Below are 57,671 nucleotides of genomic sequence, written 5' to 3'. Positions count from 1 at the left end.
CTCTGAACATTGCAATCAAGTATTTAGTGTGATGTGAGGACTAAATTTTGTAGAGCTGAACCGCACCGCGATTATTGGAAGCTTAACATCCTGAAAGAATGTAAAAATCTCGGGGCAGTTCACTAACATTTTAACAATTGCTAGACTCAGTTTGAATCCAACAACTGCTAGCAGCGTTTTGATATTTCCAGAATTTCTTTTTTTATTCTCTGAAAAGAATGTGGAAGGTTTCGATTATCCATAATATTCAACACATGCATAATATTACCAATCTTTTTAACAGCTGTTTTTCTTTGCGTTAGAAGAAAGTTTCTATTACTATCTTCTGGTCTAAGACTCAACTTACTCGACATTTCTTGAACAGCTCTATTCGAACTCAGCAGATCCATTTCTAAACAATACTTCATACAAATTATATTATGATCAAGTAGTAAGTCCATAGCCTTACTATGATTAGTTTTAAGATGATTTAAAATCGACACTCTACGCGCCTCATCTTTAATGAAAGTAGTTAAGAGGGTATCTGTTTTATATTGGTACCTATATTTGGGAAGCCCATCTCCATTTCTACTTGAATTTAACTCATCATTTAGATATGGGAGGAAATAATCTTTATCTAATATTATTAAGTAAGGTATGCCTAAGTCCTTAACAATATGATAAGGATAAGGTAAATTTCCAACTCCGCCTATATCTACAACACTAATCCCATATAAGTCTAAATCTAAATCCTCTCTTTTAGCTAGATTCTTAACAACCTCAGCATCATTTTTACTTTCTACAAATATCACATAGTTTGCGAAAAAAAAGTCACTATTACGATAATCGTGAAACTGGTAATATCCAAATTCCTCTAAATTATGATCAGCGAAAAAAGAATCCTTGGTTTTAGTAATAATAGATTTAAAGCCTCGATTTCTATCAGGCTCTTTCCTAACTAAAGATATATTTTTATGCTCTATATTATCAATAATGACGGTAGAATGAGTTGTGACTATAACTTGAGAAATATCGTTGTTTTCAGAGGATGATTTTATAGATTTTATTAACTCTCTCTGTGCTTGAGGATGTAGATTAATTTCAGGTTCTTCAAGACCTAGCACTATATTTTGATTTCTAATTTTTGCTAAAACTCTATGAAAAGCTATTATTGTCAAGCTCTGTAAGCCAGTTCCACAATCATTAAGATTGTGCTCAATCCCTTCCTCGTTAATATGCATTTGAATTTCACTTAAAAATGATAAGAAATTTGCTTGCTTATCAAAACTAAGAGAAAAATTAAATTTATGCCTTAACGAATAACAGCTTTCAACGTCTTTTGATATTCTCGTTAGAGCACTATCCTCTAAGAATTGAGCTGCCTTCCTAAATTTAGGTGTCAGCGTGTCTCTTCGACTCGTTTCTTGATTAAGATACTCTTCAATCAACTCCTTTATTAGTGATTTTTCTTGCCACTTTAGCTGATCAGGGCTTCTGTTTGGAGGGATATAAACAAATGATACGTATTTATTTATGATTTTTATTAGTTCTTGAGGAGTACTTACAAACCTGCCATTTGATTTATATTTGAAAGAAATATTCCTATTTGAATGTTTATAATTTAGTTGAGCTTCAATAATGCCATCAGTTGCGAATTGTTGTATATCTGCATTTGTTGGTATGTTAGTGAATCTAATTGTTATTTTTGCTTGTGAGTTTATTGTATAGTTATGTTTACCCTCAAAAAAACTCTGTTTTTCATTTTCTGGATTAAAAAAAGCATTTAATGCTCTAATTAGAGCAGACTTTCCGCTATTATTTTGTCCTACTATTGCATTAACCGTATCCAGTGTTATTTGACACTTCTCAATTGATCTAAATTTATTTATCTCTATATATTCTATCCTCAAAACCATCTCCTAAATTTAATACGGTTTACATCAAAAAGGCTATAGGCAGTTCTTGAGATATGGAGCATCTCTTTAGAGACATTAACTATCCTAAACTTCCAAACATTAAGGTCTAGCTCTTTAACACTATTGGATCTCAACTAAATACCTCCAATCCATTAAAATCACTTTTTTCTGGGTAGTGAGCCCTGATAATTTATCATTTAATTATTAACATCCCACCTCTCAAACCACCCTATTCTTCTTAAAGTTCTCCGCTTGCTCAAATATCTCTTTATAGACCTCTTTTGAATCAACAGGTGGATAACCCCACTCATCAAGCAATATCATCAAATCAAACTGTAGCTCTGCTTTAATGTCGTCGCGCTTGTTCCAGTCGGTGTATCTTGCCTTGTCATCGATTAGTTTTTTTACTTCTTTGGACAGCTCAAGTAGCTTGTCTTCTGGATAGGTAAAATCGTACTTATGCGCCAGTGACAGCAGGATGTCGTAAAATGCTTTTTCTTCAAAGTCGATACCCATCTCTCCAAACGATGCCATCTCTTCTCGCAGCTCGTGATAGAGCTTTATGATTTCATCAGAGAAGTCACCAATGACGTCAGCACGCAGTAAATCTTGCTCGTCACGGTCGTTATACTTCTCAACCAAAGCATTCATCTTCTTACTGAAATCAACACCCTTAACCTTGTTGGTCTTTTTAAGCTCGCCAATGGCTTTAGCGAGCAGTTGTTGTAGCAGCTCTAACTTGGTATTGGGCTGTTTAATCACCTCAAGCTTGGCTAGGTAGTCTTCATCGAAGATGTCTATTTCACCATCGGTGTTATCACCGAGCTTAAAGATTTCTTCTACCCCATCACTTAGCAGCGCATCTTTCACCAAGTCACGTACCTTTTGGTTCATCTGCTCAACGTCAGGTGCGCCGCCCGTGGTGATTTTAAAGATGATGGTACGAATGGCTAGGTAGTAATGAATCTTGTCTTTATGTGCCTTTGTGAGCTCACTGCTACCGACGCAGATATCATAGGCAGACTTCAGACGCTTGGCCAAGTCCATAAAACGCTTTTCTAACTTTTTAGATTGCAGCGCAAAGTCAGCGGCAGCATTTAAGCAGTTCAGTTGCTCTAGTGGCGTACCGTTAAAGTAAAGGCTAGAGTCGAACTTATGATAGACCGTATCCAGTAGGTTTAAATGGTCTTTGACCACCACCACTGACTTTTGGATATCTTCTAGGTTTTGAATCTGACCGCCGGTGTAATGTGATAGCGCCAGGTTCATCTGCTTTTTGATACCGATGTAATCCACCACTAAGCCACTTTCTTTACCTTCAAACTGACGATTAACTCGTGAGATGGTCTGAATCAGGCTGTGCTTTTGCAAAGGTTTATCAATGTACATGGTATCGAGGAATGGTACGTCAAAGCCTGTGAGCCACATATCAACGACGATGGCGATTTTAAAATTAGACTTGCCATTTTTAAACTGACGGTCGAGCTCTTTGCGGTAGTCTTTATTGCCAAGATTGTCCCACATGCCTTTTGCGTCATCCTTGTTACGAGTCATGATCATTTTGACGCGTTCCATCGGCTTGACTTTTTTCTTATCACTGTCCGATAAGGTTGATCCTTCCTCGCACGCTCGCACCTCATTCCATTCAGGACGCAGATCTATGATGTCTTTATATAACTGATAGGCGGCTTCACGGCTGCTACAGACAAACATCGCCTTGCCTTTTTGCGTGGTGCCCTCGTTTACTCTCGCTTCATAATGTTCAACGAAATCTTCTGCGATGGCTCTAATGCGGTCAGGGTCACCAAGAATGGTGGACATACTTGCCATGGCTTTTTTGCTTTTCTCTATCTGATACTCATTGGTGCCAGCGTCGGCACTTTCTTGATAGTATTTTTCGACTTCATCGAGCTGCTTGCTATCGAGTAGTACTTTAGCTGCGCGACCTTCATAGACAATGCGTACGGTGATTTCATCGAATACCGATTCAACCATGGTGTAGCTATCAACGACTGGACCAAAGACATCAAGGGTGGCATCAATCGGTGTGCCCGTGAAGCCGACGTATGTGGCATTAGGCAGTGAGTCATGCAGGTACTTAGCAAAGCCGTAGGTCTTTTTAACCCCGTCTTCAGTGACAGTAATCTTTTGCTGAAGATTGATTTGGCTGCGATGCGCTTCATCAGAGATACAGATGACGTTGGTACGCTCAGTGAGTAATGCTAGGTCTTCGGTAAACTTATGAATGGTCGTTAGGAACACACCGCCACTTTTTCGATCTTTCAGCTTCTCTCGTAGCTCAGCACGACTCTCCACACTGATGATTTCGTCATCACCGATATAGGTCTTGGCATTGGTAAAGGTGTTTGATAACTGATCGTCTAAATCGGTACGGTCAGTGATTAAGATAATGGTTGGACTGCCAAGCTCCACGTCGCGCATCAGCAGACGCGCTAGAAACAGCATGGTAAAACTCTTACCACAGCCAGTCGCGCCAAAGTACGTACCACCTTTACCATCACGTAAGCCATTATCGTTTATTAAGTTGCCATCACTATCGAGTAGTTTCATGTGCTGCTTGATATTGTCATACAGATTAGTAGCAGCATAATACTGCGGATAACGACAGACGATCTTCGCATCAAAGCTGGAAGTGTCAGGCACATAGATAAAGTTATGAATAACATCAAGCAAACGCGATTTATCAAATAAGCCGCTAATCATAGTTAATAACGAATGGATGCCGTCTTTCTCTAACTTCTCATCGCCTGTGACTTTACGCCAAGAGTAATAGAACTCATACGGCGCAAAGAACGAACCCATCTTTGAGTTGACCCCATCGCTAATGACGCATAAGGCGTTGTATTTAAACAGCTCTGGGATATCGCGCTTATAACGGGTGGTCAGTTGGGTATAGGCATCAAACATGGTGGCATCTTCACGGATGCTACTCTTAAACTCAAACACCACCAGTGGTAAGCCGTTGATATAGAGAATGCCATCAGGAATACGCAGCTCAAAGCCTTGTATCTCCATTTGATTGACGATGCGATAGCGGTTGGTGTCTATAGAGCTGTCGCCTATCACGTCATAGTCTATCAGCTGAATGTATAGATCTTTTTGAGTGTGGTCTTCACGCTTTAATAAAAAGCCATCAGCGATAAATTTCATGATGGCTTTGTTGGTATCGTAAAGATCAGAGGCTGGAAGGTATTCAAGCTTATGAATGATGGACTCAATTTCATAATCAGTGATCAAGTCTGCTTGATAGCGGGTCGCTAGAAACTTTCGAAGATCAGACTTAATCAGCACATCGTCAGGATTGCGGTCGAGTGCCACGCCGACGCTGTGTGGATAGCTCTCGGCTGCTAGTAGCTCGATAATGGCTTGTTCAAGTCTGTCTTCGGTGAATTTCAATGGTAAGTCCTTTTTTAGATAAATAGAGCGTTCTTCAATAACATTAGTAATCGGTGCAGTGAGTGGGCACCTTATAAAGCTACAAAACTAGATGCTGTTTCATAAGTTTTCGTTACCGGATTGAACTTCATAACGAAGCTTTTATTGATAAAGTCAGGACGCTCAGGATCATCAGGAGCTATACCTTTATAAGTCAGCTTGATTGGATAGTACTTAGCATTTGTAGGCATCACTTCAACAACTCCTTCATAACTATAATAGGAAGGTGAGCCCTCTTCTTCTTGACCGCTATTATCTGAACCAGCATCGCCCAACGCATAAGTATTAATAAAATCATTTTCAGGTAGATGCAGTACCGCCCATGAGTCTGTCGTATAACCCTGACGCATATATCCACTCTTGAATATGCTACCTACTAGGTTTTCACCTAAACGCTCTAAAATCCCATGAATATCAAGGTTGTTGTTTTGAAGGTTCATTGAGCCATAATTACTTGAAAACTCTACGCTCTCTGATGTCCTGCTTACTAACTGAAATTTTTTATCATTTAGTTTTTTAAAGCTGTATAAATCTGCTTTTGAACCGCAAGGAAAACAGCGTTCTAATGAGTAATTATCAACCAGCACTTTTTCAATGGTCACTAAATACCGTTGTTCATCATCTGCGCTGTAATAAAGCTCTATAGGGTGCATTAAAGCTACTGTTCTGTATGCTGTGCTATCAGCAAGACCTAAACCAATATTTGGTAACGAATCAATATATGTATCATCTGCAACAGTAGGAACCATCTGACCATTGTAAAACTGACGCATGACTTCTTGAAAACTTAGGTCTTTGATTTTGACCTGAGCCATTTGACTGGCAGAGAAAGCAGGAGCGGCAGCCATTACAGGAGTCGCAGATAGAACACTTAAGCTGAGCACCAAACTAAGTAAAAGCTTTTTCATGCCAGACTCCATCAAACATCATATTTTTAAAAATAGCGACTCACCGTCAAAATCTATAGGACTTCATCTACAAGTACAGCAGCGTCTGGGATACGAAGCTCGCCTGACATTAACTTGGGTAAAAGAGTGTCGCGTAGATTGGTTAGAGTTCGTATGTTTTGATTGATACCACTCATTTTATCAAAGTACATTTTGCTAATTTTTTTAAATTGTTCTAATGCTGACTCATTTGGAACTAGAAATGGCATAGCTTTTATAATTTTAGAATTGACAGCTGTGGCAATAGAAGATGTACTTCCTAAGCTGTAATAATCAAAGTTGTCTAAATAGCAATAAACATACTCTTTTGACATGCTAAACTTTGGATTTACAAAATGAGCAATAGCTTCATTCGTTGCTAATTCTGTTTGGGCAATTAAGACACGACCTAAAGTAAGTTTAAAACTCAGGATAACTGCATCTTTTGGTACGATTTTCACATTGAATTTTTTGATAGACTCTTTTGTTAGATATTCACTACTATCATCAATAAATACATTTGAGTTTCCCATATCTCTAATTGAAACCCATACTAAATTATCTTTTTGTGTGTCTGAAAACCATTTAGGCTCTTTTCTAGGTGGCGTTTTTCCAATTGTAATTGAAGCAATTTCTTCAGCTTTTTTAATACTCCAACCCTTCGGAATCCAGCCCATACCCTCATTAAGCTCAAACTCATCAGGGAATAAAGCCTGAATATCTAAATTGTCTTTTTTCTCAATCCCTTTACGCAGCTCAGCACGCTCAAGCAATTCATCAGGGATAGCATTACCAGCCGCTAATGCATTATCAATGACAGGATCAAAATCCACAAACCAACTCTTAAACAATGCCTGCGACATTGCTTCGAGCGTTTCGTTCATTTGGCGGTTTAGCTCGATTTTGTCATCTAGATTTTTTAAATATCCAACTACTTTATTTTGTTCTTCCAGACTTGGACACGGAATCATGATGGCTTTAACTGAGGTTGAAGCTTTTGCAATAGCAGGTACACCAACTTGTGAAGCATTTGCTAGCAACCTATGTTGTCCTAAGTGACTTCTAAAAAAATAATTTACAAAGTATGGATTTACCTTGGTTTTATCAAAACTCACTTTAAGCTGACTTTGCGAAACTATATATTTTTCATAAAGAGAATCATGAGGAATTATACTAACCTGACCGATAGTTCCTCGATGAGTAATAACTAAGTCACCTCGATAAGCTTGTGAGCTTTTTAGCTCTTCTGCTTTTTCTGGAGTAAGAAAATCAAAGCCAGAGTCTGAAACATACGCACCATGCAATTGACCGCCTTTAATAATCGGAATGCCTTCAGTCACGAAATTTTCAGCTTTAATCCTAGAGCCAAAAGGTCCCATAGCTATAGAGCCTTTTACTGGAGCTTTTAAATCATCTATTTTATATTCATTCCAATCACTCGCCATAACCCAATACCTCCAAGTTTTGACGAATAGTAGTATCTAGGCTTGAAGATTCTTGCATCTGCGCATATAGCGTTTGGCTCAGTTCTAACATCTTCGCCTCAAACGGAATGCCATCATCTTCTATTGCCGCAGCACCGACATAACGGCCAGGGGTGAGAACATAGTCATTGGCTTTGATGTCATCAAGCGTTGCTGATTTACAGTAACCTGCTTCATCGCTATAGGCTTCATAACCGCCTGCTTCTTTCTCACCGCGCCAAGCATGATAAGTCTTGGCAATCGCTTCGATATCATCTTTAGTGAGTTCTTTATTAGTACGGCTAATCATGCTGCCGATTGCGCGAGCATCAATAAATAGGGTCTCACCGCTACGATTACGCAAGCCACGAGCTTGGCTATGCGCTGACTTGGCTTGTTTGTCTTTACTGATAAACCATAAGCACACTGGAATTTGGGTGGTATAAAATAGCTGCCCTGGCAGCGCAATCATACAATCGACCAAGTCGTTCTCAATAATCTGCTGGCGTATCTCACCCTCACCACTGGTGGTGGTCGACATCGAGCCGTTTGCTAGTACGAAACCAGCAGTCCCATGCTCAGAGAGCTTAGATATCATGTGCAATATCCAAGCATAGTTGGCATTGCCCGTCGGTGGTGTCGGATAGCCTGCCCAGCGTGGATCATCGACCAGCTCATCAGAGGCGCGCCAATCCTTTTGGTTAAAAGGTGGATTTGCCATAATGAAGTCAGCTTTTAGGTTTTCGTGCTGATCTTTAAAGAACGTATCGGCAGCCACATCGCCTAAGTTGCTAGAGATACCACGAATGGCAAGGTTCATCTTAGCGAGCTTATAGGTGGTGCTGGTGTACTCTTGCCCATAGATAGACACGTCTTTGGTATTGCCATGGTGACTCTCGATGAACTTAATAGACTGCACGAACATACCGCCTGAGCCGCAGCATGGATCATAGATTTTGCCTTGATATGGTTCTAGCATCTCTGCAATGAGATTAACCACCGACTTGGGTGTATAGAACTCACCACCGCCTTTGCCTTCAGTCGCGGCAAACTTACCCAAGAAATACTCATAGACTCGCCCAACGGTGTCTTCTTCAGGGTTACCAATGGTGTCGATGTTATTAACGACATCAATCAAAGCAGCAAGCTTACTAGCCGTTAAGCCAAGACGAGAGAAGTAGTTATCAGGCAATGCGCCTTTTAGTGATTGGTTGGTCTTCTCAATGGTGCTGAGCGCAGTGTCGATTTTAAGAGCGATATCTTCTTGCTTAGCATTCTGCTGGATAAAGCTCCAGCGGCTCTCTTCTGGCAAATAGAACACGTTATCTTTGGTATAAGCTTGCACCATGTCGATATGTTTTTCATAGCCTGTATCGATAAGCTTTTGGCGCTGCTGCTCAAAAGTATCACTGATGAATTTTAAGAAAATTAGGCTAAGGACAATGTGCTTATATTCTGATGATTCAACGCTACCTCGCAGCTTGTTGGCAGCATCCCAAAGGGCTTCTTCAAAGCGACCATCTTTTATATTGTCGTTCTTATTTGCAGGTGTTTTAGCCATTTTATTAAATTCTCTACTTTGATATGATTTTTTATTTGGAGTCTCTAACTCCATATTGAGCTATCTATATACGATCTTATAAGCATATATGCTGAGAGAGCACATAGATTACCTGCTTTAAGCATTACAAGACTAGATTCTACCTGATGGTGGTATCTCTTTGTCAAAAGGTCTAAGTATCTTTGCAGTTTCGTTTTTTGAAGGCAGATCTTCATCAGGATAGTTAGTACCCTTATCTATATCTGAAATCTGAATACCTTTCTGCCTTATATTAAAAGCGATTTGTTGCCAACGTCTCAGCCATAACTGCTCTTTCTGTTTGTAACTTTCTAGCTCCAACTTGGTTCGTTCTAGTTCAATCAATACTTTTTGATATTCATCTTCAGTCTGCTTTTTTGACTTTACAAGACCACCGGACAATGATTGCTTAGCATTGTCATAAGCTGCCTTTACCTCTGACTTAGCTTGTAGGGACTGCCTACTGAATCCAAACTTATTAACAAGTATCTGCCAAGTTAATTTTGAACCAAGCTCACCCATAGCCCACTTATCTAACTCTCTCACAATTGAAGTAATATCTTCGTTAGAAATATGACGGAATTTAGACACCATAAGTCTCCTTTAGGTATTTGGACGGGTCAAAGCTCTCTACACCGTAGTCAGATAATTGCTTTCCTAATGTCTGAAGTTTTTTCTCATTATGAAGTATCCAATCGCTGCTTTTCTTAGGCTTTTTCGACTTAGCTTGATCTTTTACAGTTGCTTGAGCAATAGTAGTCAATGAAAATAGCCGTTTAACCTCCTCAATGCGTCTAGAATCGTCCTTAATCCATACATAGTCCTTACAGTCAGCAGAGCACTGCAAGTGCCTCTCACAAGGCATTTGAGAGAAGTTGTGAATACACAAGCCTGTACCTACATCATGCACAGCTTTTATACGAGCTTTTAAAACAGCATCTTGGTGGTTAATAGGCATTACTTTGATTTGTTCCGCAAGCTTACCGCCAATTGTGCCATTTTTAATATCTTCTCTTAACATTAAAGCTCGCTTTGCAGGGCTTGTGTGTTGATAAGCTTTAGTATCTCTTGGATTGGTTCTACCAAACCATTCTGTTTGCAATAAGTCACTCAAGCCACCTTCGTCAAGTAATGTGTTCATAGTGTGGCGGAAGTTATGACTAGTAAACTCAATACTAGTAGATTTACTTGCATACTCCTTAGTCAACTTAGGAAAATACCTTAAAAAAGTAGATATCATTGAGTGAGTACAACTCGTTGCAAGCCAATGAATATGAAGTTTTTTAGAAGCCATTGGATGTCTAATGAATAACAAATCTTCTAAATAGTATTTTTTACCTTGTTGGTCAATATGTATTACATCTAGTATTTTCGGCTCAAAATAATGAGAGCAGTATTCTCTTAATCCTTCTTTATTCGTGTAGGAAGCTTTCTGGTTATTCTTAATGCCACTCCAAGTGTAATTACTTTTCCCTAGCCAACCTCTCTTCTCCAAAAGCCTACTGCTTAATCCCAAGTCATTGAGGTCTCTCCAATAGAACCTACTGTCTTCTGGAATATCATCCAAAAACCTAAGATCAGCGCCCGTTACATTTTGCATCTCGATGGCAGTTTCACGTACTGATTTAGTTAGCTCGATTACTTCTTTAACTACATCTTTAATGATAGGCGCAATTTTAGTTGGCAGATACAATTTCTCTAAAGGAGTATAAATATCACCAAAACTCGATTTTCCAGGAAAGTACTGAATATAAAATTTACCATCTTTATCTTCAGCTATCTTTTGTAAAGGTAACAAAGATATTTCACTAAAACGTCGTCCTGTTAAAAGCAGTAGGCTTAGTATCAGGACGTAAAGACGATGATTATGCTCTCTAGGAACATTTAGATAAAGTTCACCAATAATCTTATAAATCTCTGGCTTAGCCATCTTTTTAGACTCAGTAGTTTCTGTGGCTTTGGGGTCATCTAGCCTTTTATAATTCAATCCACTAACAGCTTGAGGTCTTTTCATAAATGAAGATTTATAACCTAGGAAGTTACGACATAAACCATTACTATCACAATGAGCAGCAAATTCAGCTACAGCTTTATGAAGGTTATATGCTGTTGTATCTGCATAATCTTGTGAGATAATTTCACAAGCTTTATCAAGTGACTCTGGGGTTAGTTGATAAAGACTCTGATTAAGTGAATTGGCAGCATAAGATATATAACTTATTGCAGTAATAAAATTACGCTGATTAGAGGATGCTTGATTTTTTCGATGAAAGCGAAGAATAAACAGTGCTTTTGCAACCTCTAACCACTTATCACTTAAAAGTTCTCCACCTAATTTAGGAGCTGACCTAAATTTAATAACAGTTTGTCTGTTGTTTGTACCAGTCAAATTACTTAGTCGCCCACCTATAATGCGCCATTCCTCATCTTGCCAAACTACAAACTCAAAACCTTCAAGTCTCAACTGTTTAGCTACTTTCACTAGTTCGTTCAAGTTAAAGTCTCGGTCATCTTTAATCGTTACAAATGATATTACCTTGGTTTTTCTTTTTGAACGATTGTCTGACATCTAAATTTTCCTACATATTTCAATAACATTGGAAACAGCTAAAATGACATCATCTAATTGGATGCCAAGTCTAGCATTCTCATATTTTTCAAAACGTTTCTCACGACTATCGATTAATTTATCAAGTACATATTCATGATCAGCAGTTCGGTAAGGCTGAAACTTAGGACATAAATAGCATGAAAATGGAGGATCTAGATAACAGATAGTTAATTCACCACATACGCCAATATTGGTTTGCTCATCAGGGCAATCTTCATCAACGAACAATAGATGCTTGTCATCACGACATCCGTTAACGGCATCCGAATCATTATCAATTACCTTACCTTTAAATAGGGATACATACTGTGCGAACTGCTTAGATAGCGCTTTATCTAAATGGGCAACTATGCTGCTTTTAGTATCATAATAAACCATAACGTGTTGAGTGTCGGTATGATCTAAAATCCTAGCAAGCTCTTTTGAACTGATACCTTCAGAAGCTAGTCCAGTTGCCAAAGTATACCTAAACCTTCTAGGTGATACTTTCAAAGGCAGCCCTGTTAGTGGCGAAATAATATTGTGCCGTTTTACGAAAGACTTCAATAATTTTGAAATATCATTGCTTACTAAATTAAATACTTCATCAATAGAGTGCGATCTCTTAGCAGATTTATTGCCAGAGACTTTGATAAAAAGCGGTCTCTCATCAAGCTTTATATATTTTCTGCCAGCGTAGACTAAATCAATACCTTTATTAGCAGCAATTAGATCTTCAATAATTTTTCCAAAATAAGGATCAAGATACTCTTCAATAAAATCATCGCGAGGGCTTAGCTGCCTTTTCTTAATCCTAGGTACTTTAAGAATATAAGTTGGCTCGTCTTTATCAAAAGGCGTTAGTTGCGATAAGTCACTTTCACGCAGATAGATTAAATTTCCTGGATTTCGACCAAGTGCAACTGATAAGGCTAAAGCTGCTTTCTGTTGTAAATGCAAAAACTCTGAACTTTTATCATTTTTAAGAGCTTCAATCACTAAGGGTAACTCTAAAGATCTATTTAGGGGCCCATATTCAGGATTATCCATCCGTACAGCTTGGCCTTTCGGGTTACCCGGAATAGACATGGTTGAAAGCTGCTCAGCGTACTGCTTTGAAAAACCTAGTTCTGGGCTATTTTTTGAAGACCAAATATACCACTTTATAGGTCGATACAAAGCCCAAAGACGATGTTCTGATTTTGCTAAATTTATTGCCTTCTCGAAAGCTTTTATTAAAGTTTCTTCATCTAAGTTATTATCTTTGACTTCAGTATTATGAAACTTTAATATTTCAGATAACACTACTGTAAAGTTAACTAAGCCTGCATTAGTTGAAGTATGTACTAGAGTGTGACTAACATAACGCTTAAGAGAATTCTTAATTAATTCAGATTTTATCCTACCAAAATCAATACTTGAGTTGTCATAATTAATATAGGGCAAATGCCATTTATCACCTGAAATATTCACTTTACGACCTTCTCTAGTCGTAATTGACTGTTTACTAATTTGTTTAGGATTTTTATCTCCTGATAATTGCATTACCCGTCCTTTATTTAATTATATTTTTCTGATATTCATTTAATGCTTTCCTAGCATTTTCTTCAACCTCTTGAGCAATATATATATCTTGAGAATTTAAACTAGAGTCACCTCGAAGAAATGCCAATGCTTCTCGACGTCGTTGTTCAGACATACCGTTCTCTCGCATTACTCTTTCCATTCTTGAAGAAAATGTATGTCGCAATGATTTTGCGCTTAAGTTTTCAGGTAGATCCTGAATATACTTACTTCTAAGTAGATGAAACATCTGTGTAATAGAGGCCTGTGATAACGGTTCACCCTCATCACTTATAATCAAATAATCAGACTCTTCATCTGATTTATCTTCCAAAAAATCTCGCCATTCGACTATATATCTATCTAAATAATAAACAAGCATCGGATTTTCAATTGGCAATAAACGACCATTACGCTTTACTTGGGGTCTAGGCTTTCTAGTATCGCCAATATCAGGTTTTCTACGAACAACGTTCACCGAAGATACAGCACCAATAGTAATATCTTCTACCCTTAAACTAAGAAGCTCACCCGGACGTAAACCACAATAAATCATTAATCCAACTGAAATAAAATTTCTATACTTTACTGCCTCATTCGTACCAAATGAATTAATAGAAGTAGGATCTAATATATTTATCAAAAAGCTAGATTCTTCGTTGTTTAGTCCTTTTTTCAAATACTTCCTGCTAGGTGGTGAGGACATAAACGAATTAGATAGCCATTCATTGAAAATACTTTTTCTTTCACTAAGGCTTTTAAACTTATTGGAGGAATAAGGCAACTGCGATATCAACACACTCATATACCAGTTTATAAACTGTCTGACAGTAGTAAGACGTTGATTAAAAGTTATCGGTGAAACAGCCTTAAATTGTTCTCTATTTTGTCTGAGCTGCTCAACCAATACTGAATTAATCTGAGCGGAGTTAAAAGATACTGGAGCAGTAAGCTTCTGTCTCAGATCAATTTGTTCGCGATACAGCCACTCGTATAAAAGAGAAAGCTCTCTAGCATTACGAATTAATGTATTAGTACTTCTATCACGACGAGATAGTAAATACTCATTAGGTGCTGGAATGGGTAATTCTTCATAATCAAGTATGATCGGAATCTGCTCTCCAGTGGGATGTGTGACTACCTTAACTTTCATTAATTCCACCATGATATAATTTTACTTTTTTATCCTATAACAACCTATAAGTTAACAATAATAATCATATAACAACTCATATATTGCTATTAAAAAATAGCCCTGAATCTTATTCTCAATATTTACACTAATATAAGAATATTAATCAGGGCTAAATCTTACCACTAATGGCTTATAAGCTAATACTTACTTAAGTATCTTTACGTTCTATATCTTATCATCATCAGAACGGAATATCGTCATCAACTGGGCCATCTGGCATGGCCGCTGGCTTCGGTTGCGTGGGCGCTTGAGTAGGCGCATTAAATTGATTCTGTTGCGCCGGTGTGTTTTGGTTATTGTAACCACCTTGGCCACCACCTTGCTGCATACCATTACCTTGGTTAGAGCCATTTTGGGGATTATTATTTTGGCCACCTTGATTACTCTGACCGCCTTGGTTGCTTGTGTTTTGGCCACCATAATTGCCCGCACCACCGTCTTGACCACCACTCGCGCCATCTAACATTTGCATTTGATAGGCCTTGATGTCGGTAGCGTAACGATCGCTACCATCTGGTGCTTGGTATTTACGGGTATTTAGACTGCCTTCAATGTAAACTTTACTGCCTTTACGTAAATATTGCGCCGCAATCTCACCCAAGCGATTGTACAATGCAATGCGATGCCATTCGGTGGCTTCTTTTTTCTCGCCACTTTGCTTATCTGTCCATTGCTCTGAGGTTGCAACTGAAATGTTAGTTACGCTACCACCGTTGCTGAATTGGCGTACCTCAGGATCTGCACCGAGGTTACCGATAATGATGACTTTATTGACACCGCGCATAATACCATCCTTTTACTTGTGAAGAATTTAATGACTGGTTTTAATGGAAATCACTAATACTATTAGTAATATGCTTTTACTTTAACCAATTTTTACCTAAATATCTAGGGGGCTTTGCCTATCATGCGACATTCTTTGTCGTGCAGTATTAAGTTTTCTGATATTATAACTAACAACAACAGAGAGACACTCTTTTGGCCTGTTAACTGGCCTGCTAACGGTACTTTAATAGGCTCTATAGAAATAAAAGACTGTTGTCAGCCACAGACGAGAAATGGTGTGTCTCCTGATAAAGCTCATACTTATTTAGTATTGCGATGCATACTCAAGGTCACGCTACCCAATTCAACGCCATATTTTTTCATTACTGAACGGTTGAGCATGACATCTTCATTGATTAAGTACATCCAATCATCAAAATTCACGTTATAAGTTTTGCCATCGACCGGTAGCTCTAGTACATACTGCCAATGCAAGGTATTACCGACTACTTCTCCTATCGCCTCGCCAACAACGTCGCCTGCCACCCCTTTCCATTGTCCATCAGCTTGCTGAGTCAGCCGCCATATACGCTGTGACTTTGTGCCATCTGCCCAAGAGAACTTTTCATCTAAAACAATGACATTATCGCCTTCATGAGTGGCCTCAATATCAACATAAAATCTTTTTTTGACTTCGCCATTGCGCCCTTGAAACATTCCCCAGCCATCAATTTGACCTGAGAAAAACTGATGCATATCAAGCGTTGGCGTTGTATTTTGATAGGTCTGAATATTTTGTGTGGTACAGCCAGAAGTCAATAACGTTATTGACAGCCCTAAGCCAATGCCAAGCTTAGCTATCGATTTAGTTATGGTTGTTGGTAGTTTTTTAACGGGGCGTTTTTTAGCGACAAACATACCAGATAACTTGTTAAATTTACTCATCTTAATGCCTTTTTAAAGTGAGGATAAAAATTATATTCTACTTGTTAACTGCTATGATTGTAACTTAGGTTGTGTCTTAAATATCTAGCGGACTTTGCGCAAGCTGCGACAGCTCTTGTCGTGCAGTATCTGTCAATTTGGTTTTGTCGAGTTTCAAATAAGCCACTTGTTCTTTGGCCATGACCATTAGCTCGTCAACCCCTTCTATCGCCATCATCTGCCGCGACCAGTCTTGAATATTGATGTTCTTAGGTATCGTTACGGTAGTGCTAGATAAATACGGTGGCTGCGCAATAGGGATGATAATCAGTAGCGACACACCCATTATTGCCGCGAGGATACTCCAGGCCAATAAATTAGGTTGACTCAATAATAGCCCACCCATTGCTCCACCAACAAACGCACCAAAAAACTGACTGGATGAGTTTAGCCCCATCGCTGTGGCTTTGTTAGCAACTGGGGCACGTTTAGATATCCACGAGGGAATCGTAGCCTCAAGTAAATTAAAGCCCATAAAATATAGCAATAGACCTAAGATGATACCAATACCTACTTGACTACCAAGCGCTAGTAGAGCTAAGGAAAAGGTCATCAAGCCAATCGCGCCTAAGAATACTTGACGCATTTTACGTTTCTTTTCTGCAATAATAATAAAAGGTATCGCCACTGCAAAGCCGATAAATAATAGGGGTAAATAAACCAAGCCCTGCTGGCGTACTGTCAGGCCCATCACCTCCGAAAGCTGATGCGGTAAAATGACAAATATCGCGGTCATAGTCAGATGTAGCGCAAAGATACCAATATGCAAACGGTTAAGATCGCCAATTTTTAGTACGTCTGATAACTGCTGGCCAATCGATTTATTGTCTAGATTGTGTTTGAGCACTCGCATCGGTGACGGTACGACTAACAGCAGCAGCATCGCCAAAACCGCAAAGCCGGCGGTCAGCCAAAACAATCCTGAAATACCTAGCGAGCCTACTAACAAAGGCCCAAAAGCAAAAGCCAACATGATAGAGGTAGCAATGGTCAAGCCCATGGTCGCCATGGCCTTAGTGCGCATCTCCTCACGGGTGACGTCAGCTAATAACGCCATCAACACGGCAGAGACCGCGCCACTACCTGCCAGTGCACGGCCAATAATCACTTCATAAATGTCGGTGGCGTTGGCTGCGATGATACCGCCTAATGCGAATAAGACCAAACCAAGCATAATAATTGGCTTACGCGGGAATTTGTCGGCAGCGAGACTCATGGGTATCTGAAAGATGGCCTGACCAAGCCCATAAATACCAACGGCTAAACCGATCAAAAATGGCGTCGCATGCGTATAACTGTCCCCATACACAGAAAATACGGGCACAATCATAAACAAGCCAATCATACGTAGGGCAAAAATACCACCGACTCCTAAGATTGCCCGTTTTTCTACGCTATTCATACTTGCCTCACTGATTGATCATCTAACGGCTGACGTCCTACACCTTAAGAACAGGCAAAACTGCGCTATCTTCGCATCTATTAACCAACAATATCAAGAGGCAGTCAGACTGTCTCTTAAATGCCTAGCAGCCCGACTCTAAATCAAGCTCTACAGTATAAAACATTCGCCGTCTGGTTGCCGAGAATTTTACGCCTTCGACCTTATCTAGCCTAGTCTGACTTCTTAATCTGATTCGATAATTTTGTTACTAAGTGCATCTGATGCGCAATAATACCTTGAATTATGAGTCTGTCGTGACAATAGAGTAGAGCATTGCGGAGAGCATCAAGCGACAAAATCTTCTCTGAGATGCGTTTATAACGACAAATTACGCAAACTTATAATAATAAACCTATTTTTATTAGATTATTAAAGTGAATGCCTTTAATAAGCAATTACTCAAACAGTGATAGCCATTGTTTAATAAAATTTGAGAGATTTTTTCAAAAACGCAATCCACTTAACGTTATTGAAAACACATAACTGATTATCTACTTTAGAACTTTTCAACAAATTTATTATCAATAATGATAAGTTTTATCCCTGATTGAGCAGCATGGTATCTAAAATTTATTAACAATCTCAAATATCTGTAGTATTTATGACTGTCTTAAACTCATTCGTTTATTAAGCTATTTATTTAACTGATTTTTATACATATTTGATAACCACATTTATATGTTGGTTTTAACACCCCTTTTAGCGAATAGGAAACCTATAACCGATGGCACATGACCATATCGCAATACGCGGCGCACGTACTCATAATCTAAAAAACATTGATTTAGATATTCCACGAGATAAGTTTGTAGTAATCACAGGTTTATCTGGCTCAGGTAAATCATCTTTGGCATTTGATACCCTTTATGCCGAAGGACAACGTCGTTATGTCGAAAGTTTATCGGCTTATGCGCGCCAATTTCTGTCACAAATGGAAAAACCAGATGTCGATAGCATCGATGGACTATCACCAGCGATTGCGATTGAACAAAAATCAACCAACCATAATCCACGCTCAACGGTTGGTACGATTACCGAGATTTATGACTATTTACGCCTGCTTTATGCCCGTATCGGTACGCCATATTGCCCTGAACATGGCGAGCCCATGGTGGCGCAGTCCGTAACTGAAATGGTCGATCAGGTCATGTCGCTACCGGAGGAGACTAAGCTGATGATCCTCGCACCGGTCATTCGTGAGCGTAAAGGCGAGCATACGGTACTGTTAGAACAGCTGGTCGGGCAAGGCTTTGTACGAGTGCGGGTCGACGGTGATGTCTATGATATGGACGAGCTACCAGCCCTAGAGAAGAAGAAAAAGCATACCATAGAAGTGGTGGTTGACCGCTTTAAAGTGCGTGATGATTTGGGCAACCGTGTTGCTGAAAGCTTAGAGACTGCGCTACGTTTGGGTCAAGGACTGGTTACCTTGCATTACATGGATGGCAATCCAAAGCCTGATGGTAGTGACAATCAAGTCATGTCAGCCAAACACAGCTGTCCTATCTGTGATCGGGCAGTATCCGAGCTTGAGCCAAGATTGTTTAGTTTTAACAATCCCTATGGTGCCTGCCCGGCCTGTGATGGCTTGGGTAAGCGTCAGTACTTTTCTGCCGAAAAACTGATCACTCACCATGAAAAATCCCTAAACCAAGGGGCGATTAATGGTTGGGATAAGCGTCATGCTTATTACTTTGGTCTGCTATCAACGGTCTGTCATCATTTTAAAATTGATATGGATGCGCCGTGGCAAGCACTCTCTAAAGAGCAGCAAGACCTCATCATGCAAGGCTCAGGTAAAGAAAAGCTAACCTTTAATTTTACGGATGAGCGTGGTCGTAAAACCAATAAAACCATTCCTTTTGAAGGCGTGCTGCCCTATCTTGAGCGCCGTTATGCCAAAACCCAAAGTAATCTAGTACGTGACGAGCTGGCTAAATATCTAGCAGACACCACTTGTAACGTCTGCGACGGCGCGCGTCTCAATGAGATTTCGCGTAATGTACGGGTTGATGATCAAACCATTGCTGAAATCGTTAAGCTGTCTATTGGTGATGCTGCTGATTATTATAAAACGCTGAAGATTGGTGGTCATAAAGGTGAAGTCGCTGAGAAAATCTTTAAAGAGATTAACGAGCGCTTGAACTTCTTGGTCAGTGTTGGACTGGATTATTTATCATTAGCCCGTTCCGCTGAAACCCTATCTGGTGGTGAAGCGCAACGTATCAGGCTAGCCAGCCAAATTGGTGCCGGTCTAATGGGCGTGATGTACGTGCTTGATGAGCCCTCAATTGGACTGCATCAACGCGATAACGATCGTCTGCTAAAAACCTTAATGCGTTTGCGTGATTTAGGCAATACCGTGCTAGTCGTTGAGCATGACGAAGATGCGATTCGCCACGCCGATCATGTGATTGACATCGGCGTTGGTGCTGGCGTCCATGGCGGTCACGTGATTGCCCAAGGCACAGTAGATGACATCATGGCCTCCAAAGAATCACTTACTGGCCAGTATATGTCTGGTAAGATGAAAATCGATATTCCTAAAGTTCGTCATCAACCCAAGACGATTGACATGGAAGTTGAAGGCAAGGCCAAACCTAAAAAAGTCCCTATGACCATTGAGTTAAAAGGGGCAACAGGTAACAACCTACAAGATGTCCATTTGACCCTACCGATTGGTATCATGACTTGTATTACTGGGGTGTCCGGCTCGGGTAAATCCACGCTGATCAACCGCACTTTAATGCCATTGGCAGCTACCCAGTTGAATAATGCCTCAACCCTGATCGCTGACAAATTCGAAAGCATTAGTGGTCTTGAGCACTTGGACAAGATGGTTGATATTGACCAAAGCCCTATTGGCCGTACCCCGCGCTCAAATCCAGCGACTTATACCGGCGTCTTTACCCCAGTAAGAGAAATGTTCGCCCAAACGCTAGAGGCACGAGCCCGCGGTTATAAACCAGGTCGCTTTAGCTTTAACGTTAAAGGCGGTCGCTGTGAGACTTGCCAAGGTGATGGCCTGATCAAAGTTGAGATGCACTTTTTACCAGACATGTATGTGCCATGCGATACTTGTGAAGGCAAGCGCTATAACCGCGAGACTTTAGAGATTTACTATAAAGGCAAAAACATCGCTGAAGTGCTGGATATGACCGTTGAAGACGCGGCAGAATTTTTCTCAGCTATTCCCGCTATTTATCGTCGTCTACAGGCCCTAGTCGAAGTTGGTCTCAGTTATATTCGTCTTGGTCAATCAGCACCCACGTTATCTGGCGGTGAAGCGCAGCGTGTCAAACTAGCCCGCGAGCTGGCCAAACGTGATACTGGACAGACGCTGTATATCTTGGATGAGCCAACCACTGGTTTGCATTTCCACGATATCGCTAAGCTGCTTAATATCTTGCATGCGCTACGTGACAAAGGCAACACTATCGTAGTGATTGAACATAACTTGGATGTTATTAAGACCGCGGACTGGGTAATTGACTTAGGACCTGAAGGCGGTAAAGGTGGTGGACTGATTGTCGCTGAAGGCACACCTGAACAAGTAGCGGAAGTTAAAGGCTCGCATACCGGTGAGTTCTTAAAGCCGATGCTTGAGTCACAGCAAGCAAGCTAGTAGTCTTACAATGTAAAATAATATCAAAAAGGTTATTCTTAAGGGAATAGCCTTTTTTTGGGCAGTTTTGAACTCGACGTTAATATAATTGTTAGTCTAAAATCATCTATAAGGCATTAAGCAATGGCAAACGTAGAAAATCTCGAAGATAAGCTTTTGGATCTTATCAATGCTAAAGAATCTGTTGCTATCGCTCTAACTGGCGAATGGGGCATTGGAAAAACACACTTCTGGAATAATTTCTACGAAAAAAACCATGCTAAGTTTAAAACTAAAAAATATGCTTATGTATCTTTATTCGGCATTGAGTCTTTAGAATCTTTAAAATTTGAAATTGCTCTTAAATCTCATAGTACAAGCCAAAAGAAAGATAACTTTTCATTTATTAAGAAAAGTTTTCAGAAAAGTCTTGACGTTATTGACTTCTCTAAAATTGAAGGTAAAGGTATTGCTTTATCCCTTAGCAAAGGCATGATTAGTAGTGCTGTATCAAGTATGATTACCGATACAGTAATTTGTATAGATGATATTAGACCTCTTGCAAAAGTCATGAATTAAGTTCGAAATTGACTACACCTGCAAACAGCTTCATTCTTAAATCATAACGCTGACGACGATTGCGATAGCGCTGAGCCACGATTTTAAACAGCTTGATCAGACCTATTTTGTGCTCAACCAGAATACGTAATTTAGCTAAATACTGATTCACTTGTTTGCTACAGTCTAGTAATTCACAGCCTTTTGGTTTTTTAAAGGGTGTAAAGGTTTGGTCATGCAACTTCGCTATACCTTGGTAGCCACTGTCTGCTAAGTAGCTTGCATTTTCAGGTAACCAGTCAGGACAAGTCTGTTTGTAAAGGCTAAAATCATGTACCGATCCTTTGCAAGTTTGAACATCTAGTATTAAACCTGTTTGCCAATGCACGATAACTTGCGCTTTTAAGGTATGTTGCTTTCTTTTTCCGCTGTAGTAGTCACTTTGGTTTTTTTTGGACGCTCAATCGGGGTTTCGGTCGCATCTACAATGACCGCTGACCAGTTAATATCATCAACATCGCCCCGTGGTAGCTTTCTAGGTAAGCCAAATCTACCTGACTTAAGAAGAATATCTTCTACTTTACGAACCATGCGACTGGCAGAAGACTCATGAATACCAAAGTCCATACCGATGTGATAAAGCGTTCGGTATTCACGCCAATAAGTCAATGCAAGCAGGAGCTGCGCTTCCAATCTAAGCTCGCTTGGACGACCTGATTTGGTCTTTGCTGCTTCATGTTGTTGCATGGCTTCTAACATGGCTTTAAAGGTAGTTTTATGAATACCAGTGTAGCGTTTGAAGCCGGAGTCGCTTTGCTCAAGTAGTTTATTTATATCGGGCATGGCAGTTATTTGATTGTGAGTGATACGGTTATTCTAATTCATGAGGCCACTTTTGCAAGAGGTCTATTGAAAGACATTCAGCTAAATTAGATATCATAGATGTAATGGGGTTAGTTAATCATTTAAGCTTAGAAAAAAACTGTAAAGTAGTGGTGATACTACATGAAGGTGAAGCAGGTGAAAATTTCAGAGAATATAAGGAAAAGGTGTTTGATGAAGTGTTGGTATTAGACGACTCACTGTCAATTATTAAAGATAAGATTAGTGATATCGAGACATTCCCTATCTACGAAAAATTCTATCAAACTATGGGTGTTAGAAATCTTAGATTTTATCAGCGTGTGCAGAAAATCTATCACGAGATAATAAAACACTCATCATCTTTATCAAAGTTGAGCAAAGAAGAAATCCTAAGGCAAATTCTTATTATCAAGCTTGTTAATGACATTCCTAAAGTTCTTGATATCGATATGAAAGAGTTAGAAACGTATTTTTCTGAAGATGGTCTCGATGACCGATTAGATATCTTTTTAAAAAGTGATGATGAAGCACTAAAAGCAACTGTTAGAACTAAAAAAGACGCTGTAGAGGAAAAACTTTCAAAATTCTACCCTAACTTTCGTATGGAAGGGTGGACTGATGTTGTGATAGAACTAATTACAGACATTAACATTGATGATGATAGAGTTGAGCAACTATTCAAACAGGATTCTATTAATGAAGCTGAATTTGAAAATGATAGAGAAAAACAGAAGTTAATGACTGAGTATAATAGTTTAAACATAAGCTTGAACTTCAATCAAAGACTCTTTGATAATATAAGCAGAAGAATAAATAGAGAAACTTTAGAGAATCTAGGTTTTCACTACAATACACTAAGTCGAAATGGCGCTCAAGATTTAGCTGACAAGTTACAAGAATTAATAAGGCAACATATTAAAGAAAAAGTTTCTGAAAGCTCAGATTTTTGGGATGTAGGATGGTGGTATCGTTTTGGTAGACAACCGAATGACACTTTTAAGGACTATATTGAACATGCCGTTAAAGAACGCAAAGTTGAAATTAATACTAACTTGGATATCGCTACTATTTCTCGTGTATTTATAAAGTTTTATCAACATGGCAATGAAAACCTAGAGTTTTGTGAGGCTATACAAAATATAGACAAGGTGAATCTAAAAACCATCATCTGGCAATCGATTGAAGATGAACAAGATAGAAAGCTTTATATTCACAAGATTCTACAACATCCAGCTTTTGGGATAAAAACAGTGAGATTTAATGATGCAACTAAAATAAATAATGTAACTTGGTCATTCTTGGAGAATACGAACGTTTACTGTATATCAATTTTTTCTTACCATCCTTTTATAGTTAAATCAAAACGAGATGAGGTGCGACAGTGGACGTTGGAACTATTACAAGAAAGAATTATTGAGAACTCCAACACTAGAGCATCTGTTGAAAGCTGGCTAGAACATACAGATAATTTGAACACTATCTAAATCGTAAGGTGCGTTCCACCCACCGATAATGAAATGTGTTTTTCACTTTCAATACATTTTATATCATACTATGAGTCAACTAAATAAACTCTCGCATCACGTTCATCACGCGCGCTTCTACGGTATGTTCTATCTTCGCCTCTAACTGACTACACTGTGATTCGACCTCACGTTTAGACAGCCCTACTACGACAAGCGTCCATTCGCTGGCATCATGCCGATCACGCTCGCCGCTCTCACATACCGCAACTGCTGGATTACGGCCAAAGCGTGCATGTAGGCCGCCCATGCGTTGGCGTTTTTCTTTTAATGAGCTGCATCCGGGCAGCGTAAAAGTCAGAGTTAGAATGGCTATATGCATTTTATCCTCCTTGCTAAAACAGTTGATACGTCATCGTAGCATCAAATATGATGCCTACCCGTCACTGAACGATCAGGTTTAGATAGCCTCTTTAAAACGCACTTATACTAGGACCTTACTGCTATCTTTTGTACTCATAAGTTCGCCACAGTAAAAAACACCGCAATTCATGCTATCGTTATGTTACTCCGGTCTATGGTATATCCGTATCAGTAGCTCATAGCTACTTATATTGTTTATACTGAAAAATCACAATAGCCAACACGCGTATCTAACCAATGACTCCTATCAGCTACGTACAGCAACAGCGCATTACTCGATTATGCGTGCGCTGCGGATTACTCCTTATGCAATATGGCGCTGAGTCGGCCATTGTGGTTGACCTATCCAAGCGCTTGGGCATCGCCTTGGGGATGAACAGCGTAGAATGTTCGCTCAACTTTAATGCCATTACCTTGACAACTATTTGTGATGAACGCTGTATCACCACCACTAGGGACACCATTAATCAGAGCATTAATGTCAATTTATTGGTACAAATCCAGCAAATTGTCAATAAAACCGAAGCCACCGCAAGCGATGATAAGCTGAATCATGAGCTGACTGAACTCACTACTCTTGCGTTGGATGAGTTAGATAAGTCGGTTTACCCAACGTGGCTAGTGTGCCTATTTGTTGGCGCCTCTTGTGCCGCATTTGCTTATCTTAATGGCGGCAGTTGGTTGATTACCGCAGTGACCTTTACCGCAGGTATGGTGGCGATGCTCACCCGTATTTATCTGGCCAAAAATCACTTTAATCCGTTTATAACAGTCATTGTGACAGCGTTTATCGCCTCTCTAATTGGGGCGACAACCTATTATTTTGATATAGGTGATAATGCAGACATTGCCGTTGCCTCTAGCGTTTTGCTATTAGTGCCAAGCTTTCCCCTAATCAACTCTTTATCAGACATCTTAAAAGGCTATGTCAATATTGGGATTGGGCGTGCCGTTTTTACCTATATGTTGACCTTTTCAGCTGGCGTTGGCATTGTCATGGCCCTTGTTCTACTTAGAATACAGCACTGGGGGTTTTGATATGTGGTTCATTCAAACCGTTGCGCTGTCTTGTATTATTACCCTTGGCTGGACGCTAATGTTTACCGTACCCAAACGGTATATTCTACCCTGTTTGCTCATGACTGCTTTTGGGTTCGGGCTAAAAACAGCCCTTGTCTATCAGCACGTGCATATCGTGGTTGCCAGTTTTTTTGGGGCGATGCTCGCCAGCTTTTTAGGGGTTTATTTCTCTAGGAAATATACCCTACCACCCAAGGCCCTCATCTCACCAAGTGTCATTTGTATGATGCCAGGAGTCGCCGCTTACAAGGCGATGGTCAGCATGGTACAGATTGGTTATTTTGGCTATTCAGACGAGTTATTCGGTCAAATGATGGTTTTTTTGTTTGAGTCCTTATTTGTGACTTCAGGGCTGGTGCTGGGCTTGTCTATTCCTGGACTGTTATTTTATAGGCGTCGTGCTATTGTTTAGCTTACAGGCTATCTCTAACCTAACACCAGCCATGCTGATACAACTTAACACCCTAGTGACAAGCAGCTTGTAAGATTGATTATAATACCCATTACAATAGAGTCCAAAATTATACTAACCACTTATTAATAAAGAGACAGCAACCATGACCAAGCATTATGATTATATCTCGATTGGCGGCGGTAGCGGCGGTATTGCCTCAATCAACCGAGCGGCAAGCCATGGCAAAAAATGTGCCATTATCGAAGCCAACCAATTGGGTGGCACCTGCGTGAACTTGGGCTGCGTACCCAAAAAAGTGATGTGGTATGGGGCGCAAGTTGCCGAAGCCATCCATAAGTATGCACCAGACTATGGATTCGATATTGAGGTTAAAGGCTTTGATTTTCAAAAGCTGGTGCAGAGTCGCCAACAATATATCGAAAATATTCACCGTGCCTATGACAATAATTTGGCAAAAAATGGCGTTGACGTGATAAAAGGCTTTGCCAAATTTATCGATGCCAAGACAGTCGAGGTCAATGGCGAACACATTACGGCTGATCATATTTTGATCGCAACGGGCGGTCATCCTATTTACCCAGATATCAAAGGGGCACAACACGGTATTGACTCTGATGGCTTTTTTGCCCTAAATCAGCTGCCAAAACGGGTGGCTATTGTAGGAGCAGGATATATCGCCGTTGAGATCGCTGGGGTATTGAACAGTCTAGGCGCTGAAGTGCATTTATATGTACGTAAGCACTCGCCACTGCGCTCATTTGACCACAGTGTTGTGGAAGCCTTGCTGATAGAGATGGAGCAAGACGGCATTCAATTGCACACCAACACCACGCTAACTGAAGTCAACAAAAATGAAGATGGTAGCCTAACCTTATGTACCAAAGATGGCAGCCTAGACACGGCAGACTGTTTGATTTGGGCCATTGGTCGCGCGCCTTCCACGGACAATCTTAATTTGCAAGTGACGGGTGTAGAGACTAGTGATATTGGCAAAATTAAAGTCGATAAGTTCCAAAACACCAATATTAAAGGTATATATGCGGTAGGCGATACTATCGAGAATGGTGTTGACTTGACTCCGGTGGCTATCGCGGCAGGTCGACGCTTATCAGAGCGCTTATTTAATAATAAGCCTAATGAGCATTTAGACTATGAATTGATACCGACGGTTATCTTTACCCATCCTGCTATCGGTACTATTGGATTGACTGAAATCGATGCTGTTAATCACTATGGTAAGGACAATATTAAATGCTATAGCTCAACATTTACCTCAATGTATAGTGCAGTCACCCAACATCGTCAGAAGTGTATGATGAAGCTGGTGTGCTTGGGCGATGATGAAAAAGTCGTTGGTCTGCACGGTATAGGCTTCGGCGTCGATGAGATGATACAAGGCTTTGCAGTAGCTATAAAAATGGGCGCTACTAAGGCTGACTTTGATAATACTATTGCTATCCACCCAACCGGCTCAGAAGAGTTCGTGACGATGCGCTAGTCTTTATAGGCTGAGCACTATTAAGGCGTGTCATCAATCAATCAGCCTCTGCATATATTAAATATAGGCAGAGGCTCTGATGAATATAGTTTTAAGGTACTTAGATGTTTCTAATACTGACAGCCAAACCACGATACTGCTATGATGTCAGTAACAAAAACTGTTGAGAGATGGCTGTGTGGCAAGTGTACCTTTTTATCTTACCGATTGGCCTTGGCATTATGACCTTAGTGGCCAGCTTAATGTGCCTGCTGGCTTATCTAATATCTGATGATAATGCCACCCGTCTACCCGCATTTAACTGGTTCAAGCGCTTGGTTATAGTGGCGTTTATATTACTTAGCATCGGGCTATTTATGACGTTTAAACACTTTTGGAGTTAGGCTAAAAGTATTACTTCTAAGCAATAATTACTAAATATAAGCTACTAAATATTAATTACTAACTAGTGGCTAATTTTTCTAGTTCTAATAGTTGTAGGTCTTGCCGTTTTGGCTGGCCATTATTGCCATCCTCTGGAAACGGCATCGTCACTCCAGTAAGCTTGTAACCACGACGTTCATAATAAGCCAAAAGCTCAGGACGATGGCTCAAGATACTCATAGTCAGTCGAACAGTCTTATCTTGAGTTTGCAAATGTCGCTCAGCAAAGATTTCCGCTGCCTGTAGTATTTGATGGCCAACCCCGCCTCCCTGCCGTTCCGGATGAACCGCAAACATACCGATATAGGCACAGCTTTTATCAGCATTGTCTTGCATATCCACTGCAATGCAGCCAAGTAATTCGCCAGTCTCTTGTCCATCACGGCTATCCGTATCAGTCTTTGGATAGACGAACAAATAATGCTTAGGATCAGCAATAACACGGGTGAGCTCGGAGTCGGTAATACGAATACCAGCGACTAAATCAGCTTCATTGGTCCAACCTTCCGACTGACGATAACAGTGGTCAAGTAACTGCTTAAGAGCACTTATATCAGCAGGTTTAGCTTGACGTAAAAACACAGTATTAGTAGTCATATTATTCTCATTTGTTAAAAAGGCTGCCAAGATGTAGCGGCAGCCTTTATCCTAATCGTTATAAGCGTCTTATCCTAACGCGATAGTTCATGCGCTTGGGCAATAATATCAAAGCCTGCGTTAATCTGTGCACGGGTGGGTGCCTGACCGAGGCGCAATAGCTCGCCAAAGGCGATCAAATCTTTATCACGTCCAAGCGTACTGGCGGCACTTGCGCGTGTATTGTCGTTATCATCATCGAAATAATATTCAATATAATTAAGCGTATCTGGCGAGCCCAATAAAATATTATTATCTGAGTTTTTTGCATGACCGCTGTAACGCAGACTTTTGCCATACTGCATCGTCCAAAAGAACGGTACACGTTCATCTAGCGAATCCACATTACTATCATTTAAGATTGCGGCAGTAGCCACCAGTCCATGTTGTAAAGCAACGCGCCAATGTTCGATACGCATACGCCCCATTTTTCCAGACGCCTTAGCAATATCTCCAAGGGCATAGACCCCATCACGTAGTTGTAAATGACTGTCTACTTGCACTCCATCCGGATCGTTTACTTCGCTAAACAGGTCCGTACGTGGTGACACCCCAGTACCCAAAATCACTATATCGGCGGCTATTTGCTCGCCATTTGCCAAGCTAACGGCGCTAATTTGTGTTGGTACCGTAGCATCATTACCACTAATCTCATTCACTGTAGCGTCTAAGACAAATTTAATGCCATTGGCCTCATGCAGTTTAATCAAGGCATTGCTGACTGTTTCAGAGATGATATTGCCCATTACCCGATTTTCTTGGCCGACTACTGTGATAGATGCCGTCGTGCCCGCTTGTGCTAAAGCTGCCGCAACCTCCATACCGATAAAGCCAGTACCAATAACCACCACATGTTTATCATGGCTAGCGGCTTTAATCGCTTTGGCATCGTCCATACTACGTAAGGTATAAACCCCATCGAGGTCAGCACCTTTTATAGGAGGAACCATGGGCGACGCACCAGTAGCGACCACTAGAAAATCTGCGCTTATTTTTTGTTCATTACCACTAGCGTCATCAAGAATAATGGTGCGCTCGTTGGGTAAAACTTCATTAACTATTTGATTTAAGCGTAACTCAATATTGTTCTTCTGCGCCCAATCGCTACCACCGAGTAGCAGTTTTTCCTCAGGCATATTTCCTGCTAGAAAGGCTTTCGATAACAGCGGACGGTTATAAGGCGCCTTGTTATCTTTGCTAATTAGCGTAATGTCGCCACCATAACCCATCTGACGCAAATGATGTGCGGTCATAAAACCAGCGGCGCCGCCACCAACGATGACAGTATGAGTCTCTGTCAACTGATCATTAGCGATAGAATGGTCTATCTTCGCCGCCGTATTGACCGTCAGACTCTCGCCATTATCAGTCAATTCGTATTGAGTCAGACCTTCAGTCGCTACCGGCTCTAATAACGACCCGTCACGGCTATCAAAAGTAGCGTGATGCCACGGACAAATTACCCGATTGCCACAGCGAAGCCCGTCGCCTAAATTTGCCCCAGCGTGCGGACATTTACCATCAAACGCATGAAACGTACTGTCGTCGCGAGTAATTAAAATGATACTATCGTCATCTTGCTTGTACGATTTCATACCACCACTTGGAATGTCGGCTTTATTAATAGTTACTGTATTACCAGTTGAGTTGGTCATGGGTTATCCTTAACGGTTGCGGTTGCTACCTTTATTGGCTACATATTGCTGCTTATGATTTTACTGTGAGTTACTACGTTAATATGGGTTGCTACCTCAAGCTACAGCCAGCCATAAATTAGGACTGAGTCACTTTTAAGAATCTGTTTCAAGAATCTGTTTCAATAATTTGCACTGCTGTAGACTGAGCCACCTTAGAAATATAACATTTATTAATAGTAACAAGTACACCGTGTATACGGTATTTAATTGCCTGTCTACCATGTAATTAAACGTAACATTGCGATTTTAATGACGCTTTTCTTCAATTTTAATCTAAATACGATAACAGATGAATAACTTATGACTTTTCAAGACAATCACCTTAATAACGCTACTCTTCAGCCAGTAACGGATAAACCACCATTTGATGTCGCAACCGTCGATATGACAGTGATAACCGATACCTCACAGCTGCCACAGCCGATGCGACCACCCATCATACAAGCGACTTATAAAGCGCACGCAGCAGACTTTGTGGTTCATGAAATACTGCCATTCACTTTTACCGGTGACGGTGAGCATTTATGGCTACATATGCAAAAGATAGGTATGAACACCGCATTCCTCGCTAAATTATTAGCAGAATGGGCAGATATTCCTTTACGTGACGTCGGTTATTCTGGGCTAAAAGACCGGCACGCTCTAACGACCCAATGGTTTAGCTTACGCTTGCCGAAGAAACAATTACCAACCACTAGCTTTACCCCCACTGACCTTGGCACAGATGAAAGCGTGCAGATACTTACCCAACAGTGGCACAATAAGAAACTCAATCGTGGTACGCATCGTGCCAACCAATTTATCATCACTTTACGTGACGTGCAGTCTGAGAGTATCGCAACAGCCACTCCTGCGGTCGACCAAATGCCATCGGTAAAACAAACAACAGAGCAGCATTTAGCAAGTATGAGTCAGAACGGCGTGCCCAATTATTTTGGCCCGCAGCGCTTTGGCCATGGCGGTAATAATATTAGAGAGGCCCTTACGCTGTTTGCTCGTCCATTACAAGACACTAGCCCGCCACGCAAAAAAGGTAAAGGCAAGCGCCCACCACGCGAGCAAAATGCAATGGCGCTGTCCGCCGCTCGCAGCCTGATATTTAATGAGGTCTTAGCCGTGCGGGTACGTGATGACAGTTGGAACCAAGGTATGGCTGGTGAGGTATTTAACTTAGCGGGTTCAGGATCGATATTTGCCAGCGAGCAGATTGACGATACCTTGCGCGCGCGCCTTGCTGACGGCGATATTCATCCAACAGCTGTGTTGTGGGGCATCGATAATGATAAGGTAAGTGGCGAGGCGGCCACACTTGAGCATGATACTGTGCAGCAAAGCTTATTGCTAACTGAACTAGCTATCGGCCTAGAGCAGCGCGATATTAAGGCGCAACGCCGGCCATTACGCTTAGCTATTGAGGCGTTGGCTTGGGAATGGTCAGATGAGCAGACCCTAATATTACGCTTTACTTTGCCAACTGGCAGCTTTGCCACTAGTGTTTTAGCCAGCTTGGTACAGCAGTTAAATATGCCATCTATGAGATAAACTATTGGATGGTCGGTCAATGACACGTTTTATTTCTTAAGTAGCGTGGCTTAAGTAGCATGGCTTAAGTGCGCGACTTAGGAATACTGCCTTCTGCTAACAAATCATTGGCGCTCACGACCTGGTTACGACCTCGATCTTTGGCTTTATATAACGCTTTATCAGCAGTACTGATCAAATACTGACAAATATCACTGAATAATTGCAGGGTCTGCCGGTCTAGATGCTTGGCAGCCTCTGGTTTATTTTTTCGTGCTTTATAACGCTGTAGTGAGGTTAACTGAGAGCTATCTATATGAGCTGTAGGTGTATAGCCTCGATTAATGTTTATTAACTCATTGTAAGTTAGGGTGTATAACCCAAGACTTGCGGTAACCTGAACGCTGATATCATCGTCGACTTGTGTCACATGCTGAGCAATATTTTTTCGTAATGTCTCAGCGATGGCCATGGCACTATCGTGCTCAGTATTCGGCAGAACAATCAAAAATTCTTCGCCACCATAGCGACTGACAATCGCTTGATTTGTCAATGCACCTAATAGCATTTGTGCCGCCTCACGCAGTACCTGATCACCCCTTTCATGGCCAAAATTGTCATTAGTGTGCTTACTATGGCCATTTTTATGGTAACTATCAATCAGTCTTAAAAGCTTCTACATTATGACTTGAGGTCAAAAGCCTGCCAAATGCCCTGTTGTTCAGGGGTCAAAGTCGGTACATCGCCGATACGCCGCCACGGCATATTGCTACCATGAAAGTCACTGCCTATCGAAGTAACTAATTCATGCTCCGCAATCGTGCGATCAACCATTCTACGAGTGCTGAGCGGCTCGCTATTGGCTGGCAGCTCGCAAGCATCGCCGCCAAGCTGGGCAAACTCTTCAATCAGTTTACGTACCCGCGTTGCTGATAGCTGATATCGGGTCGGATGTGCCAATACGGCCTTACCACCGCAGGCATGGATCAGCTCAATACCACGTTCCATACTTAGCGCATCGATGGCTACATAAGCCGGCTTATTATCAGCCAAATACTTATCAAAGGCTTTCTGCACCGTTTTTACCAAGCCGCGCTCGTATAAAACTTGTCCAATATGTGCGCGCCCCACCGCTTGTGGGTTGTTACCTGCTTTGGTACAGACTTCTTGCCACAACTCGTCATAATCGAGCGTTAATAATTCGCTAAGCTTTTCGGTAATACGTTGACCACGAGTGGCACGACTCTCTTGTAATTGTTGTAAGGTTTCGTGCATCTGCGCATGGTCGGTAAAATCTAAACCCAACACATGAATAATTTTATTAGTCGATTTATTTTTACCGTAGCCGCCACTCAGCGTGTGCTCACAGCTAATTTCCACCCCATTAATGAGCTGCATATTAAATGCTTGAGCGGTCGCTCTCGCCTCATCAATACCTAATAAAGTATCGTGATCGGTCAGGGCCAACACATTGACTCCTGCCGTATGAGCTCGCTGCACTACTTCCGCGGGCGCATAAGTACCATCAGAGCAGTTACTGTGGCAATGTAAGTCGATTTTCATAAGATTGGCCTTTGTGTTTTTGAGCATGGTACCAGTGTTGATAATAGAATGAAGAAAAAATATCGCAATGGCAAATAGTATTGAGGCTTATTGTAAATTAATGTTTATGATAAACAGTGATTGTCGTCATGATAGCTGCTTATCATGAACGCTTATTATCGGCTCTTGCCAAGTATTTATAGGGTCTTGGCAGGTATGCCTATTATATAAAGCAATTATGATGTTGATTGCTTTTTTTTGGTGCAGTAGACGTGTAAACTAACCCATACGTTTTTGTTGGACATCCCACTTGCTATGAAAGCCTTATTAGACTTTATTCCCTTAATTGCTTTTTTTATTGCTGCCCGTACTAACGGAATTTTGGCGGCGGCAGGCGCGTTGCTGGTAGCGACTATCGTCGTTTATACCATCCATTTTATACGTCAAAAAGGTAAATTTGATAAGCAACAATGGGTCGTACTGTTATTAACCATTGTGTTTTGTGGCGGCACCTTGCTATTGCGTGATGACATCTACTTGCGTTGGAAGTCGCCGATTATTAACGGTATTTTCGCGTTAACGCTACTCGTTAGTGCGGCTATCAATAAGCCGCTCATGCAAATGGCAATGAAAGATGTGTTTACCCTATCAATGAGCGGCTGGAAAAAGCTAACAGTCGTTTGGGCATTGTTCTTTGCATTCATGGCTGTACTGCATTATATCACGGCATTTACCATGTCGGACGAGGCATGGATTAATTTCAAAACCTACGGCTGGATTCCAATCATGCTAGTGTTTGTTGTCGTCCAATTTGCGTTATTGAAAAAACATTTAAACCCGGCTCTGACTGACAAAGCAGCCAAGTAATAGTAGGTAGCTTGCTCCTTCCTTTTTTTAGCAGAGTTAAAGCTAGGTGTTGAAAGCCTGCTGACCCTTATTTACTATATTGTAAAAAGTACCGGCTATTTTTAAATACTGGTATTAATAAGGGTTAGTGTACATTGTTCTTACTGCCTATGATGGTTCACTGTTTATTTCTACTTTTTTATTAAGGAAATATGATGTCTTTATTTGCCATAATTGGTTATGACGTTGCCAATAGCGGTGCACAGCGGAAAATCACACGCACTGAACATCTTGAACGTCTACAAGTATTGAGTCGCGAGCAGCGGTTGGTTATCGCCGGTCCAACACCTATTGAGCATGATCAAGGTGCGATGACCGAAATGTCAGGTAGTATTGTCATTGCAAATTTTGACTCTCTTGAGGCTGCACAAGCGTGGGCGAGCGCTGACCCTTACTTGCGCGACGGGGTTTACAGTCATGTGGATATCAAGCCCTTTATACAAGTACTGCCATCACCTACTGAGCAAATAGCAGACCAAATATCGAGTCAGGTGGCGCCATCGTGAGTCAGCTGGTATCGTCATTGAAATTATTAAAAAACGGTCGTTATAAAAGCGGCGTTACTAGTGTCGTCTTAATGGCCGCTATGTCAGCACAGGCAGCACCGACCGTGACGGCTAACGATCCAGCAGTAACCTCACCTACAGCCAGTCAAACGGTAGTCGATCAAGCTAATAATACGTTAGCAGCACAGATGCAACCGTCAAATAAGGCGCTATCCTCTGCCAATCAAGATCTGCTCAGTCGCAATGCGCAACTACAGCGACAAGTTAATGACTTACAAACCCAAACCAATGTCTTAGTTTATGAAAGTAAAGGGCAGTTGTTTTTGTACGGCGCTTTTACAGTGTTGATTAGCTTATTAGTCGGTATTTTTATCTCTTGGCTAGTCTTTGTACGCCGTCAACGCTGGTAAAGTCACAATTCCTTGTTTATTTATTTATCGGCTGTGATTGTCTATGTCTAAACCTACTGCTACCTCCTTAAATACTGCCAACCCGCCAGCGGTCCAGACCCAGACTACTGAATATTCTCATATTAGTAAACTTGGTGCTATTACACCAGCTACTATCAGCTGGCAAACTGACGATACAGGTAATGTTGTGCCGGTATCTGGTGAGTTTGGTGATGTGTATTTTTCACATGCTGACGGTTTGGCAGAGTCGCGCCATGTGTTCTTGGAGGGCAATCTGCTACCAGAGCGCTTGGCAAATTTAGCGCCGCAGCAGTGCTTTACTATCGCTGAGCTAGGCTTTGGTACTGGCCTTAACTTATTGGCGTTATGGCAACTTTGGCGCCAACTGCGCGCGACCCAGCCGCATTTAGCCACTGCTCGCGTGCATATGATTACCACTGAGCAGTATCCGCTAAGCCATGACGATTTAACGCAAGTACTGAGGTTATGGGGGCAACGCGCTCCTGAGCTAGCCGAACTGATTAACGAGCTATTGGCAGCGTATCCGCCGCTGGTTGCAGGTTGTCATCGGCTGAACTTTATCAATGATAATTTGACTGTTGATATCTGGCTGGGTGACGCTACTGCTAGTCTGGAAAAATTGCCAGCAGCTTTACCGCCTCTTAATTCTGCTAGTAATGTCCTGAACCATCCTGTTTATAATAGTACTGCTCATAACAAGCCGCACGTCGATGCTTGGTTTTTGGATGGTTTTGCGCCGTCGTGCAACAGCACATTATGGACAGAATCGATATTCTCTCAGATTCAACGCTTATCACGTGCCGGTACTACTGCGGCCACTTACAGCGCTGCTGGTACTGTAAAACATGCATTGCAAAATAGTGATTTTGAAGTTAAAAAAGTAACTGGTTTTGGTCGTAAGCAGCAAATGCTAACGGCCGTCATGACTCATAAGGGAGCACCAGATACCGGTAATGATAGCGGCACTAATGAGGATAACTCATCCAGTTCTAGCTGCCTTGGCAAATCTAAGGCGGTTCAAAGGGCATCAGATCAGCCCACCCATACGGTGGTAATTGGGGCTGGGGTCTCAGGTTTAATGACAGCGTGGTCGCTTGCGAACCGAGGCATTAAGGTAACGCTACTAGACAAGTCAGCGCCACTATCAGGGGCATCAGGCAACCCGCGCGCCCTACTCGCACCAAAGATGACCCCTATTCATCATGTTGATGACCATCTACATACCATAGGCTATCTCTACAGTAGCAGGCTATATCGCCAATTCAACAATAAGGCTGCGATAGCAAAGACAGCCCCCATACTTGAGCCCACCGGAGCGCTCGACTTGTTAGTGAAATCCAATGTCGATACTCAGCAGATTGCAGACTATCCGGATGATATGGCAACCACCTTATCGCATGCCCAAGCGCAAGCAAGCTCAGGATTGGCACAGCAAGACTTATCTAAAAACCTATATTTACCACAATCAGGATTGATTAACCCACAAGCGCTAAAGGACGTGATACTCAGTCATCCCTCAATCGCCTTTGAGCAATTGGCGGTCACACGGATCGATGAAACTGAGACCCGTGTTTCTGTTATGGGTCATAAGTCTACCCCTGCTCATGAATTTGTCAGTAGTCACAACGAAGCGGAACACAGTAACTTGCGAGAGGCTGAAGCCATCACTATCCAAGCTGATAGCCTAGTCATCTGTGCCGCCTATGAAAGCCACCAATTAGATGGCCGTATTTTTGATTGTCGTAAAATACGGGGTCAACTGTCTTGGTTTACCCCAACAGCTGAGCAAGGTAATAAATTACCTAAACTACCGGTCAAATATGGCGGTTACTGCGCGCCATTTGTCGCACAGACGGGTGATGCTGAATTGAATAGTGTGGTAGAAGGACAACCGTATTTTTTACTGGGTGCAAGCTTTGTGCGTAATGATATTGATACGGATGTCCGTAGCCACGAACATCAGCAGAATTATGATAAATTGATCGTGGATATCCCTGAATTGGCGGCCATTGTTCCAACTGATACCCACTTGTGGCAAGGGCGTGCGGGTGTTCGGACACAAACACCTGATTATCATCCATTATTGGGTCAGTTATCGCAAAGTAAACGACTGTGGACGATGTCTGCGATGGGCGCTAAAGGCTACGCCTTTGCCCCTATTTGTGCAGAAGCGCTGGCTGATATGATGACAGGAGATTTTGCGCCGTTGTCTGCTGCGATGCTAGCCCGGCTATCGCCAAATCGTTCGCGTTTACAAACACCGCTGCCTTAAGCGCTTTTAACCAAAACCTGTTAACTTGCTAACCGCAGCTAGCAACCAACTAATCGCCGTCCATAACCCCCAGCCAATAATCGCAATCACTATTACCCCTAAAATATCAGGTATGTGTAGATAGAACCAGGCAGTGATTGGATGACGCCAAAAGCGACTGCTACGCTGCTTGTTTTCTAACTGTTGGTATAGAAATGGTCTATCCATGTGAGTGGTATCGGTGATGCCATATTCATCGTGTATGTGCTGATGTACGATGCTGAGCGTCTTACGGCTGGGACGAATAAAAATATCCAGCAAGGTGCCAATTCCTGGGATAATACCTACTACCATATCGATTAGTGCCAGTCGTACCGCAGGAGTCATCTTACTCGCAGGCACGCCTAACTGGCGACCTAATATAAAAGCATAGCTGGTTAAAGCCAACCCGGCTAAGTCACCTGCCAGCGGTATCGTCGATAATGCCGCGTCTGCACCCAGCCCTTGTTTGGTAAAGGGAATACGAACCACTGAATCCATCGCGTTCGCAAACTTTGCTAACTTGCGCTCGGTAGCAATGACTTGCGCGCGTGTTAGACCTTGCTCAGCGAGATTGAGCTGGTAGCTTGTTTGTCGCTCATCTGCTGCTGCTGTCTCAACAGACGATCGCTTGGTCAGCTTGCGAAGTTTATCCATTGAAACTGGTCCAAATACAAGAGGCAGCGACTAAAGCAAAGACATAACGACCCACCCAAATATTAGCAATAAATGCTTGAAAACAGGCTAACGCTTGACGGCTAGCACAAGCATTATTTTGCTTAGTAAACATCATTGCGACTAGTGCCAAACCGAATACTGGCGAAATACCTAAGCTGGTTGGCGCAAAATAGTGCCATAACACCACGCCCATTATTAATAGAAACAGGCTTTGTAGTACCGAGATAACCACCACATCAAAGCGACCAAACAATATTGCTGTAGACTTAACGCCAATTTTTAAATCATCGTCACGATCCGCCATCGCATATTGGGTATCATAAGCTACTGTCCAGCACATATAGGCTAAAAATAGCAGCCAACACCAAATATCAGTGCTACCGGTTATGGCCACATAGGCCATCGGTATCGCCCAACCAAAAGCCGCGGCTAAAAATACTTGCGGTAGATGAGTGAAGCGCTTCATAAAGGGATAAATAAAAGCCAGAATCACCGCGCCAAGAGACCAATAAAACACTTGAAGGGGTAAAAACAGTAATAAACTGGCGCTTAATAACACTAGTATTAAGAAGGTAGCAATAGCTTCTTTAGCGGAAAGACGACCATCTGCTAGCGGGCGTCCTTTGGTACGTGTTACATGTCCATCTACTTTACGATCGGCAAAATCGTTAATCGCGCACCCTGCTGCCCGCATTAAAATAGCACCAAGCGCAAACAGAACAAATATCTTGAGACTGGGCAGACCCGCACTTACACCTTGCTGCTGGGCTTGCCCCATGGCCGCCAGCAATACACCCCATAAGGTTGGCCATAGCAACAGCTCAATTCCTACCGGCTTATCAAAGCGCGTCAATTGCATATAGGCGCGGATTTTTTCTTTAAATGTCACCGATGAGCGCTTAGATATCATTATTTTACAGCCTCTATCTTTATCGTCTCTATATTTACAGATCCTATATTTATCGCCTCTATCTTTGCTGCCACAATTTATTGGCCTCTAGCAAAGATACTTCAGGATACTGTTTGCGTAACGCTTTAATCGCTGCTATTTTATTATTTTGTGCAGCCTGCTTACGTAAGTAGGCTAAATGCTCTTGGGGACTACTCAATCGTTTTAAACGCGCTTCGAGTCTCAGAATTCGAGTACGTAGCATAATATTTATGATCAGTAGGCCGGCACCCACCGCCCAAACTATGATTGTTAGCATCACGCACTCCTATATTTTTGCCCTACATTTATACCAAAGGTTGTTCAAAACGTTTATAAAAACAGCTGTTATCTAAACACATCATATGAGCTTGTTATGAAAAATAGCCATCAAAACGTACCGCGGCATTATGCCAGCTATCATCTGGCGGTTGATGAGCGAATAATGGCGCGTGTTGTGGACGCTTGACGATAACCCGTCCCTGCTGTTTAGTGTTATCACTATCGCCATTAATACTGATATCATCACTAGCATTGCTATTGCCGTTCACCTTGCTACGGACCAACGCCTGCGCACCTTGTAGCAATTGCTGTTCTTGCACTAGAGACGGTGCACTGGCTAAATAATGTAATGCTTGCATATGTTTGCCAACTTTAGCGCCTTTACCGGTTTTACTGTCCTGATAGCTGTTTTCTGGAAACATAGGATCTAAGTACACCACCTCAACTATTTTATTAACGAAAGCATGGGTAGTTTCAACTGTGCTGCTATCAAGCCTGACGCTATTTTGGCAAGAGGCAAAATAACTGAGTGCATCAGTGTTAATAATATGCAAGCGTGCCATCAGCTTTTGCCAATTCGGCTGTGTACTCATACGTTGCTGCTCAGCGAGCAACAGCAACGCCATTAAGGGCTGCTGTTCTAACATCGTGACCTGCGCGCCAGTACTGGCCAATATTAAGCTGTCATGACCAAAGCCTGCGGTAGCATCCACCACATGGCTATCAACACCAACTTTTGCGGCCTGTAGTAGTAGCTCTGTCTTGCGGCCGGCGCTGACCACTCGCCGTTGTAGCTTGTCCCACTCAGGGGCAACGCTCAAACCACCACTCAGTAATGACAGTTTATTTTTATCATCTAATAATAAAATAGGCTGAGTAGTGTCGGCACTTAGTTGTTCTCGGCTTTTTTGGTTTAGCTTAGTCGTTATCAACTCAACATTTATACTTAATGACAGCTTGTGCTTGCTCACTAGAGCTTGTAAGCACTCAACTTTTGGCAACTGCGATTCAGTAGTATAGAGCAATCGGCAGTGGCTCAGAGGGATAGATGCGGGTAGCGCCGTCATGATTGCCGTCCTTTTTCGATACCACTGATTTTAATATGACTGTGGTTAGCAGGTTTTGGTTTAATTATCACTCAGAATGATACATTTGACCCATTCAAGCTCATAAAAAGCTAGCCTGCAAACTGATAGCCAAAGCCCCATGCGGCTACCAATACCACTACACCGGTAACGATACGCAACCATGCAAATATTTTGAAGTCGCGAAGACTTACCCATGCGACCAACCAACGAATACACAATAGCGCCACTACAAAGGACACCACAGTACCGATACCCAGTACCAACCAATCCTGACGGTTGGTCAATACGTCACCGTGCTTGAGTAAGTCCAGCAGCGCAGCGCCCACAATAACTGGAATGCCTAAAAAGAACGAAAACTCCGCCGATGCTTTACGCGAAACGCCCAGCCAAAGGGCACTGACAATGGTAGCACCAGAACGCGACGTGCCGGGTATCAAGGCAAAACACTGGAACAGACCGATCAGTAAAGCGGTCTTAAAGCTGACATCTTCTGCTTCATTGGCAATAATGACTTTTGGACGATTTTCCACATAAAATATCAGAAAACCACCAATAATCAGCATAATCGCCACGGTAATAGGATTGAATAAATAAGTTTTGATTTCATCGGCAAAGGTAAAGCCCACCAGCATCACTGGAATGGTGGCTACAATGAGACTCAAACCCAGTTGTCTTGGATTATTAAGACCTTCTGCCTTGCCGGTTAGTAGTCCCAATAATGCTTGCCATAGTCGTCCCCAATAGTCGTAAATAACCGCCAGAATAGCACCCAATTGGACAACGACAACGAACAAGTCTACTTTTTCTTTGGTCCAAAAACCCATTAAGTCTGCTGATAAAATCAAATAGCCGGTACTGGAAATAGGTAAAAACTCAGTGATACCTTCAACGATACCCATGATGACAGCTTGAATTAATAAGATGATATCCACAATCGCTTTCCTAAAAACGAACCTGCTGGTCGCTTTATATTGTTGTGATACGGTTGCTGCTAGACTTTCGAGAGATAAGGGGTCTAGCCGTCACGCATAGTGTTTAAATCAAGGTCGGAATTATTATGCCTTGCCTTGTTCTTTTAGAGTTTTCCAAGCTTGATTGCGTAGATATTTTGGTAAGGCAAGTGCCGCTTCTGTACCGCCCAAGGTCATGAACTGTGCGATGCCTAATTGCCCAATCACTGTCGCATCAGGGCAGATATCTTCATGGATTGTCTGTTCATGGTGTAGCCTTAATAGGCCAGCACCATTACCAACAATGGGCACGTTGAGCAGCGTTTGGCTGTCATAGTCTAGCAACTGCTCAGTGCTATCACTGTTTTCCGCAACTATCGGTTGCATAATGGCATTTTCTAATTTGCTATCTAATTGATAATGGCCAAAATATACTTGCTGCATGCGCGCATCAAGGGCGCTATAAGCTTGTGTTAAGCCATATCGTTGGTAAGCACATTGCGCAATCGCTTGCAGGCTAGATACGCCGACACAAGGTAAATCATGGGCCACCGATAACGCTTGTACCACCGCCGTATTGATCCGAATACCGCTAAATGCGCCAGGACCACGATTAAATATTAAAGCTTGAAAATCAGCCAGACTTAGCTGGCTTTCAGTCAAAGCAGCATCAATCATCGGTAATATTTGTTGTGTTTGCTGACGTTTACCGGTTTGAGTTTGGCACGATATAACCTTACCTGTACCATCAAGTATGGCGACTGAACACTGATCAAACACGGTATCCATGGCTAAAAACATCATGACCTCGACTTAAGCGGGTGGTGTAACAAAATAGTGCCCATCATAGCATTTAGGTTCAGCAAGTTTTATCACTTTCTATGTTATTCATACTTTATTTATTGATAGATTTAAAAACCCCCAAAGCGCTTTATCAGCTTTGGGGGTTGCATTGAACTATGGGTCTTTAGGGTTAAGACGGACTTAATTTAAAAGCGTTTTTTAAACTTTTTTGATGATTTATCCGGCATGTCTTGCATTTGCTTTTGCATGTCTTCAGCGCTTGGCATATTGTTGGGATCAAGACCCATTTGCTTGGCCATTTGTGCTTGGTTGACATCCTTCATGCCACCTTGGCCTTTTTGCGCTTGACCACCACCAAATAGCGGACCACCACCACCGCCGCCGCCAGATGCACCGCCGCCCATTAGTCCTTGCATAGATTTCATCATTTTACTGATGCCTTCAGGCTTAGAAATCATTTTCATCATTTTTGCCATTTGCTTATGTTGTTTAAGCAGACGGTTGATATCTTGAACTTCTTTCCCAGAGCCTGCAGCAATACGGCGCTTCCGGCTTGGATTAATCTTGTCTGGGTTTTTACGCTCAAAGGGAGTCATTGAATTAATCAACGCTTCCATCTCACGTACTTTTTCTTCTGGCTTGGCATCTTCAACCGCTTTTTGCATATCAGAGCCCCCCATGCCTGGCATCTTATCTAAGAAACCTGACATGCCGCCCATACTTTTCATTTGCTGAAACTGGGTCAATAGATCATCAAGGTCGAACTCACCACCCTTTTGCATCTTTTTGGCCATTTTTTCGGCTTTGTCGCGGTCAATCTTTTGCTCAACTTCTTCAACCAAACTTAGTACGTCGCCCATACCTAGAATACGCTGGGCAATACGTTCAGGATGGAACAGCTCTAGCGCGTCTAACTTTTCGCCGCGACCTAAAAACTTGATTGGCTTACCAGTAATAGCCCGTACAGATAGCGCGGCGCCGCCACGAGCGTCACCGTCAGTCTTAGTTAAGATCACCCCAGTTAATGGCAACGCATCGTTAAAGGCTTTAGCGGTATTGGCCGCATCTTGGCCAGTCATTGCATCGACCACGAACAATGTTTCAGAAGGATTGACCGCTGCAGTCAGCGCTTTAATCTCATCCATCATGGTTTCGTCAATCGCCAGACGACCTGCGGTATCAATAATCAAGATATCTTGGTATTGAATTTTGGCCTCTTCAATAGCACGCAGTGCAATATCAATCGGGTTTTCATCAGTACTGGAGTTAACGAACTTGGCATTAACCTGCCCAGCTACTTGCTCAAGCTGCTGAATCGCTGCCGGACGATAGACGTCGGCTGAGACCAGCATGACTTTCTTCTTATGGCGCTCTTGTAGATATTTGGCCAATTTACCAGCGGTAGTGGTTTTACCTGCCCCTTGCAACCCTGCCAGCAAATAGATGATAGGCGGTTTGCCGGTCATCTCTAACTGCTGATTGGCACTGCCCATCATCTCAGTCAGCTCATCATGGACAATCTTTACAAACGCTTGGCCGGGTGCCAACTCTTTAAGTACTTCAGCACCCATCGCCTGTTCTTTAACGCGTTTGACAAAATCGCGAGTTACCGGTAACGCCACATCGGCTTCTAGCAGCGCCATACGCACTTCACGTAAGGTGTCTTTGATGTTGTCTTCAGTCAGTTGCCCAGTACCGACGATATTGCGCAGACTCGACGATAGGCGTTCGGTTAAGGTATCAAACATAAGTAGTTCTCAGTTAATAATAGGTCTGTTAATAATGAATTGGTAATTTTTTAGTTGATAATCAATATGGCGGTCAATTAAAATAGTTTTGACTTACTGGCTTTCTGCCTACTTATATTATTCGCCTATTAATACTATCCGTAGAATGTCTATTTAGACTCTAAATATAGAGCGTTTGTTGAATAAATACTTTTTAATACAAGTGTGGCTAAAATAATAATAGCGATGATTCTCAATTAGCCTCTATTTTATGATAAATTGAATAATTATTCTAATCATACCATTTTAGGGTTAACTTGAGCGGCTATGCTGCACTTCTGATACTCAATGAGGCTTGCCTGTGTTACTTGCGTTTGTGATAGCCAGTATGGCTTACATCGTGGTTATTATCCATCTCAGCTGGGCATTGACTACAAACAAGCAGATTAATAAAAACGTCGGTCTGGGCCTATTGATAGTAGGCATGTTGGCGCACGCTGCGCTGTTGTATCCCTATATCTTTACTTTATACGGCCTAAATTTTAATCTATTTAACGTCTTTAGTCTGGTTAGTTTGTTTTTCTTGTTTTTTTTCGTGCTGTTCTGTCTATACCGGCCTATTATCAGCCTTGGTATATTAGCCGCACCAACTGCACTTTTCGGTATGACTATCGGGTATGTTGGCCGCGCGCCTTATCAGCCACTTACTGACGTCAGTATTGGTCTTGAAGCACATATTATATTATCATTTGCCGCTTATTGTGTGCTGCTGATGGCAGCGGTGCAAGCACTATTTCTGCGCCTACAGATTCGTGAGCTCAAGCATCATACCATTCATCGTTTTTGGGTCAACAAGTTACCTTCCTTACAAAGTATGGAAGGCTTATTGTTCGATATGATCTTGGTTGGCTTTGTATTACTCAGTGTCGCGTTGGGGCTGGGATTTATTTATGTAGAGGATTTGCTGGCGCAACATATCGCTCATAAAACGGTCTTTAGCGTTCTATCATGGTTATTATTCGGTGTATTACTCGTAGGCAATTGGCGTGCTGGCTGGCGTGGTAAACACGCTGCCAATATCACCATTTACGCTTTTATCTTATTAGCCATTGGCTTTGTGGGTAGCAAGTTTGTTTTAGAGCTGCTGCTGTGAGCTCAAGCGAAATAGCTCACACCATTAGCTATGACCAGTTATTTACAATCAGTCTTAACGTCTCATTCGCTTAACGTCTTATTCGCTTAACGTCTTATTCGCCTAAGTAGTCTCGATGACGCATTGTTAATTAAAAACCACGGTCTTATTACCGGTCACAATCACTCGATTTTGCACATGCCAATTAACCGCCCGCGCCAATACGTTGCGCTCTATATCACGTCCAATTGCGCGCAGATCAGCAACCCCTTGACGATGAGTGACACGGTGCACGTCTTGCTCAATAATAGGCCCCTGGTCCAGCTCAGCAGTCACATAATGGGCCGTCGCACCAATCAGCTTCACACCCTTGTCATAAGCTTGCCGATAAGGGTCTGCACCTACAAATGCTGGCAGAAATGAATGGTGGATATTTATAATCTGCATCGGCCAACGCTTAACAAAATCAGACGACAAAATTTGCATATAGCGCGCTAACACTAATAAGTCATTCTCTGCCATCAACTCGTGAATTTGGGCTTCTGCGTCCGCTTTATTGTCTTTAGTAACGGGGATATGATGAAAAGTAATGCCAAAATTTTCGACCGCTTGCCGTAAATCAGCATGGTTGCTGACTACGGAAGTAATCTGACAATCAAGCAAACCACGTTGATGCCGCCATAATAAGTCTAGTAAGGCGTGGTCAAACTTCGATACCAAGATGCCAACCTTAATCTTAATCGAGTTATCATGTAAACGCCAGGTCATATTGTGGCGCTTGGCTACCGTATAGGCAAAGCTGGCTTGGAAGTTATCAATAATATCGCTCAAGCCTGCTAACACAAACTCCAAGCGCATAAAATACTGCCCGCCTTCATGGGCGGTTGAATACTGATCTAAGCTAATAATATTAGCACCATAACGGTGAATAAACTCTGATACCGCTTGAACAATACCCGCTTGATCTTTGCATTTAATCAATAACGTGGCGGTATCGATATCAGTAGCGCTAACTGCAGTGTTCATTGGCGCTGTTGATGACGTAATATTTACAGTGTCTGACATAGTGCACCCAATTTAAAAATAAATTATAACCATCTACCTGACTTAAAAATCTATTGGCAGCATAGCAAATCGGTTATTTTAATCGCTTTTAGATAATTTTGCTGACTGTATCAGTCATTTTTAACTATAAAGGCTAATAATGCAAAAACCCCCAACGCGGGGTTGGGGGTTTTATATTTTTCGCTTATGCAACTTATTGGATAGTATAAATATCACTACTAGTATTATTGCTAGGCGAAGTTGCGGATACTTTAAACTTATCACCAGCCTGACAGTTTTCAATTGAGAATCTAGAAATAGTACCTGTATTTACGCCCGGCAAACCAGTGCTAACAATGTCAGGAACTTGTGCAGGGCTTTCTAAGGTTACTTGACACTGTCCTCCTGTCTTAGTAAGCGCAATATCCGATACATCGGCAACCTTAGGTCTACTATCTAGCATTATATCTTCTTGTATAATACCTTCAGGATTGGACATAAACGTATAGTCTCTATCTACAGTTGTATCGTTCTCACCTTTATCTTTAACTATAAAGCTATAAGATTTATTTGGGGTTAAGTTTGATATTCTTATCTTATAGCTATTCGATGAATTTCCAGTTGAAACCTGAACCATAGGCTGATTTGTAGACTGTGTTTTTACTATCATAGTTCCAGAAATCGTCGTTCCTGATGGCATAGGGTTTAGACCTAAAAACCCACCACTATTAATACGAACTCTAACTGTCGTATCTGTTGACTTTATAGTCTCTGGAGATAGTAAGTTGCCACTAGCATTTACTAAAGTAAATTCAGCTTCTCTTTGACCCAATGTTAACAGTTGAATGGATTGGTAACGTACGACAGTATCTAATCCTGAGTTACAGGTTTCGTCTTTATTAGGCGAAACATACTTAGAGACATAATCCTGTTCGAATCTTTGTTTCTGAATCTCACTAGCTGTCGGGAATTTAAGTTGAATAAACTGTCTAATATTATTTTCACAGTCCTGTTCCGCTTGAGTTACTGATGGATAAGTAAATTCACCTATCTCATAAGTATTATTCTCGTTATCATCACGGAAAGTATCACCAATATTATGTACTAAAACATCACAAGTAGTAGGGCTTGGCGTTTCGTATATTTTTTTACCATCTCTTTCACCAATTACTTTACATTCATCCCAAGCATTATTCTGATTTAAATCAATATATGATTTTTCGCCTTCTGCAACCGCTAGAACACTGGTGCGACCATCACCTGGACGTGGGTTCTGAGTTGAGAAAGTAACCTCGCAAACGCCATCATTAGTTGCACAACTTGCGGGTGACACTTTGCCACCTTCAGTCGTAAAGTTAATAACAGTACCATTAGGTACTGAGTTGCCGTTGCGGTCTACCATACGGGCTACGATTTTAGTTTCATCACCATCAAGACTCCAGTCTAAGGCGTTTGAGCCAAATGATATACTGAGTCCATCTTGAGTTACCCGCGAGCTTGCAATGGAGATACCTTTTGATAATCCATTAATACGAGGATCACTAGCCAACGTTGCTTTAATTTCCACTGGCCCAGGTGTAGTACCAGGATAAATATCAACGGATACTTTACCATTCCTATCCGTTGTAGCACGGATGTCAGATCTATTATCCAATGAGCCAAACGACAATCTAAGAGGTGATTTTTCTAGTGACAATATAACGTTTGCGTTAGGTACAGGGACATTATTTGAATAGACAGTAAACTCTACTGTGCCTGTTCTTGAAGAGCCACTGTTCTGAATACCAAGCGTCAGCTCATTAGACGTATAGACAATAGAGTTAGCTTGAGGAGCTCGAATCATAATGTTAGCAGATTGGTTTGAATTACCTGTACTTGCAGATATGCGAACCATCCCACTACATAGAATATTATCCTGATCAATACTATTATAGACAAACTCGATGGCACCATCGGAGTCAGAAGTAATTTGATCAGGCAGCTGTCCGCAATCAGCGTTCAAATTGACCATTACCCCACTTAGTAGATTACCAGTTGGATCGCTAACCTTAAGCGATACCATAGTTTGTCCACCAGATATTAGATTCGTCTCTTTAAATATCAATGGACTTATCATAACTCTGGTAGTCTGTACCGAAAAGGTCAGATTACTAGTAGCTGTATTATTATCGTTATCGCTTACAGTTGCTGATATAGAGTATGCGCCTGAAACATCAGGGCTGGTAGGCTTTAAGAAAATACGTGCTTTACCTTCGTTATCCGTCAACATAGAGCCTGATGTGGTTTGTGATAGCTCAATTCCTTCAGCATCGATAGCAAAGCTGACTTTAGCATTTGGGACTGGTTGATTATTTTCATCAGTCACTTCTACTTCGTAATAAGCCCCATTTAGACTAACTGTATTAATTGAATTACCATCCTCATCGACTAATCTGCTATTTACAATATTAAGCTCTTCAACAGTTTGCTCCCCACCACCATTATCACCGCTACCAGGCTGCGTCACACCTAAGTCAGGTTCTGGCGCAATTGTATCGCCACCACCACCGCCACCGCAACCTGCTAGTGCCAGCGCGCAAGTCAGCGCTGTAAGTTGAAATAATTTGGAAGTAAATGATAACGGACTATAGGACATATTTCGGACTCCGCATCGGCAGGAACTTGTTCCAACAAGCAAACAAAGATTATTACAATGTCTTTGCAATAATCTCGCAAACAAAGTGGCGATGCATATATTTATATTAGTAACAGTTATATTAATATTTTGTATTAAATTTATAACGGCAACTTTACTAACTTTTGCTAAAACTTACAACTCTAAATTTAATCCTGTCACTAGATAATCGATCACATAACCAGGCAAAATACAGGTATAATAGCCAGTCTTTATAACGACAACCATCACAAAATAATTTGAGTATTGATAGAATTTGTGGTATAAATGTCGGCTTTAAAATATTCTGAATTGATCGACCTGTTATTTGCCTTTAGATGATAGGAATATCAGCTCAACCTTCATATAGTTTTGTTTGGTGCAATGATTCCGCTTGCTGTGTCCATGCCGCAAATGCGCGAAACTTGCCCAGACTGGTATGAGAAACCCTCATACTTCATAGTTAGGAGTTCGCCATGTCTAGAGTTTGCCAAGTGACTGGAAAGCGCCCTATGGTGGGTAATAATGTTTCGCACGCAAACAACAAAACCCGTCGTCGCTTTCTACCAAACCTTCAACGCCATCGTTTTTGGGTAGAATCTGAAAATCGTTTTGTGCGTCTACGTATATCTACTAAAGGTATGCGCATCATTGACAAACTAGGTATTGATAAAGTGTTAGCAGATTTGCGCGCACAAGGTCAAAAAGTTTAAGCCAAGTGCTTGCATGCCATCATTTAAAGGAAAGCTATCATGAGAGATAAAATTAAATTGGTATCATCTGCTGGTACTGGGTATTACTACACTACTACCAAAAACAAGCGCACGATGCCTGGCAAAATGGAGATCAAAAAGTTTGATCCAAAAATTCGCCAACACGTGATGTTTAAAGAAGCAAAAATCAAGTAATAACCATTAAATAATGGGTATGATTTGAAGACAATAAAAAAGGGTTTATCAATTGATAAACCCTTTTTTATTGTCGCTATTTTAAATGTTTACTAGGAACCAGATAATCATATTTATTTTTTACTAGCGCAACTAACTATAATGGGTTGGCTCTTTATCATAAACATGTGCATGCCACTGGCTCATCTGCTTTTTCATAATGACCTGAATAGCGGCATGGATCATATGCTGGCCAATGGACTGAGTGTCACTACCAAGTAGCTCTTTGAGTTTGTCCGAAAAATCAATAGTCATCAGCGGATCTTCATCATTCTCAGTATCGCGTAATAGTAACGTTCCATCATCCGCTTCTACTAGCTCAAGAGTGGTCTCTTTGGCAAAACCTGAAAACTGATCGCTATTGTCAGTATCCACTTCTATTTCGTTATCAATATCGTATGGCATTTGGCGTTTTCCTTATTATCCCGTCTTATACTTGCATAAAGATGGTAAGCGAATAAAAGCTACCATCTCCAACCCTTTTATAGTAACGCGGGCAAATATATCATAATCATACAATGGACGCTTTGACCTTAGAATTCAAGGGCTACCACAAGAGTCTTACCAATGATCTTATATAAGAGGCATAAAAAAGACGACAAACTAACGCCAGTAACGTAATTTTCCTAAGGTGAATAAGAATGCTACAAACATACCGAGATAATAGACCAGTTTTAGCTCGAAGGTAGGGTCACGGTATTTAAAAGGCAGCGATACTGCGGCAGTTGCTGTCGGTAGTATTAATAGCATCAGCAGCCAGTTTTCGATGACATTAAGCCAACTTTGTAGGCCCGTCCCCTGGCGCAAAGACGCCAACCCTAATAATAGGCAGCCAATAATCAACATAACAAACAGACTATTTGGTAAGTCTTTTGGGAAAATAGTCTTTGATATTTTATCTGGTATTATTTGCATGCAAAAGTCCAGTCACAGTTGAACGAGGCGACTTATTGATTAGAAGTTAGTCGATCTAAGAATATAGTAGATAATATTTTAGAATCAGCTATAAGTACCCATCAACCATAATAGAGAGATGCAAGATGTTAGGTAGCCCAAGCTAACCGCATTCCAGCTCTGAATATGCATGCCTTTAACTTTATTGAGCAGACGAGACCCCAGCCAAAAAAATAGCGGAATACCGATCATAAATGCAGACACTACCACTGACGCGTGCCGCAATACTTCTCCAAGATTGTCGCCCACTATTAGGCGGAAGCCGTAACCAGCCAAACTTAAAATTAAGGCAAAGACTGCTAGACCAATGGTCAACCCTTTCGGAACTAGGCTCGGAGATTTGACGCTAGAAGATCCAGAGTCATGTTTAGCGTTCTGCGCTTGGATAGGAAGTGCAGACTGAGCAAATGATTGTTGCGTATCCATATGTCACCTCTATATAACTGACAATTAATGCGATTAGATAGTTTAATGAAACACTGCTTTAGCAGATTAAGATTTTAGTAAATCAATGATTCAAAAACCGACTCTTTTAATATAACATTTACGAGTTACTGTTTGCTAATGCTAGCTCATCGCGCATAGCGGTAATGGCAGCGCGATAGTCTGGTTGGTTAAAAATAGCAGAGCCGGCGACGAACATATCAGCACCTGCCTCAGCAATAGCGCGGATGTTGTTGGCTTTGATACCACCATCTACTTCTAGTCTGATATCACGACCACTAGTGGTAATCAGCTGCCGTACTTCACGTACCTTATCTAAAGTGTTTTCAATAAACGATTGACCACCAAACCCAGGGTTCACGCTCATTAAAAGGATTTGGTCAACCTTATCCATCACGTAGTCTAAGTGATGCAGCGAGGTGGCAGGATTGAGCACCAAGCCACATTTCGCACCACCGTCTTTAATCAGTTGTAATGAACGATCGACGTGGCCACTGGCTTCTGGATGAAAAGTAATAATACTGGCACCAGCCTCTAAGAACTGCTCAATCATACCGTCAACCGGTGATACCATTAGATGCACATCAATAGGCGCGTCAATACCATAATCACGCAGGGCTTTACATATCATACTACCAAAAGTGAGGTTCGGTACATAATGATTGTCCATCACATCAAAATGAATCACGTCGGCTCCCGCCTTTAAAACGCTATCGACCTCTTCACCCAGACGGGCAAAGTCAGCAGACAAGATAGATGGGGCGATTAAGTAAGGCGTGGACGGACAAATCATAGGAAGCTACCTAGTTAACGTGTGCTTGAAATACCAATAATATCAATGAGAATAGGAAAAAAATGCTATCGTTGCTTATATTGAGTTTTACAATAAGCACGGCCTACCATAAATGGACGTTTTGCTTGATGCTTAGTCGAACGACCAGTCACCCGCTGCCGCCACAATCGAAAAGAAGACCTCTTTAATTCCTGACGCATCAATATAATGACATCCGCTTCAGCGAGTCCATAACTGTATTCTATCGCCGCAAACGGCGTTCTATCTTCCCATGCCATCTCTATCACTCGTGACAGTTGCTCAGCATCTAGTGTTGTATTATCTGCCACATCGGTTACTTTTGATAGCGACTCATTTGACTTAACAGTACTAGACGGATCAGTACGAGCTTGTTGCTTTTCTTTCTGCTTTTTCTCTAATGCCTTATCTATATCAGCCTGCATAATGGCAAGCGACGACTCCGCTTTTCGTTGCTTTTCGTTTAATGGATCAGCCACTGGTAATGCCTGAAGATTTGCCATGGTAATTGCCTTTAAAGCGTTTATACGCCTTGTTGTCTACTATATTTTTTGTGAAATACGATCCTATTAATTTTAGCCACTGTTTAGCTCAGTTGCGCCATGCGCCAGTGATGCTCGATATGGTCGTTGATTACCGTTTGGATGAAGTAATAGCTATGGTCATGACCCGCTTGATAGCGTAGCGTTAACGGTTGCTGTGCTTTTTTGCAAGCTTGCTGCAGCTTTGGCGTTTGTAGCTGTCCGTCTGCTAAGAACTGATCTGCGGCACCTTGATCCACCAAGATATTCAGATACTGGCGTCCAACGGTCTCAATCGTATGCGCTGCATCAGACTGCTGCCATAAGGCTTTGTCATCGCCAAAGTATTCCGTATAGGCCGCTTGACCCCATGCTGATTCACTCGCTGCACAGACTGGCGATAACGCTGAGACACTGACAAACTTACTCGGAAACTTAAAACCTAATAGTAATGCGCCATGACCGCCCATGGAATGGCCCATGATGCCAATACTACTAATAGCAAGCTCTGCACGCAGCAAGTCATATAGCTCATCAGCAATGTAGCTTTGCATATTAAAATTCTCTGCCCATGGTGCACAAGTCGCATCGATGTAATAGCTGGCACCTTGACCGACAAAATAGCGCTCATCATTGGGGACATCAATATCAGTATCACTACGAGGAGAGCTATCTGGGGCAATAAATATTATACCCAGTTCGCTACATCTTTGTTGGAAATGGGCTTTATGAGTGACGTTATCAGCATTACAGGTCAGGCCTGACAAGTACATGATGGCAGGACAGCGACGACCTGCAAGCGCTTCATCAGGTAAATAAACGCTAAAAGTCATCGGAGTTTTGGTAGTCGTCGATTGATGACTATAATAATGCTGCTCACCGTTAAAGCAACGGTTAACGCTCTTTTGGGTTAGTTTTGAATTAGCAGGTAGACTGTGGGCGTAATAGTTATTCATAATTAAGACCTTTTTTATCTAAAATTTATTCAATGAATATTACCTAATGGGCGAAATAATAAAAATAAGCATTGTTTATATAGGTTTTAGTTATATGAGCCTTAGCACTTTAGTGTTTTTCCAAGTATTTCGACTACTGTTTTTATTATTATACTCTTGAGCCCAGTAAGCCCAAATCATCATTATCTAGGCTTACGAGGCTATTGATAAGCAATTTTTATAGAAAGCTGACTTCAATAACACTGACTTGTAACTTTAGGCCAACTATGAAAGTAGCTGACCAAACGATACTGAAGTTTATAATGATACTAGAGTTTATAATGAGAAAAAGGTTTACAGTAATGATTATACGAGCTATAACGGCGGGTATCGTTGGTATTATATAGCTCATTATTAAGCGGAAGTTACCTTTTACATACGACTGCATTTGTTTTATTCATCATTCATTGATTGTCGCGGTCTCAGATATCGTATCGGCCTCAATATTTATGGTGACATCAGTAGCGTCAGTAACCTCAGCAGCACCCGTATTATCAGTGATGTTTGCTATAGAGGATTGGGTATTACTGAATAACACCTGCTCAAAAGCAGGAAGCGCGGTCTGCATCAGACTGCCGACTACCATTTGGGGCTCAGAGGGCTCAAAGCCCATAAAGCCTTCGCGCTCACTGACTCGCTGACTGGCATCCTTAAATGCGGCTGCAAAGCTGGTGTTCTCGCGTAGGCTCTCAGCAAAAAAGGCTTGGCCAAAGTAAGTCATCTCTGCCGTATTAGTACAGCCAAACGACATCTTATCCGCCGCTGAGGCCGTGATAACGACGGTAGTCGGTGAAGCCAGCTCATCAATAAAGGAACCTGAATAACAGGCAGAGACTACAATCACGCGCCAGCGAATACCGGAAGCGTCTAACGCCTCGCGTAACCATGTGGCATCCAAATTATCCATTTCAAGCGGCGGATTTGCCAGTTGAATGATGTTTTGGTCGCCATGCGATGATAGGGTTAGTAACAACACATCTTCATCTGCATTCATCTGCTGACCGATCTTTTTTAGCCCCTGCAGAATACTGGTTTTGCTAGCAATCGGCTCATCAAGCCAACTATAAGTATTGTTAATCAAGGCAAGCGAGTTGCCACTAGTGCCAAAACGCACATCAAATAATTGACGCACTTTATTGATCTCCGAGCGAAAAACGTTCTGGTCTGAAAACCCAGCCACACCCATAAAATACCAATCACTTTTGCCAGGTACGCTTGGATTGATACTATCTAGCGCTTGCTGTAGCAGACGTGGCTGCTCATATAACACCGCTTCTTCCAATACCGGCTGCACAGGAATTTGTTTAAAAATAGGCTGGTCTGCGACATTGCGTTGCCAGATGGTTAATAGCGCCACGGCGCCTATCAATACAATGATGCGCTCCCACCAGGGTGTACGTAGGCGGCGAGAAAAGACCCATAATAAGGCCAGCGTTTGCCATAAGAAAAGTATTAGAAATAGTATCGGTAAAAATGAATAGCTCCATTCAGGTAGCCAGCCATGACTGCCCAAAAACTGTACCATACTTTGTAACAGCGCCGATAGCGTATCAGCAACCAACCACAGCACCACAGGCACAAAAACCATCGATTGATTACCCGAGCGCCGTGCAAGAATAATACCGCCTAATAAAATAATCATCGGCCAGATCAAATAACTGACCAAACCTTGCTCATTAAAGACGCTACCATTTTCAGCAGCCAACCATGAAAACAGCACGTTGCTACCCAAAGCTAGCAATGCAAACAGTGCAAATTGTATGAAGGTTGGCTTGACCCAAGAAAACGCGCGCGTTGACCCTATCAGCATCCATAAGGCAGCAATAATATTGGCAGCGAAATTAAGCGAAAAACGCTGAAGAGAGATGGTTTTATGCGACGAAAGTGACAAAGACTTAGACCTCATCAAGTCGAGAGAAATAAAGTAATAACAAGGAATAAATAACATAGTTTGCTAGTTTAGCCTGCTAATCTATCGCGATTGTAACGGATTGTCAGTTATGACGATAAGCCTAATTTGTAAAAAATGACACTATCTGGATAAAAATATCATTAAATTATTGTGAAAGGTTTAGCAGCTCATAATAAGCCTAAAAAATCGTGAATAACAGCAGACAACCATCAAAAAAAGAGGCCTTAGTTTAAGACCTCTTTTCCATTATAATCAAATTTTACTATCAAGTTCTGACACTTTATTAATAAAAGCTATCTCATTAATAGCTCGTTAACACGTTTTAGATAAGCGGCTGGATCTTCAAGCTGTCCCCCATCGGCTAACAGCGCTTGATCAAAAATCACTTGTGCCAGCTTGTCAAAACTGTCGTCAAAATCAGCGCTACTTTCAAGCTTTTGAATCAAGGGATGCTCAGGATTAATTTCAAGCGTGGGCTTACTTTCTGGTACTTCCTGTCCCATTTGCTTGAGCATCTGAATCATCTGTGGTGACAACTCACCTTCACCAACTACTAAACAGGCAGGACTGTCCACTAACCGCGTTGAGACTTTCACGTCTTTTGCACGTTCGCCTAGTGCTATTTTTAGTTTATCAACGACCGGTTTAAGCGTTTCTTGCGCCTTTTCAGCTTCGGCCTTTTCAGCATCATCTTGCAAGTCGCCTAAATCAACCGCACCCTTAGCAATGTTCTGTAATGGTGTGCCATCAAACTCAGTTAAGAAGTTCATCGCCCATTCATCGACACGGCTGGTCATAAAGATAACTTCGATGCCTTTTTTCTTAAATAGCTCTAACTGTGGGCTATTTTTGGCAGCGGTCAGGTTATCAGCAGTCAGGTAATAGATAGATTTTTGACCGTCTTTCATACGCGCTTTGTAGTCTTCAAAGCTAGTCGTGACACTTTCTTGAGTGCTGGTGGCATAACGTAACAACTTGGCAATGCGTTCTTGATTGCCGGTGTCTTCGCCAACCCCTTCTTTAATAACATCGCCAAATTCGGCGTAGAACTGGGCAAATTTTTCTTGCTTACCGCTGTCTTCGCTGTTGGCCAGACTTGCCAACATCGTTAGGATACGGCGGGCGTTACCTTCACGAATCGATTTCACATCACGCGATTCTTGTAATATTTCGCGGCTGACGTTGAGTGGTAAATCTGCTGAATCAATAACACCTTTGACGAAACGCAAGTACATTGGTAGCAGTTGCTCGGCGTCGTCCATGATGAAGACCCGTTTGACATAAAGCTTTAAACCATGCTGCTGTTCACGAGTATATAGGTCGACTGGGGCGGTTTTGGGGATATATAACATCTGGGTATATTGCACACGGCCTTCCACCCGATTGTGTGTCCAGGTCAACGGCTCATCCATGTCATAAGTAATGTTTTTATAAAAATCGATATACTCTTGGTCATCAATCTCAGAAGCGGAACGCGTCCATAAAGCGCTGGCTTTATTGATGGTTTCCCACTCATCAGTGAGTACCATCTCACCACCAGCTGGCGCACTTGCATCAGCTCCATCGTCTGCTTGCCCTTCTTCAACGGCGTCTTCTTGCCAAATTTCTTTACGCATTTGAATAGGCAAGCTGATATGGTCTGAATATTTATTAACCAAGCGCTTAATTTTATTGCGGTCTAAATAGCTGTCTTCGCCCTCAGAATATTCTTCTTTAAGATGCAAAGTAATAGCTGTGCCACGCGTAGCCTTATTGATAAGCTCAACAGTAAATACACCCGTGCCATCAGATACCCAGCGCACGCCATTGTCTGCAGGATCGCCCGCTTTGCGCGACTCAACACTGATAGTGTCAGAGACGATAAAGCCTGAATAAAAACCCACCCCGAACTGACCAATCAGCTGACCGTCTTGTTTTTGTGATTCAGACAATTTGTCCAAAAAAGCTTTAGTGCCTGATTTGGCAATCGTCCCTAAGTTATCAATAGCATCGGCTTCGTTCATACCAATACCGTTATCGGTAAAGGTAATAGTCTTAGCGGCTTCATCAACGGCAATACGAATGCGCAGCTCGCCATCATTTTC

Annotated in this window: 50 protein-coding genes and 1 pseudogene (2 of these 51 cut by a window edge); 15 read left to right on the top strand and 36 right to left on the bottom strand. The window is 41.7% G+C overall.

Going from position 1 to position 57,671, the window contains the following annotated elements; all coding sequences use genetic code 11:
- On the top strand, positions 1-32 hold the 3' portion of the coding sequence (locus H4W00_RS05160) for a helix-turn-helix domain-containing protein (protein WP_209956542.1). It extends 178 nt beyond the left edge of the window; the window shows 32 of its 210 coding nt (coding positions 179-210); its start codon lies off the left edge, out of view; it ends in the stop codon at positions 30-32.
- A 135-nt stretch (positions 33-167) separates the two neighbouring features.
- Here the strand turns inward: H4W00_RS05160 and H4W00_RS05155 are convergent, their stop codons facing one another.
- From H4W00_RS05155 to H4W00_RS05100, 12 genes are all read right to left on the bottom strand, one after another.
- Positions 168-1,889, bottom strand: a complete 1,722-nt coding sequence (locus H4W00_RS05155) for an ATP-dependent nuclease (RefSeq protein WP_209956541.1) — start codon at positions 1,887-1,889, stop codon at positions 168-170.
- A 225-nt stretch (positions 1,890-2,114) separates the two neighbouring features.
- Positions 2,115-5,312: a type I restriction endonuclease subunit R gene (locus H4W00_RS05150; protein WP_209956540.1), complete on the bottom strand. Its 3,198-nt coding sequence runs from the start codon at positions 5,310-5,312 to the stop codon at positions 2,115-2,117.
- A 71-nt stretch (positions 5,313-5,383) separates the two neighbouring features.
- Positions 5,384-6,259, bottom strand: a complete 876-nt coding sequence (locus tag H4W00_RS05145; RefSeq protein ID WP_209956539.1) for a hypothetical protein — start codon at positions 6,257-6,259, stop codon at positions 5,384-5,386.
- 53 nt (positions 6,260-6,312) lie between these two features.
- Positions 6,313-7,722, bottom strand: coding sequence for a restriction endonuclease subunit S (locus H4W00_RS05140; RefSeq protein WP_209956538.1), 1,410 nt, complete (start codon positions 7,720-7,722; stop codon positions 6,313-6,315).
- Positions 7,712-9,301, bottom strand: coding sequence for a class I SAM-dependent DNA methyltransferase (locus H4W00_RS05135; RefSeq protein WP_209956537.1), 1,590 nt, complete (start codon positions 9,299-9,301; stop codon positions 7,712-7,714). The genes H4W00_RS05140 and H4W00_RS05135 overlap by 11 nt, the downstream gene beginning before the upstream one ends.
- Before the next feature lie 132 nt (positions 9,302-9,433).
- Positions 9,434-9,913, bottom strand: coding sequence for a protein kinase (locus tag H4W00_RS05130; RefSeq protein WP_334684875.1), 480 nt, complete (start codon positions 9,911-9,913; stop codon positions 9,434-9,436).
- A complete protein-coding gene (locus H4W00_RS05125; RefSeq protein ID WP_209956536.1) occupies positions 9,903-11,888 on the bottom strand; it encodes an integrase in 1,986 nt (661 codons plus the stop codon). The genes H4W00_RS05130 and H4W00_RS05125 overlap by 11 nt, the downstream gene beginning before the upstream one ends.
- Positions 11,889-13,454, bottom strand: a complete 1,566-nt coding sequence (locus H4W00_RS05120; protein ID WP_209956535.1) for a tyrosine-type recombinase/integrase — start codon at positions 13,452-13,454, stop codon at positions 11,889-11,891.
- 10 nt (positions 13,455-13,464) lie between these two features.
- Positions 13,465-14,625, bottom strand: a complete 1,161-nt coding sequence (locus H4W00_RS05115) for a tyrosine-type recombinase/integrase (RefSeq protein WP_209956534.1) — start codon at positions 14,623-14,625, stop codon at positions 13,465-13,467.
- A 223-nt stretch (positions 14,626-14,848) separates the two neighbouring features.
- Positions 14,849-15,451: a single-stranded DNA-binding protein gene (gene ssb / locus H4W00_RS05110; RefSeq protein WP_209956533.1), complete on the bottom strand. Its 603-nt coding sequence runs from the start codon at positions 15,449-15,451 to the stop codon at positions 14,849-14,851.
- 302 nt (positions 15,452-15,753) lie between these two features.
- A complete protein-coding gene (locus tag H4W00_RS05105; RefSeq protein WP_209956532.1) occupies positions 15,754-16,377 on the bottom strand; it encodes a DUF3833 domain-containing protein in 624 nt (207 codons plus the stop codon).
- 76 nt (positions 16,378-16,453) lie between these two features.
- Complete coding sequence (locus H4W00_RS05100; protein ID WP_209956531.1) at positions 16,454-17,818, bottom strand: MFS transporter; 1,365 nt, start codon at positions 17,816-17,818, stop codon at positions 16,454-16,456.
- 766 nt (positions 17,819-18,584) lie between these two features.
- On the opposite strand from H4W00_RS05100, the gene uvrA reads away from it, so the two are divergent.
- Complete coding sequence (gene uvrA / locus H4W00_RS05095; protein ID WP_209956530.1) at positions 18,585-21,485, top strand: excinuclease ABC subunit UvrA; 2,901 nt, start codon at positions 18,585-18,587, stop codon at positions 21,483-21,485.
- 123 nt (positions 21,486-21,608) lie between these two features.
- Positions 21,609-22,043, top strand: coding sequence for a P-loop NTPase fold protein (locus tag H4W00_RS05090; RefSeq protein WP_209956529.1), 435 nt, complete (start codon positions 21,609-21,611; stop codon positions 22,041-22,043).
- Here the strand turns inward: H4W00_RS05090 and H4W00_RS05085 are convergent.
- A pseudogene (locus H4W00_RS05085) lies at positions 22,033-22,416 on the bottom strand (transposase family protein); the annotation flags it as partial. The gene H4W00_RS05090 and the pseudogene H4W00_RS05085 sit on opposite strands and share 11 nt — an antisense overlap.
- A gap of 8 nt (positions 22,417-22,424) precedes the next feature.
- Positions 22,425-22,865 carry a transposase family protein gene (locus tag H4W00_RS05080; RefSeq protein WP_209956048.1) on the bottom strand — a complete coding sequence of 147 codons (441 nt, stop codon included), beginning with the start codon at positions 22,863-22,865 and terminating at the stop codon, positions 22,425-22,427.
- Positions 22,866-22,969: 104 nt separating this feature from the next.
- On the opposite strand from H4W00_RS05080, the gene H4W00_RS05075 reads away from it, so the two are divergent.
- Positions 22,970-24,370: a hypothetical protein gene (locus H4W00_RS05075; protein WP_209956528.1), complete on the top strand. Its 1,401-nt coding sequence runs from the start codon at positions 22,970-22,972 to the stop codon at positions 24,368-24,370.
- Between the two features lie 79 nt (positions 24,371-24,449).
- On the opposite strand, the gene H4W00_RS05070 is transcribed toward H4W00_RS05075, so the two are convergent.
- On the bottom strand, positions 24,450-24,731 hold the full coding sequence (locus H4W00_RS05070) for a DUF503 domain-containing protein (RefSeq protein ID WP_209956527.1): 282 nt from the start codon (positions 24,729-24,731) through the stop codon (positions 24,450-24,452).
- A 278-nt stretch (positions 24,732-25,009) separates the two neighbouring features.
- Here H4W00_RS05070 and H4W00_RS05065 point away from each other — a divergent pair, with 278 nt between their 5' ends.
- The 3 genes from H4W00_RS05065 (at position 25,010) to gorA (ending at position 27,765) form a co-directional block, all read left to right on the top strand.
- Complete coding sequence (locus H4W00_RS05065; RefSeq protein WP_209956526.1) at positions 25,010-25,810, top strand: threonine/serine ThrE exporter family protein; 801 nt, start codon at positions 25,010-25,012, stop codon at positions 25,808-25,810.
- Between the two features lies 1 nt (position 25,811).
- Entirely contained in the window at positions 25,812-26,264 is a 453-nt protein-coding gene (locus H4W00_RS05060; protein ID WP_209956525.1) for a threonine/serine exporter family protein, read from the top strand.
- 145 nt (positions 26,265-26,409) lie between these two features.
- Positions 26,410-27,765, top strand: a complete 1,356-nt coding sequence (gorA, locus tag H4W00_RS05055; protein WP_209956524.1) for a glutathione-disulfide reductase — start codon at positions 26,410-26,412, stop codon at positions 27,763-27,765.
- Positions 27,766-28,206: 441 nt separating this feature from the next.
- Here gorA and H4W00_RS05050 read toward each other — a convergent pair whose 3' ends face one another.
- A complete protein-coding gene (locus tag H4W00_RS05050; protein WP_209956523.1) occupies positions 28,207-28,785 on the bottom strand; it encodes a GNAT family N-acetyltransferase in 579 nt (192 codons plus the stop codon).
- Between the two features lie 74 nt (positions 28,786-28,859).
- Complete coding sequence (locus tag H4W00_RS05045; RefSeq protein ID WP_209956522.1) at positions 28,860-30,479, bottom strand: FAD-dependent oxidoreductase; 1,620 nt, start codon at positions 30,477-30,479, stop codon at positions 28,860-28,862.
- Positions 30,480-30,821: 342 nt separating this feature from the next.
- On the opposite strand from H4W00_RS05045, the gene truD reads away from it, so the two are divergent.
- Positions 30,822-32,063: a tRNA pseudouridine(13) synthase TruD gene (gene truD, locus H4W00_RS05040; RefSeq protein WP_209956521.1), complete on the top strand. Its 1,242-nt coding sequence runs from the start codon at positions 30,822-30,824 to the stop codon at positions 32,061-32,063.
- 64 nt (positions 32,064-32,127) lie between these two features.
- On the opposite strand, the gene H4W00_RS05035 is transcribed toward truD, so the two are convergent.
- Together H4W00_RS05035 and H4W00_RS05030 are read right to left on the bottom strand one after the other, a co-directional pair.
- Positions 32,128-32,628, bottom strand: a complete 501-nt coding sequence (locus H4W00_RS05035; RefSeq protein ID WP_442966458.1) for a GGDEF domain-containing protein — start codon at positions 32,626-32,628, stop codon at positions 32,128-32,130.
- A 95-nt stretch (positions 32,629-32,723) separates the two neighbouring features.
- Positions 32,724-33,605: a PHP domain-containing protein gene (locus tag H4W00_RS05030; protein ID WP_209956520.1), complete on the bottom strand. Its 882-nt coding sequence runs from the start codon at positions 33,603-33,605 to the stop codon at positions 32,724-32,726.
- A 294-nt stretch (positions 33,606-33,899) separates the two neighbouring features.
- Here H4W00_RS05030 and ispZ point away from each other — a divergent pair, with 294 nt between their 5' ends.
- The 4 genes from ispZ (at position 33,900) to mnmC (ending at position 37,699) form a co-directional block, all read left to right on the top strand.
- Complete coding sequence (gene ispZ / locus H4W00_RS05025; protein ID WP_209956519.1) at positions 33,900-34,451, top strand: septation protein IspZ; 552 nt, start codon at positions 33,900-33,902, stop codon at positions 34,449-34,451.
- A gap of 194 nt (positions 34,452-34,645) precedes the next feature.
- Positions 34,646-34,996 carry a YciI family protein gene (locus H4W00_RS05020; RefSeq protein WP_209956518.1) on the top strand — a complete coding sequence of 117 codons (351 nt, stop codon included), beginning with the start codon at positions 34,646-34,648 and terminating at the stop codon, positions 34,994-34,996.
- A complete protein-coding gene (locus H4W00_RS05015; RefSeq protein WP_209956517.1) occupies positions 34,993-35,406 on the top strand; it encodes a hypothetical protein in 414 nt (137 codons plus the stop codon). Before H4W00_RS05020 ends, H4W00_RS05015 begins: the two co-directional genes overlap by 4 nt.
- Positions 35,407-35,449: 43 nt before the next feature.
- Positions 35,450-37,699, top strand: a complete 2,250-nt coding sequence (gene mnmC, locus H4W00_RS05010; protein WP_209956516.1) for an FAD-dependent 5-carboxymethylaminomethyl-2-thiouridine(34) oxidoreductase MnmC — start codon at positions 35,450-35,452, stop codon at positions 37,697-37,699.
- Between the two features lie 6 nt (positions 37,700-37,705).
- Here the strand turns inward: mnmC and H4W00_RS05005 are convergent, their stop codons facing one another.
- From H4W00_RS05005 to ffh, 7 genes are all read right to left on the bottom strand, one after another.
- Entirely contained in the window at positions 37,706-38,374 is a 669-nt protein-coding gene (locus H4W00_RS05005) for a DUF4112 domain-containing protein (RefSeq protein ID WP_209956515.1), read from the bottom strand.
- Positions 38,367-39,305, bottom strand: coding sequence for a 4-hydroxybenzoate octaprenyltransferase (gene ubiA / locus H4W00_RS05000; protein WP_209956514.1), 939 nt, complete (start codon positions 39,303-39,305; stop codon positions 38,367-38,369). The genes H4W00_RS05005 and ubiA overlap by 8 nt, the downstream gene beginning before the upstream one ends.
- 58 nt (positions 39,306-39,363) lie before the next feature.
- A complete protein-coding gene (locus H4W00_RS04995) occupies positions 39,364-39,603 on the bottom strand; it encodes a hypothetical protein (protein ID WP_209956513.1) in 240 nt (79 codons plus the stop codon).
- 94 nt (positions 39,604-39,697) lie between these two features.
- On the bottom strand, positions 39,698-40,672 hold the full coding sequence (locus H4W00_RS04990; protein ID WP_209956512.1) for a class I SAM-dependent methyltransferase: 975 nt from the start codon (positions 40,670-40,672) through the stop codon (positions 39,698-39,700).
- 110 nt (positions 40,673-40,782) lie between these two features.
- Positions 40,783-41,625, bottom strand: coding sequence for an undecaprenyl-diphosphate phosphatase (locus H4W00_RS04985; RefSeq protein WP_209956511.1), 843 nt, complete (start codon positions 41,623-41,625; stop codon positions 40,783-40,785).
- 123 nt (positions 41,626-41,748) lie between these two features.
- Complete coding sequence (gene tsaB / locus H4W00_RS04980; protein ID WP_209958946.1) at positions 41,749-42,444, bottom strand: tRNA (adenosine(37)-N6)-threonylcarbamoyltransferase complex dimerization subunit type 1 TsaB; 696 nt, start codon at positions 42,442-42,444, stop codon at positions 41,749-41,751.
- 188 nt (positions 42,445-42,632) lie between these two features.
- Positions 42,633-44,195, bottom strand: coding sequence for a signal recognition particle protein (gene ffh, locus H4W00_RS04975; protein ID WP_209956510.1), 1,563 nt, complete (start codon positions 44,193-44,195; stop codon positions 42,633-42,635).
- Between the two features lie 340 nt (positions 44,196-44,535).
- Here ffh and H4W00_RS04970 point away from each other — a divergent pair, with 340 nt between their 5' ends.
- Complete coding sequence (locus H4W00_RS04970) at positions 44,536-45,327, top strand: cytochrome C assembly family protein (RefSeq protein ID WP_209956509.1); 792 nt, start codon at positions 44,536-44,538, stop codon at positions 45,325-45,327.
- Positions 45,328-45,453: 126 nt separating this feature from the next.
- Here the strand turns inward: H4W00_RS04970 and purU are convergent, their stop codons facing one another.
- Positions 45,454-46,332 carry a formyltetrahydrofolate deformylase gene (gene purU / locus H4W00_RS04965; RefSeq protein WP_209958944.1) on the bottom strand — a complete coding sequence of 293 codons (879 nt, stop codon included), beginning with the start codon at positions 46,330-46,332 and terminating at the stop codon, positions 45,454-45,456.
- Between the two features lie 232 nt (positions 46,333-46,564).
- The gene (locus H4W00_RS04960) at positions 46,565-48,985 is read right to left on the bottom strand and encodes an Ig-like domain-containing protein (protein WP_209956508.1); all 2,421 of its coding nucleotides are present in this window, start codon (positions 48,983-48,985) and stop codon (positions 46,565-46,567) included.
- Positions 48,986-49,479: 494 nt separating this feature from the next.
- On the opposite strand from H4W00_RS04960, the gene rpmB reads away from it, so the two are divergent.
- Positions 49,480-49,716 carry a 50S ribosomal protein L28 gene (gene rpmB, locus H4W00_RS04955; protein WP_147224075.1) on the top strand — a complete coding sequence of 79 codons (237 nt, stop codon included), beginning with the start codon at positions 49,480-49,482 and terminating at the stop codon, positions 49,714-49,716.
- Positions 49,717-49,755: 39 nt separating this feature from the next.
- The gene (gene rpmG, locus H4W00_RS04950; protein ID WP_209956507.1) at positions 49,756-49,911 is read left to right on the top strand and encodes a 50S ribosomal protein L33; all 156 of its coding nucleotides are present in this window, start codon (positions 49,756-49,758) and stop codon (positions 49,909-49,911) included.
- 132 nt (positions 49,912-50,043) lie between these two features.
- Here the strand turns inward: rpmG and H4W00_RS04945 are convergent, their stop codons facing one another.
- The 8 genes from H4W00_RS04945 to htpG form a co-directional block, all read right to left on the bottom strand.
- Positions 50,044-50,355, bottom strand: coding sequence for a hypothetical protein (locus tag H4W00_RS04945; protein ID WP_209956506.1), 312 nt, complete (start codon positions 50,353-50,355; stop codon positions 50,044-50,046).
- A gap of 198 nt (positions 50,356-50,553) precedes the next feature.
- Complete coding sequence (locus H4W00_RS04940; RefSeq protein WP_209956505.1) at positions 50,554-50,865, bottom strand: hypothetical protein; 312 nt, start codon at positions 50,863-50,865, stop codon at positions 50,554-50,556.
- A gap of 84 nt (positions 50,866-50,949) precedes the next feature.
- A complete protein-coding gene (locus H4W00_RS04935) occupies positions 50,950-51,330 on the bottom strand; it encodes a hypothetical protein (RefSeq protein WP_442793085.1) in 381 nt (126 codons plus the stop codon).
- 118 nt (positions 51,331-51,448) lie between these two features.
- The gene (rpe, locus tag H4W00_RS04930) at positions 51,449-52,141 is read right to left on the bottom strand and encodes a ribulose-phosphate 3-epimerase (protein WP_209956504.1); all 693 of its coding nucleotides are present in this window, start codon (positions 52,139-52,141) and stop codon (positions 51,449-51,451) included.
- 65 nt (positions 52,142-52,206) lie between these two features.
- Positions 52,207-52,470: a TIGR03643 family protein gene (locus tag H4W00_RS04925; protein WP_327192546.1), complete on the bottom strand. Its 264-nt coding sequence runs from the start codon at positions 52,468-52,470 to the stop codon at positions 52,207-52,209.
- A gap of 275 nt (positions 52,471-52,745) precedes the next feature.
- A complete protein-coding gene (gene fghA / locus H4W00_RS04920; protein WP_209956503.1) occupies positions 52,746-53,636 on the bottom strand; it encodes an S-formylglutathione hydrolase in 891 nt (296 codons plus the stop codon).
- 439 nt (positions 53,637-54,075) lie between these two features.
- Positions 54,076-55,566 carry a C13 family peptidase gene (locus H4W00_RS04915; protein ID WP_209956502.1) on the bottom strand — a complete coding sequence of 497 codons (1,491 nt, stop codon included), beginning with the start codon at positions 55,564-55,566 and terminating at the stop codon, positions 54,076-54,078.
- Between the two features lie 314 nt (positions 55,567-55,880).
- Positions 55,881-57,671, bottom strand: partial view of a molecular chaperone HtpG gene (htpG, locus tag H4W00_RS04910; RefSeq protein ID WP_209956501.1) — the 3' portion only. 216 nt of this gene lie beyond the right edge of the window; only the last 1,791 of its 2,007 coding nucleotides appear in the window; the start codon falls outside the window, past its right edge; its stop codon occupies positions 55,881-55,883.

The sequence above is a fragment of the Psychrobacter sp. PL19 genome (assembly GCF_017875835.1).
In the GTDB taxonomy this organism is placed as follows: domain Bacteria; phylum Pseudomonadota; class Gammaproteobacteria; order Pseudomonadales; family Moraxellaceae; genus Psychrobacter.
This window is presented reverse-complemented; position numbering and strand designations above follow the sequence as displayed.

What these genes read in the sequence shown, in the direction of transcription:
- fghA (WP_209956503.1), bottom strand. Translation starts at nt 53,636, where the DNA reads ATGAATAACTATTACGCCCACAGTCTACCTGCTAATTCAAAACTAACC.
- purU (WP_209958944.1), bottom strand. Translation starts at nt 46,332, where the DNA reads ATGAACACTGCAGTTAGCGCTACTGATATCGATACCGCCACGTTATTG.
- H4W00_RS04990 (WP_209956512.1), bottom strand. Translation starts at nt 40,672, where the DNA reads ATGACGGCGCTACCCGCATCTATCCCTCTGAGCCACTGCCGATTGCTC.
- H4W00_RS05070 (WP_209956527.1), bottom strand. Translation starts at nt 24,731, where the DNA reads ATGCATATAGCCATTCTAACTCTGACTTTTACGCTGCCCGGATGCAGC.
- H4W00_RS05080 (WP_209956048.1), bottom strand. Translation starts at nt 22,865, where the DNA reads ATGCCCGATATAAATAAACTACTTGAGCAAAGCGACTCCGGCTTCAAA.
- tsaB (WP_209958946.1), bottom strand. Translation starts at nt 42,444, where the DNA reads ATGTTTTTAGCCATGGATACCGTGTTTGATCAGTGTTCAGTCGCCATA.
- H4W00_RS05005 (WP_209956515.1), bottom strand. Translation starts at nt 38,374, where the DNA reads ATGGATAAACTTCGCAAGCTGACCAAGCGATCGTCTGTTGAGACAGCA.
- H4W00_RS05030 (WP_209956520.1), bottom strand. Translation starts at nt 33,605, where the DNA reads ATGAAAATCGACTTACATTGCCACAGTAACTGCTCTGATGGTACTTAT.
- H4W00_RS05065 (WP_209956526.1), top strand. Translation starts at nt 25,010, where the DNA reads ATGACTCCTATCAGCTACGTACAGCAACAGCGCATTACTCGATTATGC.
- H4W00_RS05075 (WP_209956528.1), top strand. Translation starts at nt 22,970, where the DNA reads ATGGGGTTAGTTAATCATTTAAGCTTAGAAAAAAACTGTAAAGTAGTG.
- H4W00_RS05060 (WP_209956525.1), top strand. Translation starts at nt 25,812, where the DNA reads ATGTGGTTCATTCAAACCGTTGCGCTGTCTTGTATTATTACCCTTGGC.
- H4W00_RS05145 (WP_209956539.1), bottom strand. Translation starts at nt 6,259, where the DNA reads ATGAAAAAGCTTTTACTTAGTTTGGTGCTCAGCTTAAGTGTTCTATCT.
- H4W00_RS05125 (WP_209956536.1), bottom strand. Translation starts at nt 11,888, where the DNA reads ATGTCAGACAATCGTTCAAAAAGAAAAACCAAGGTAATATCATTTGTA.
- ssb (WP_209956533.1), bottom strand. Translation starts at nt 15,451, where the DNA reads ATGCGCGGTGTCAATAAAGTCATCATTATCGGTAACCTCGGTGCAGAT.
- ispZ (WP_209956519.1), top strand. Translation starts at nt 33,900, where the DNA reads ATGAAAGCCTTATTAGACTTTATTCCCTTAATTGCTTTTTTTATTGCT.
- truD (WP_209956521.1), top strand. Translation starts at nt 30,822, where the DNA reads ATGACTTTTCAAGACAATCACCTTAATAACGCTACTCTTCAGCCAGTA.
- rpmB (WP_147224075.1), top strand. Translation starts at nt 49,480, where the DNA reads ATGTCTAGAGTTTGCCAAGTGACTGGAAAGCGCCCTATGGTGGGTAAT.
- H4W00_RS05020 (WP_209956518.1), top strand. Translation starts at nt 34,646, where the DNA reads ATGTCTTTATTTGCCATAATTGGTTATGACGTTGCCAATAGCGGTGCA.
- H4W00_RS05100 (WP_209956531.1), bottom strand. Translation starts at nt 17,818, where the DNA reads ATGAATAGCGTAGAAAAACGGGCAATCTTAGGAGTCGGTGGTATTTTT.
- H4W00_RS05105 (WP_209956532.1), bottom strand. Translation starts at nt 16,377, where the DNA reads ATGAGTAAATTTAACAAGTTATCTGGTATGTTTGTCGCTAAAAAACGC.
- H4W00_RS04940 (WP_209956505.1), bottom strand. Translation starts at nt 50,865, where the DNA reads ATGCAAATAATACCAGATAAAATATCAAAGACTATTTTCCCAAAAGAC.
- H4W00_RS05115 (WP_209956534.1), bottom strand. Translation starts at nt 14,625, where the DNA reads ATGAAAGTTAAGGTAGTCACACATCCCACTGGAGAGCAGATTCCGATC.
- H4W00_RS05130 (WP_334684875.1), bottom strand. Translation starts at nt 9,913, where the DNA reads ATGGTGTCTAAATTCCGTCATATTTCTAACGAAGATATTACTTCAATT.
- H4W00_RS05045 (WP_209956522.1), bottom strand. Translation starts at nt 30,479, where the DNA reads ATGACCAACTCAACTGGTAATACAGTAACTATTAATAAAGCCGACATT.
- H4W00_RS05140 (WP_209956538.1), bottom strand. Translation starts at nt 7,722, where the DNA reads ATGGCGAGTGATTGGAATGAATATAAAATAGATGATTTAAAAGCTCCA.
- H4W00_RS04995 (WP_209956513.1), bottom strand. Translation starts at nt 39,603, where the DNA reads ATGCTAACAATCATAGTTTGGGCGGTGGGTGCCGGCCTACTGATCATA.
- ubiA (WP_209956514.1), bottom strand. Translation starts at nt 39,305, where the DNA reads ATGATATCTAAGCGCTCATCGGTGACATTTAAAGAAAAAATCCGCGCC.
- ffh (WP_209956510.1), bottom strand. Translation starts at nt 44,195, where the DNA reads ATGTTTGATACCTTAACCGAACGCCTATCGTCGAGTCTGCGCAATATC.
- H4W00_RS05090 (WP_209956529.1), top strand. Translation starts at nt 21,609, where the DNA reads ATGGCAAACGTAGAAAATCTCGAAGATAAGCTTTTGGATCTTATCAAT.
- uvrA (WP_209956530.1), top strand. Translation starts at nt 18,585, where the DNA reads ATGGCACATGACCATATCGCAATACGCGGCGCACGTACTCATAATCTA.
- H4W00_RS05120 (WP_209956535.1), bottom strand. Translation starts at nt 13,454, where the DNA reads ATGCAATTATCAGGAGATAAAAATCCTAAACAAATTAGTAAACAGTCA.
- H4W00_RS05135 (WP_209956537.1), bottom strand. Translation starts at nt 9,301, where the DNA reads ATGGCTAAAACACCTGCAAATAAGAACGACAATATAAAAGATGGTCGC.
- H4W00_RS04945 (WP_209956506.1), bottom strand. Translation starts at nt 50,355, where the DNA reads ATGCCATACGATATTGATAACGAAATAGAAGTGGATACTGACAATAGC.
- H4W00_RS05050 (WP_209956523.1), bottom strand. Translation starts at nt 28,785, where the DNA reads ATGACTACTAATACTGTGTTTTTACGTCAAGCTAAACCTGCTGATATA.
- mnmC (WP_209956516.1), top strand. Translation starts at nt 35,450, where the DNA reads ATGTCTAAACCTACTGCTACCTCCTTAAATACTGCCAACCCGCCAGCG.
- H4W00_RS04960 (WP_209956508.1), bottom strand. Translation starts at nt 48,985, where the DNA reads ATGTCCTATAGTCCGTTATCATTTACTTCCAAATTATTTCAACTTACA.
- rpmG (WP_209956507.1), top strand. Translation starts at nt 49,756, where the DNA reads ATGAGAGATAAAATTAAATTGGTATCATCTGCTGGTACTGGGTATTAC.
- H4W00_RS04935 (WP_442793085.1), bottom strand. Translation starts at nt 51,330, where the DNA reads ATGGATACGCAACAATCATTTGCTCAGTCTGCACTTCCTATCCAAGCG.
- rpe (WP_209956504.1), bottom strand. Translation starts at nt 52,141, where the DNA reads ATGATTTGTCCGTCCACGCCTTACTTAATCGCCCCATCTATCTTGTCT.
- gorA (WP_209956524.1), top strand. Translation starts at nt 26,410, where the DNA reads ATGACCAAGCATTATGATTATATCTCGATTGGCGGCGGTAGCGGCGGT.